The sequence below is a fragment of the Streptomyces sp. NPDC002926 genome (assembly GCF_053591755.1).
Map to the genome: position 1 here is coordinate 1 of NZ_JBSFUK010000018.1, position 55,029 is coordinate 55,029.

A 55,029-nucleotide genomic window follows, 5' to 3' on the forward strand; every position below is an offset into this window, starting at 1 on the left:
GCGCGGTCCACGACGCCGCGCCGGACGGCCCCGGCGGCACGTCCCGCCACCACCGGATCTCGTCGCTGGGTACGGTGAGCCCGACGAGCACCTCGCGGGCGGAGGGTGCCGCACTGCGCGCCAGCGCGGTGAGCGCCTCGCTCAGGAGGTCGTCGCAGTCGGGGAAGGACCTGCTCTCCGGTACCAGCAGACTCGTGCCGCCCCCGCCGGGCACCGGCGGGGTCCAGCGCGTATAGCGCCCCGCCGCTCCCCCGCGCCGCCGCCAGCCGTGCCGGTCGAGCAGCGCGCCGAGGACGACGGGGTCGACCTGGGCGGGGTCGGGTTCCCCGCTCCCGTACCAAACTCCTGGCACATCGCCCGTCAGGTGGGGCCGTACCGGCTCTTGCATCAGGGTCTCCCTCCCGCCCCGACTCTCGTCATGATCTCGCAGAGCGCCCGGTCGTCGAAGATCCGTGAGGTCGGGATCCGCACGGTGGTCCTGCGCCTGCCCGTCACCGGGTGGCCGGCCAGATTGGTCCAGTAGCAGCAGTGCCGCAGGTCGAGCCGGTCGTGACTGGCGCGCAGCCACTCGCCCTGCGTCCGGGGGACGAGCATCACGACGAGGATCTTGTGCACCGAGACGGGGGTGCGGGCCAGCTTCACCAGATGGTCGTTGTCGAGCGTGAACGAGAACGCCGGACCGGGCGGGTGCGGGGGGATCTGGTACGTGCACTTGAGCTGCACCTTGATGGTCACCTCGTCGTCGACCGAGTGTCCTGCGGAGCTGTGACTGACGTGCCAGTCGATGCCGTTGTCCGGAAAAGGCTGCGAGAGGGAGCAGCCGGCCGCGGCGGCGACCGCGTGCAGATAGCCCACCTGGAGCGTCTCCATGCAGGCGGTGGTGGCGAGTGCGCCGCGCAGCGGTGCGATCCGCTCGGGCAGCAGCCCGCCCGGTTCGGGCTGCGCGAGCGCCATGGCTCTTCGTGCCTTCCGGGCTGTACCGATCAGTGTCCCCACGACGGGGCGTCAACTTCGCCGCCCCCCATCTGTGTTGTCACCGTCCTGCGTACAGCGCAAACAGCCCGGGTATCACCGATTCGGGCAGGGGGACAACGCCATCTGCCGGGTACGTGCGAGGAGTTCGGGGATGACGCACTGGTATGACGGCCCCCTGGCCGCATTTGACACCGAAACCACCGGAGTTGACGTGGAGGAGGACCGCATCGTTTCGGCTGCGGTCGTCGTCCAGGACATGGCGGGCGGCCGGCCGCGCGTCACACGCTGGCTGATCAATCCGGGGGTGCCCGTGCCGCCGGGCGCCACCGAGGTGCACGGGCTCACCGACGACCATCTGCAGCGCAACGGCCGCTGGCCGGCGCCTGTGATGGAGGAGATAGCCAGGGCGCTGGCCGAGCAGTGCGCCGCCGCCCGCCCTCTCGTCGTGATGAACGCGCCCTTCGACCTGACCATCCTCGACCGCGAACTGCGCCGTCACCGCGCCTCGTCGCTGGGCCGCTACCTGGAGCACGTGCCGTTGTGCGTGCTGGACCCGCGAGTCCTCGACAAGCATCTCGACCGCTACCGCAAGGGCCGCCGTACCCTCGGCGACCTGTGCGCGCAGTACGAGGTGGTGCTGGAGGGCGCCCATGACGCGGCCGCGGACGCCATGGCGGCGCTCGAGGTCGTACGGGCGGTGGGGCGGCGTTTCGCCTCGCGGATGGAGCGGCTGTCGCCGTCGGAGCTGCACACGCTGCAGGCGGTGTGGCACGCGGCGCAGGCACGAGGTCTGCAGGCGTGGTTCGCCCGCAGTGGTACTCCGGAGCCGGTGGACCCGCACTGGCCGCTGCGACCGGATCTGCCGGCCGCGGCCTGAGTCCGGGTGGCGCCCCGCTCGGGGGCGCCACCCGGAAGTACCACGGGCGGCGGTTTCGGTCAGGCGGCCGTCAGCCGGTGAATCCCGCGGTGATGGAGGTGAACTGCCAGTTGCTCTGGCTGATGCCGGAGCAGTTGCTCACCACACCGCCGCCGGGGCAGGGCCGGTCACGGTTGACCGACCAGAACGCGAGGCGCGCGATGTGACGGGAGTTGGACCAGTCCTTGATCTGGGTCCAGGTCGCCGGGCTGGTCTGCTCCTGCTGGTCGCTGAGGCCGTTCATGCCCGAGATGCCGATATGGGCGTAGGCGGTGGCGTCCGACCATCCGAAGGTGCTCTTCAGCTTGGTCTTGAGCCCTTCGGCGGCGTTGACGGTGTTGCCGTACATGTCGGCGCCGCCGCCGAAGTCGAACGGCATGATGGTGAAGACGTCTATGTCCGCCTGGAATGCGCCTGCGCGCTCGATGAGCCGGTTGCCCCACCAGGTCGGCCCGGTGGTGGACGTACCGAAGGTGAGGATCGTCCTCAGACCCGGGTTGTTCTGCTTGACGATCTTCAGGGCGCCCAGAATCCGGTCCTGGACGACCTCGTTCTCGAACTCGTCGCTGTTCTCGATGTCGACGTCGATCGCCTTCAGCCCGTACGCGCTGATCACCTTCTGATAGGCGCCCGCCAGCGCCTCGGGGGTGGAGCAGTTCGGGCCGAGCTTGTTGCCGGACCAGCCGCCGATGGACGGGACGATGTCACCGCCCGCGCCACGGATCGCGTTGATGGTGGACTGGTCGGTGCCACCGGCAAGCGGACGCGTGCCGTCCCAGGCGGGGTTGCAGCCGCCGGAGGAGAGGATGAAGGCCATGGTGAACCACTTGATGCCGGTGGCGCTCATCACGGAGGTGGCGCTCGGCGGATCGCCCCAGCCCAGGTAGAGGTACGGGGCCGCCTGCTTGAAGCCGGTGCCGCCGCCACCGCCGGCGTCGGTCGTCACGCTGACGGCGGTCGAGGCCGGCGAGAGATTGCCTGCCGCGTCACGGGCGCGGACGGTGAAGCTGTACGGGGTGGCGGCAGCCAGGCCGCTGACCGTGGCGCTGGTTCCGGTCACCGTGAGCGCTCTGGCCGAGCCCTGGTAGACGTCGTAACCCGTGACTCCGACGTTGTCGGACGAGGCGTTCCAGGCCAGCGAGACGCTGGAGGACGTCTTGGCGGTGGAGCGCGGATTCGTGGGCGTCGTGGGTGCCTGGGTGTCGCCGCCCCCGCCGCCGGGGCCGTCGAGGCTGATGTCGTCGGCGTAGTAAGTACCCTGTCCGTACCAGCCGTTGAGGTAGATCTCCGCGCTGGTCTGCGTGGCACCCGTGGTGAAGGACACGGTGAGCCGGGTGTATCCGGTCGCCGTCGGTGTCCAGGTGGACGCGCCGCCGGTCACGCCGAGATACACGTAATTGCCGCGCACCCAGCCGGAGAGGGTGTAGGCGGTGTTGGGCTGCACCGGGACGGTCTGGGTGCACTTGGCGTTGTCGCTGTTGCCTGCGGCGCCGGCCAGCACCTTCGTACCGCTGTGGACGGGGCTGCTCACCACCGAGCCGAGTCCGCCGGTGCAGGACCAGCCGGAGAGGGAGCCGGTCTCGAAGCCGGGATTGGAGAGCAGGTTGGCGGCCTGGGCCGTGCCGGGCACGGCGAGCGAGGCTGCCGCGGCGAGAAGTGCCGCGCCGAGGCCGGCCAGTAGTCGATTTCGGATGCGCACGTGACCTCCCAATGAGGGGCGGGTGCGGGTCGACGGACCTGACGCGGCGCCACGATTGGTCTGGACCTGCGAGGCGCATTGAAGCGAAGCGTCGCGCCCCCGTCAAGGGATGGGGGTCAGGCAACTTCCGCCCGGCACACCGGAGTTGCGGCAACAGGTCAAGAGGAGGCAAAATCGAAGATAATTGGTCTACGCCTTTCCGGGGGCGGGAGCGCGGCGGATCCGCTCCCGGCGCGCCATTGGTACAGCCCTCCCCGCCCACCAGGCCGTTGACGCGATCGCGACAACCCAGTTACGTCAGAGACAGAGACACGGGACGTCCCTCCCCACCCACACCTAGGCCCCACCCACACCTAGGAGAACCGTGTCCACGAGAACCGTGTCCACAGGAATCGGACCCATGCCGCCGCCCCGCCGCCGGCTCCTCGCCGTACTCGTCGCGATCGTGCTCGCACTGGCCGGGCTCACCGGTCTGGCCGCCACCCCGGCGCAGGCCGCAGGCCCGCTCACCGCCTCGTTCACCAGTGCCGACAACGGCTCTTGGTGGAAGGGAACATACGTCGTCAGGAACACCACCGGCGCCCCCGTCACCGGCTGGACCCTCGCATTCGATCTGCCGCCCGGCGTGACGATCACTCAGCACTACAACGGGACGGCGACGGTCAGCGGCTCGCACATCACCGTGACGCCCGCCTACTACAACACCACCGTCCCGGCGAACGGCACCACCGAGCCGTACAGCTACTGGTTCGTCGCCTCAGGACCGATCACCGCACCGACCGGCTGCCTGGTCAACGGCGACAAGTGCGACGGCAGCCCCGCCAGACCGCCGTCCGCACCCGGTGATCCGGCCGTCACCGACACCACGGCCCGCACGGTGAGCCTGAAGTGGAACGCCGCCGCTCCCGGCGACTTTCCCGTCGCCTCCTACGAGGTGCTGCGCGGCACCACCCCGGTCACCGCAACGGCGACCACCTCGGCCACCGTCCGCGACCTGTCCCCGGCGACGACCTACAGCTTCACGGTCCGCGCCAAGGACACCCGCGGCAACCTCGGACCGGTCGGCGCCGCCGTCACCGCGACCACCGTCGACCCGGCGAGCGACACCGTCCCGCCCACCGCACCCGCCAACCTGCGCAGCACCGCGGTGACCTCCAGCACGGTCGCTCTCGCCTGGAACGCTTCCACCGACAACAACCGGGTCGCCGCCTACGACGTCTACCGGGGCACCTCGCTGGCCGCAACCGTCCCGGCATCCGCTCTCGCCACCACGGTCACCGGCCTCTCCCCCGCCACCCGCTACGACTTCACCGTCAAGGCACGGGACGCGGCCGACAACGCCTCCGCGGGGAGCAACACCCTCGCCGTCACCACATCCGACCCGGTCGGCGCCGGCGGACACGCGACCGTCGGGTACTTCGTGCAGTGGGGCATCTACGGCCGTCAGTACTTTGTCAGGAATCTCGACACATCCGGGGCCGCGGCCAGGCTCGACGTCGTCAACTACGCCTTCGGCAACATCGATCCGGCCAACCTCACCTGTCTGAACGGTGTCACCAAGGGCGTCTCCGGAAATCCGCAGGACCCCAACGAGGGCGACGGAGCCGGTGACGCCGAGGCCGACTACGGCCGTGCCTTCGCCGCCTCACAGTCGGTGGACGGTGTGGCCGACGACGGCTGGGGCACATTGCGCGGCAACTTCAACCAGCTGAAGAAACTCAAGGCCAAGCACCCGAACCTCAAGGTCGTCATCTCGCTCGGCGGCTGGACCTATTCGAAGTACTTCTCCGACGTCGCCGCCACCGACGCCTCCCGGAAGAAGTTCGTGAAGTCCTGCGTCGACCTGTACATCAAAGGCGACCTGCCCGTGTACAACGGCGCGGGCGGAGCGGGCGTCGCCGCGGGAATCTTCGACGGCATCGACCTGGACTGGGAGTGGCCGGGCTCCCCCGACGGCCATCCCGGCAACCACTGGAGCGCCGCGGACAAGGCCAACAACACCGCTCTGATCGCCGAGTTCCGCAAGCAGCTCGACGCGCTCGGTGGGGAGCACAAGCTGCTCACCGCCTTCACCCCGGCCGACCCGAAGAAGATCGATGCGGGCTGGGACCTCTCGAAGATCTTCGGCGACCTGGACTACGCCAACGTCCAGGGGTACGACTTCCACGGCGCGGGCAGCGACAACTCCTGGGAGCCGAACCGCACAGGCCACCAGGCCAACCTCTATCCGGACGCCCAGTCGCCGTACGCGGACGACTTCAGCGTCGACGGCGCGGTCCAGAAGTATCTCGGCGCCAAAGTCCCGCCCCGCAAGCTGACCATCGGCTTCCCGTTCTACGGCCGCGGCTGGAAAGAGGTCGCCGCCGGCGGCGTCAACGGTGAATGGCAGACCGCGAACGGCGCGGCCCCCGGCCAGTTCGCGGAGGAGGCGGGCACGCGTGGCTACCAGAACCTCGTCACCGGCGTCCCCAACCTCACGGTCCAGCACGACACCCAGTCGGTGGCCACGTACGGCTATCAGGGCGCGGGCGGCCAGTGGTGGTCCTTCGACGACACCTGGTCCATCGGTCAGAAGGCCGCGTACATCAAGTCGAAGGGGCTGCTGGGCGCGATGATCTGGGAGATGTCCGGGGACACACCGGGCGGGACCCTGCTCGGCGCGCTGCACGGCGGGCTCCAGTAGCACGGCGAACACCGGCGCCCGGAAAGCGTCGAGGGCGGGGCGGGGGGGCGAGGGCCGGCCGCGGCCCCGGGGGGGGGAGTGGGGGGGAAGAATGAGCCCGTCGGGGTTGTAGTAATCCGCGCGCCCAGAGGAAAAAAGCCCCGGCTACCCCCGCCGCCGGTAAGGGGTCGCGGCCGGCCCGACCACAGACGCCCCGGCCTCTCCCGGTGGGCGATACTGGGTTCGAACCAGTGACCTCTTCGGTGTGAACGAAGCGCTCTCCCACTGAGCTAATCGCCCGGGAACGCACTGAACCATACAGGCCCGTGCGGGTTTCCTTCAAACCCTGCCGAGGTATGCGGCCAGCCCACGCCGCCCGCCACGCATCATCGCCGCGTGATTGGCGAGAAAGACCGGCCGGCACGGCACGGCCAGCCGCCTCATCAGCGGCTTGCGCACCTCCACCTCCTGTTCGTACACGGCCCGGGTGCCGGCGCCGCGCTGTGTCACAGTCCACCGCGCCCACCCCTCGAGGTCCCCCTCCATGCCCACTTCGAGCAACCCGGCGACCGGGTCGCGCCGCTGTGCGCGAGCGGTGACGAGCAGTTCGTACGGGAGGAAGGAGCGGAAGCGCGCGGTGCCGGTCTCCGCGTCGAGCTGGGTCACCTCGCGGACCTGCGGCCACCACAGGGGGTACTCTCCGGCCCGCTCGAGCACGTGGTACACGGCGCCCGGTCCGGCCGGCAGCTCCCAGACGCTGCGGAAGCGGTAGTGACACCAGTTCATGGTGGAAGTCTGCTCCTGCCAGGGCGTACTCACGCGCGATCTGAGTATCCGCACCCATGTTCTGTCATGTGGCGGGGGCCACACTTCCGGACCATGGAGAATGTTCCGCCACCCGACGAGGAACTGGCGATCCTCGAGCGCGAGCTGGTCCGACTGGACGCCCGCCGGGCCCAGTTGCTGGCCCGCAGAGCCTGGCTCATCGCCGCGCTCCGGCAGCCCGTCGCGCCTGCCGTACCGGTCACGCCGGCCTTCGCCGCGCGGCCTTCCGTCGCGCAGCCCTTCGTCACATCGGCGCCCGAGGCCTCTTCGCCGAGTGTGCAGAATGTGCTGCTCACCCTCGGCGGCATTCTGCTGACCATCGCCGCGATCGCCTTCACCCTGGTCAGCTGGGGTTACTTGGGCATCGGCGGCCGCTCGGCCGTGCTCGGCGCGGTGACTGTCGCGGCCCTCGTGGCACCGGTCGCGCTGCTGCGCAGGCGGCTCGCATCGACCGCCGAGTCGGTGGCCGCGCTCGGCCTGGTGCTGATGGTGCTCGACGCCTACGCACTGCACCGAGTGGCACTGTCCGGGACCGACGGGCTCGGCTACGCGGCCTTCGCGTCGGCCGCGCTTGCCGCGCTCTGGACGGTCTACGGGCTGTCGTTCGACCGGCTGCGGCTTCCGCTGCCGGTCGCCGTACTGACCGCGCAACTCCCGCTTCCGCTGTGGGCGCTGACCGAAGCCGCGGGCGCGCCACCGATGGAGTGGGCGCTGCTGGCGACCGCGGTGCTCGATGTCTCGGCCGCGATGTGGGCGAAGCCGGCAAGCCTGCGGGGCATCGCCGCAACCGGTGCCGCGACGACGGGCGGCTGGGCACTGCTGATCGGCGGCCGGCAGTCGGTGACGGCGGACACGCCGCTCGACGCGGTCGCGCCTGCCGCGCTGCTGCTCGTGGCGGCGGGCGTGGCCCTGTACGCGGCCCGGCGTGCGTCCTCGGTCGCGCTTGCCGCCTCCGCGGTGGCGGGTCTCGCGGCGAACGCGGCCGTCGGCGGCGTGGTCCGCGCGGCGGTGCCGCAGGGGTGGTCGGAACTGGGCTATCTCCTGTGCGCGGTCGCTCTGTTGGGTCTCGTACGGGCGGGCGGGCCGAAGAGGCCGGCACCGGGCCTGACGGCCGCGGCCGGCGCGGTGCACGCCCTTGCGGCGCTCTCTGCGCTGCCGCTGATCGCTCTCACTCTGGCCGGCCCGCTGTCGGTGCTCGGCCACATCTGGTCGGGCACCACGACAAACGCGCGCGGGGCCCTGGGCGTCGAGCTTCCGGGGCCGGGCCAGGCCGCGGCTCCGGTGGTGCTGCTGGTCGTGGCAGCGGTCCTGGCGACGGCGTCCCGCTGGTTGCCGTCGCCGGCAACCACGCACACCGCACCGGCGGGCAGCGCCCCGAACGCGGCGGCGCACCCGTCCGGCAGCTCCGGCGCCGGGCTGCACCCCACGGGCACGCCCGGCCGGGCCGCAAACGCCACGGGCACGCCCGGCCGAGCCGCCGACCCCACGGGCACGACGCCGTGCCCGGCCGAGGCGCCCACCGCGGAAGGCCGTCACGGCCGGGCCACGAGCACCCCCACGCACCCCGCCGACGAGACAGGCAGCAGCCCACGACCCGCAGAGCAGGCCACCACGGAAGGCCATCCCGGCCGGGCCACCGGCGGCCCGTCCTCCTCCGGTCCGGCGGCCACTCACCCGGGCGTGCCGACGAACCCCTCCGGCTCGCCCGCGGGAGTCTCCTGGCCAGGCCGGGCACCGGCCCCCGGCGCGTGGGGGACCCGGCCCGCCCCTGTGGCCCCACGGCCCGACCGGCTTGGCGCGGCCGCCGGCGCGGCTCTCGCCCTCGCGTGGGCAGGCCTGTTCGTCGTGCCGCCCGCGCTGGATCTGGCCTACCCGGCCACCGTGGCGCTCCACCTCGTCCTCGGCGTGGCCGCACTGGTGCTCGCCGTGCGCCCCGGACGGATCGCCCGGCACGCCCCGGCCGGCGCCGTCGTCGCCCTCGTCTGCGGCCTCGCGGGCGCTGTGAGCGTCGCCCTGCTCTCCCTGGCAACGCGCCCCGCCACCTTCGCGGTACTGGGCACACTGGTAGCGGCTCTCGCGGCCGCGGCCGCCTTCAGGCCACCTCGCGCCGTGCAGGCGGTTCTCGCCTGCGCCGCCACCGCTTTCGCCACCGCCCTCATGGGCGCCGTCGCCGCTTCCGCCGAACTCCCGCCCCATCGGGCCGCGTTGACACTCCTCGTCGTCCCCGCCACCGTGGCGCTCCTCGCCGCCCGACTGGGCCGCCACCCCGTCGCCCTTCCCCTGGAGCTCACCGGCGCCGGCGCCGGGCTGCTCGCGAGCGTCCTCGCCACGGGGCACCGGCCGACGCTCTCCTTGGTGCTCGCGCTCTGCGGCGTGATCGCGGCGGGCACCGCGGTACGTGCCGAGCGCCGCCCCGCCGCCGGAATTCTCGCGACGGTGCTCTTCGTGCTGGCCGGCTGGGTCCGGCTGGCCGCCTCGGACGTCACGGCTCCCGAGGCGTACACCCTGCCGGTGACCGTCTCCGCGCTCGTCGTCGGCGTACTGCGCCGCCGCCGCGACCCGGAGGCGTCGTCCTGGACGGCGTACGGTCCCGGTCTCGCCGCGACACTGCTGCCGAGTCTCCTGGCGGCCTGGGGCGACGAGCACTGGCTGCGTCCGCTGCTGCTGGGCATGGTGGCCCTGGCCCTGACGCTCGCCGGCGCCCGGCTGCGGCTGCAGGCGCTGCTGGTGCTCGCAGGCACGGCGCTCGCACTGGACGCTCTGCACGAGCTCGCCCCGTACGTCGTCCAGGTCGTCGGCGCTCTCCCCCGCTGGCTGCCGCCCGCGCTCGCCGGTCTGCTGCTCCTCGCGGTGGGCGCGACCTACGAGCAGCGGCTGCGGGACGCCCGCAAGCTCCGCGACACTCTCGGCCGGATGCGCTGAGCGGCGCCGGACTCGGAAAACGCCGAAGGCCCCGGAGACTTGTACGTCTCCGGGGCCTTCTGTCCGGGTGGGCGATACTGGGTTCGAACCAGTGACCTCTTCGGTGTGAACGAAGCGCTCTCCCACTGAGCTAATCGCCCGGGCACTCCGCAAAGATTACCCCATGGTGGGGGTCCCCCCGGCCGGAGGCCGGGGAAGGGTCCGCCCGACCAATTCCCGGGTCACTCCTTGATCTTCCACGGCATGACGATGCCGAACTTCCAGACGTAGATTCCGACCAGCACGGCGATGATCACGAGACCGATCGTGGTGAGGATGATGTTCCGCTGGCGCACCCTCGGATCGAGCGCCCGCTGAGCCGCCTCGGTCACCTTGCGCTTGGTCCAGTGCAGCACGAGCTGCGCCCAGACGAACTCGGTCGCCCAGATCGCCATACCGCCGAAGATCACCAGCCAGCCGGGGCCCGGCAGCGGCAGCATCACGATGCCGGCGCCGACCACCGCGAGGCCGACGACGAAGACCCCGACCTGCCAGCTCAGGTGCAGCGTCCTCGATCTTTTGATGAAGTGGGGCGCCTTCGAGCCGAGGACCGGCCCGGGATCCACCTTCTCGGTCGCGTCCCCCGTCGCGTCCCCCGTCGCGGGAGTCGGGCCCATCGGTACGACGGACTCTTCCCGCTCGTCACTCTCCGCATTCATGAAGCACAACCTACCGGATCGGACCTCGTCACCGGAATGGCCGTATAACACAAAGTAACGCACCGCTGTACGAGCGACATGAAGGATCACAAAACGGTCAGAGGGGTTTACAACGGCACCGTAGGTGGCATGTCGATTTCGCCGACGTGCGAATCCCCGAGCGCACACTGAGCGAAAGGCCCTGGCGCTTATGAACACCACGGTCAGCTGCGAGCTGCACCTGCGCCTCGTTGTATCGAGCGAGTCATCACTGCCTGTACCCGCGGGCCTGCGGTATGACACGGCCGATCCTTATGCCGTGCACGCCACCTTCCACACCGGAGCCGAAGAGACGGTCGAGTGGGTCTTCGCCCGCGATCTTCTCGCCGAGGGCCTGCACCGGCCCACCGGCACGGGCGACGTCAGAGTCTGGCCGTCCCGCAGCCATGGCCAGGGCGTCGTCTGCATCGCGTTGAGCTCCCCGGAGGGCGAAGCCCTGCTCGAGGCCCCGGCGCGGGCCCTGGAGTCGTTCCTGAAGCGGACCGACGCCGCGGTGCCACCGGGCACCGAGCATCGTCACTTCGATCTCGACACGGAGCTCTCGCACATCCTGGCCGAAAGCTGAGCCAGGCCGAGAGCTGCACGGCGCCGTCCTACTCGGGGAGACGGCGCCGCGCGGACAGCCATATACGGCGGACACCGGCGCCGTCACCGCGGTATCCCTCGCGGTGACGGCGCCGGTGCGCTCTGCGCACCAACCGCTAGAGTCAGCGCAATTCGGCGGGCACCGGCCCGCAGCACCTCAGGGAGCGAATCGTGCTGATCCCCCACGACACCCGGATCGCCCTCGACACCGTCGTCGATCTGGTGAACACCGCACCGGACAGCGAGCAGGACGACGGGCTCACGGACGTCGCGGCGCTGTACGACTTCGCACGGAACCACAGCGTCAGCGGCGTGGGCGATCTCGGCCCGCGGGACCTGAAGGCCGTCAGGGGGGTACGGGCACAGTTCGCGGAGATCTTCGCGGCGCCCGACAGCCGTAGCGCGGCCGAGCTGGTCAATGAGCTGGTGGCGGCCGCGGGGACCACCCCGCAGCTCACCGACCACGACGGCTACGACTGGCATGTGCACTACTTCGCGCCGGGCGCCTCGGTCGCCGACCATCTCGCGGCGGACTGCGGGATGGCCCTGGCCTTCATCGTCGTAGCGGGCGAGCAGGAGCGGCTGAGGCGCTGCGAGGCGCCCGACTGCGGGCGCGCGTTCGTCGATCTTTCCCGGAATCGCTCGCGTCGCTACTGCGACAGCCGCACCTGCGGCAACCGCCTGCATGTCGCCGCGTACCGCGCGCGCCGCAAGGAAGCGGCCGGCTGAGCCTCACAGCAGAAACAGATCGTGTACCGCGGCCATGAGCAGCAGGAAGCCGATCACCGCGAGGAAGATCATCAGGGGCGGCTGGGAGAGTGCGAAGAGGCAGCCACGCGGCTCTTCGGTCGGTGCGGGGGCCTGGCCCCGTGAGGTATCGAGCATCTCGGGGTGATGATGGCGCAGAGCAGGCTGCCATGATCGACCAACACGCCCTGTGACTGCGGGAGTTCATCAGAACTGTGTTTCCGGCCACGGCCGGACCGGATACGTCAGATGCCGTGCTTCTTCAGGATCGCCTCGATATCGCTGAAGTCCTCGCCGGAACCGGCGGCCTTCTGCTTCGCCTTGGGCTGAGCCGCCGGACGGCTGCCCGGACCGATCGAGGGCGCGGACGCCGCGGGGGCGACGGCCTCCTGCTGTGCCGCCCTGGCGGCGGCCTTGCGCTCCTTGCGGGTTCCGCCGCCACGCCGCTCGACGGCCCGGGTGGTCATGAAGAGCAGCCAGGCGCCGCCGAGCAGGCCGAATCCGAGCCACGCCGAGGGGCTGAAGGCGGTGTCGACGACCCACGCGACCGCGCCGGTCAGCACCAGACCCACAGGGATCAGGGAGTAGGCAAGTATCCGGGTCGCCGCCAGGAAACGCTTGCGGTACGCCGTGACGGCGGCGATGCCCAGGCCCGCCGCGGACACCGCGGAACAAATGGTCTCGGCAAGCATCCGGTCCTCCAGGCTTCGGGACATGCGCGGGTACGTCCCCTCCATCGTGCACCGTCGGGTGGCGTCCGGGCCACGGCCCGGGACGAGCTCAGGGAGATCTCCGGGACATCCTCCTCCCCAGGTCCCGGTTGGGGCATGGGGAGACGGGCTGGGAGACTGGCCCCATGAACGACTCCACCACCGCCCGCCCCGTCGTGCTCGACGTCTGGTGCGAGCTCCAGTGCCCCGACTGCCGCAGCGCCCTGGTGGACCTGCGGGCCCTGCGCGAGCGCTACGGCGACCGGCTCGAGCTGCGGCTGCGCCACTTCCCGCTCGAGAAGCACAAGCACGCCTTCGCCGCCGCCCAGGCCGCGGAGGAGGCGGCCGAGCAGGGCACGACCTGGCCGTATGTGGAGGCGGTGCTCGAGCGCACCGACGAGCTCGCGGCGAAGGGCGAGCCCTTCCTGCTGGAGGTGGCGCGCGAACTGGGTCTGGACGCCGATGAGTTCGACACCGCGCTGATCGACGGCCGGCACATCCTGATCGTCGACGCCGACCAGGCCGAGGGCAAAGCGATCGGTGTGACGGGCACTCCGACGTATGTCATCGACGGCGAGCGCCTCGACGGCGGCAAGAGCCAGGAGGGGCTGCGGGCACGTATCGAGGAGATCGCCGACCGGCTGCTCGCCGGCTCCGGGTCCCACTCCTAGAGCAGCGGTTTGAAGAGGTTGACGGCGGTCGTTTCGTAGCCGAGGGATTCGTAGAGGCTGATCGCCGGGGTGTTGCCGGTGAAGACATGCAGGGCGAGCAGGCGCATCCCGGCATCGATCGAGAGGCGCTCGGCGAGCAGCATCAGGGAGCGCCCGTGGCCCTGTCCCCGGTGTCCGTCGACGACTTGGACGTCGTACACGAACGACGCCTGCTCGTCGAAGCGCGCCTCGCGCCGCCCGAGGAAGAGATGCCCGACGATCACGCCGTCATGGACCAGGACACTGAGCGAGGTCCCCGGGGTGGCGAGGCCGTCGGGCAGGCTCTCGCGGTGATCGGCCTCGGACTTGGCGCGCGCCTCCTCGGCCGGAACGCCGCGGTCGATCCAGCTCTGTGCGTAACTCTCGACGGCGTGAGCACGCCACTCCTCGAACTCCGCCTCGCTCATCGGACGGCCTTGGACGTGCGCGGGCAGAGCGGGCGGCTCCGCGGGAAGTGTCTTGCGCATGCTGCGGCTGCGTTCGGTGTAGCCGAGTGCGCTCGTCAGCCGCAGCGCGGCGGTGGCGTCGGGCGGTACGGATGCCAGTACCTGGGTGCACCCCCAGCCGCGCAGCACCTCTTCGGCGGCGAGGGCGGCGACGGTCGCGCGTCCGCGCCGCCGGTCCGCCTCGTCGATCCGCAGCGAGCGTATGGCGCCGGCCTTGGCGCTGAGCGCGGGGAATGTGGCGATCTCGGTGCTGCCGACAGGACGGCCGTTCACGCAGACCTCGTACACACGTGACTTCGCGCCGTCGGCCTCGTGCTGAATCGGCCCGGTAGGCCGCAGGGTGGTGGTCATCAGGGGAGTTCTACCCGCCGCCGGGGCAACCCGTCACGAGATTTACGGAGCATTCGGCTCGGGGTCGGCGGCCGCGCGCTCCTCGAAGATCCGCATGGCCTTGGCGGTCACCGGTCCCGGCGCTTCCGCGATCCGGCGTCCGTCGATTGCGTGGACCGCCTGGACGTCGCGGAGCGTGGAGGTCAGGAAGATCTCCTCGGCCCGGTCCAGTACGTCGAACGGCAGGTCGGTCTCCTTGGCTCCCGCCCATGCCACGACCAGGGCGCGGGTGATGCCCGCGAGGCAGCCGGAGGAGACGGGAGGGGTGAGCAACTCGCCGTCGATGACGACGAAGACATTGGAGCCCGTGCCCTCACAGAGCTGTCCGACGGTGTTGGCGAAGAGCGCCTCGGACGCGCCCTGCTCGCTCGCCCTGGCGAGGGCGACGACATTCTCCCCGTACGACGTCGTCTTCAGGCCGGTCAGGGCACCGCGCTCATTGCGGGTCCAGGGGACGGTGATCACCGCGGTGGCGTCGGGGCGGCGCTCGGTCTCGCCGAGCGCGACGACCAGGGTCGGCCCTGCGGTGCCCCGGTCGGAGCCGAGGGGTGAGACTCCGCCGGTGTAGGTGATGCGCAGCCGGCCGAGCTTCATCGGATTGGCGTCCAGCACGGCGGAGCAGGCGCGACGCACCTCGTCGTGGTCCGGCTCCGGCAGGCCGAGACCGGCGGCAGAGCGAGTCATCCGGTCGAGATGGAGGGTGAGCGCGAAGGGCTGCCCGTGGACAGCCTTGACGGTCTCGAAGATGCCGTCGCCGACGGTCAGCCCGTGGTCGAACACTGACACCCGGGCGTCGTCGGCATCCGTGAGTCCGCCATTGACCCAAAGCTTCATCGAGCTGTCCTTCCGCTTGCTTCGTACACCCCCGACGCTACCGCGAGCAGCCGGGCGGCCTTCAGCTCGGTCTCCTCCCACTCGCGCACGGGGTCGGATCCCCAGGTGATACCGGCACCGGTGCCGAAGCGGAGCACCGGTCCCCCGAGGCCGTCACGGTCGATCCAGAAGGTGCGTATGCCGACGGCGAGCTCGCCCGTGCCACGGTCGGCGTCGACCCAGCCGATGCCTCCGCAGTACGGGCCGCGGGGCGCCGTCTCCAGCGCCTCGATGATCTTCAGCGCACTGGACTTGGGCGCCCCGGTCACCGAACCCGGCGGGAAGGTGGCCGTCAGCAGCTCCTGCCAGCCCGCCTTGGGGGTCAGCTCGCCGCGCACGGTGGAGACGAGGTGGACGAGCCCGGGGTGCGGCTCGACCGCGCACAGCGCGGGGACGGTCACGGTACCCGTGGCGCAGACCCGCCCCAGGTCGTTGCGGACCAGGTCCACGATCATCACGTTCTCCGCGTGGTCCTTCTCCAGCAGGTCCCCGGCGGTGCGGCCGGTGCCCTTGATCGGCCCGGATTCGACGGTGCGCCCGTCGCGCCGGAGATACAGCTCGGGCGAGGCGGTGGCGATCTCCACGCCGTGCCCGGGCAGCCGGATCGTTCCTGCGTACGGGGCGGGGTTGCCGCGCGCCAGGAGTGCCGTGAGGGCGTCGACGTCGGCGGCTGCCGGGTCGGGCAGCGGCGCGGACAGGACGCGGCAGAGATTCGCCTGGTAGACCTCGCCCGCGGCGATGTGCTCGCGGATGCGGCGTACGCCCGCGGCGTACGCGGCGCGGTCCAGGGAGGACGTCCAGTGGTCGGCGGCCGGTCCGCGCCACTGCCCCGGCACGGGGTCGGGCACCGGCTCCGTGCGTACTTCGCCGAAGCGGGCGCAGGTCAGACGGCCCTCGAAGTCCGCGGCAACGGCCCAGAAGCCGGCCGAGTCGAGGGCTTCGGGGTCGCTGGTGACATCCCGCAGGTCTGAGGCGACGAGGGAGCCGAAACGGGCCAAAGGAGCAAGGTCGTGCACGTCTGTGAGTCTAGGGCGGGCGCCGATGACCTGCTGCGGCATGAGCACACCTCAGCACGCTGCGGAAACGTGTTTTTGTGCTGGCCCAGTAATCCGCTAGAGTTCAACACGTCGCCGGGACGCGTGAGTGAACCGGAAACGACAAGCGGACGTGGCTCAGTTGGTAGAGCATCACCTTGCCAAGGTGAGGGTCGCGAGTTCGAATCTCGTCGTCCGCTCGATGGGGGATCTTCCCGAACCCCTGCACTCCGGGTGGAGTGGCCGAGAGGCGAGGCAACGGCCTGCAAAGCCGTCTACACGGGTTCAAATCCCGTCTCCACCTCCAAGGACGATTAGCTCAGCGGGAGAGCGCTTCCCTGACACGGAAGAGGTCACTGGTTCAATCCCAGTATCGTCCACTGGATCCGTATGGATTCCTCGCGCGATTAGCTCAGCGGGAGAGCGCTTCCCTGACACGGAAGAGGTCACTGGTTCAATCCCAGTATCGCGCACGCAGTACCACGCAAGATCGTCCCGCGCGATTAGCTCAGCGGGAGAGCGCTTCCCTGACACGGAAGAGGTCACTGGTTCAATCCCAGTATCGCGCACCAGCCGGAACCCCCGACCGTCTCGACGGCCGGGGGTTCTGTCGTTGCGCCGCGGGCTTCTCACCCGGGTGTGGGCCGGGACGAAGCGGGCCCGCGGCACGCCCTGCGGGCCCGGCGGCACGAAGTCCGGGGCCCGCAGCAGGTTCAGGAGCCGCTCAGGAGGAGAAGAGCATCCGGCCGAAGCTCTTCTGGCGGTGGTGCCCGCCATGGTGTCCGCCATGGTGCGGCGCGCCCCAGGCGGGGGCGGGAGCGGCCGGGTAGGCCTGCGGGGCCGGCGGCGGGGGCGGGGCCTGCTGCGTCCACTGCGACTCGAGGCGGGTCAGGGACTCCAGCTCGCCGTAGTCCAGGAATATCCCCCGGCAGCCGCTGCACTGCTCGATCTGGACGCCATTGCGGTTGTACGTGTGCATCGCTGCATGGCACTTGGGACACTGCATGGTCTGCTCAGCTCCTCGCCGTTCGATCGGCATCGCCGGGATGAATGCCCGGCGATGAGGAGTTCAGACTACGACGGAGGCTCGAACTCCAACTCGGGCGGGAGGGCCGCAATTCGGGCACAGGCGTCGATCATGGTCTGCTCGACCTCGTCCAGGTCCCGCTCCTCCACGGCGGATTTCGCGAGGGCCAGGGCGGCGGTCTGGACGGTCAAGGCACGGGCGGGAACATCGAGTTGGGGCCAGGGGTCGCCATCACCGGTGACGGCCGGGCCGTGTGCCGCGGTGTAGGCGCCGAGGAACCGCTGCCAGATCTCCGGAGGCAGCAGTCCGGCCGCGTACCAGGCGGCGGGACGGGCCAGGTCCCAGGCCGGATCGCCCAGGCCGAGGTCGTCGACGTCGATCAGCAGCCAGGGGCCGGCCGGGGCGGGGTGGCGGACGAGCTGTCCGAGGTGGAGATCGCCGTGGCAGAGAGTGCCTGCCCGCGGAGACGGGGCCTCGTCGCGGGCCCAGGCGGGGAGCCGGTCCCAGGCGCGCCGGACCGTGGCGGCCGCCGGATGCCACGCGGCCGCCTTCCGCATCCGCGCCTGGGCCAGGGCGACCTTGGCGGGGCCGCGCATGGGCGGGAGGGGCGCGGGGAGTACGGCGGGCTCGATGGAGTGCAGCCGGGCGAGGAGGACGGCGGCCTCCTCCCAGGGCGCCGCGTCGGGGTCCGCGGGGTCGACGGGGAGACCGTAGGGCCAGGCGGTGACGGGTCTGCCGCGTACGTCCCGCACATGGAGCGGGAGCGGGGGCAGCAGGATGCCGGCGAGGCGGGGGTGGGCCGCGACGGCGAGCCGGACCCGGTGTCCGTCCGGGTCGGTGCCGGGTGCGTGGGCCTTGGCGACGGCGTCACCGTGCCGTACGACGGCGCCGTCGGCCCGGTCGGCGAGGACGGACTCGTCCCGCCCGCAGGCCCGGCACGCCTGCCGCGGCGCGGGCAGATGCGCGGCGTCACGTGCGACGTCGGCGAGCGCGCGTATGACGGATGCGGTCACGGTCTTTCCCCCGGATGCGGTGCGGGCCGACTGGCCGACTGGCCGACTGGCCGACTGGCCGACTGGCCGACTGGCCGACTGGCCGACTGGCCGACTGGGAGAGCCTACGCCGGGGCGGGTGGGTGCCGCCGAGTGCGCAGCGGTGGAGGTGCCCGGGGCCACCGCATGCGCCCGGGCAGCGCGATGGCCGGTCAGCTCCCCAGCTGACCGGCCAAACGCTGCCGTCCGCCGCACCCCCGTCCCCACGGGGTTGTTGGCCGGATGTCCCCGACCCGGACCGCTCTTCCGGGTCCGGGGCGCCGCTCAGCGCCCCAGCATCACGCCCACGGACGACGCCTGTGTGACCACCGCATCCCAGCCGCCGAAGACGACCACCAGCAGTGCCGCCAGAGGAAGAACCATGGCCGTCGCCACCAACGGGTGGCGCGTACCGGACGGGCGGCCGCCGAACGCGGCGTAAGCCTTGCGTCCCTGCATGCGGATCATCATCCGCGAAGCCGTGTCCGCCATGGTCCCTCTCCTGTCGTATGTGGCAGCGGCGGGTGTCTGACCTCGGGGGACGAGTGCTGCACCCGCCGCTTGACTTCAACATTAGGGAAGCGACAAGGCCCGGGCGTCATGCCCGCGTACCGATTGCCGGGCCTCCCGGAGGATGAGCCACAACCCGGCGACGTACTCCCCAGGGTGGAGACGCGGCCCCGGGCCTTGGGGTCTTCCCGGAGGGGGCGCGCGGAGACGGCCTCCCGCGGGACCGGCTGCTCGACCGGAGCCGGCACCCGGCCGGCCATGAAACGGGCCGTCAGCACGCCCGATCCTCCCCCGGCTACCGCCGGGAGGTGCCCCCAGGTGACTTCGCTCACTTCCACCACCCCTTCGTGCACCGCCGTCTCGACCCGGCGGCCCCCGGCTTGCCTCCACTTGGTATGCACGAGTCGGGTCACCCGCGTCCACACAATCTCCACGCGGTCACCCTTCCCTTGTTCAATCCCCCTTCTGCGACGGACCTTTGGGATCTCGCACGGGCCAGGAGCGTTGGATCCGCGAGCCCCTGACCACTCTTCACTTTTACCGTCCGGCACTGACAATCGATCGGACCGTGAGGGCGCGGCCTATGAGCACACCGGGACAGGGGTACGTAAGCTGTGCCACGTCAAACGGACGACCGTAGTAGCGGGGGTGGGGTCTCCCCACCGTAGGTAGGGGACGGACATGGCGATGATGCGGCTCCGGCGCGAGGACCCGCGTGTCGTCGGCTCGTTCAGACTTCACAGGCGCCTCGGTGCAGGTGGCATGGGCGTCGTCTACCTGGGCTCCGACCGCCGCGGCCAGCGCGTCGCCCTCAAGGTGATCCGGCCGGATCTGGCCGAGGACCAGGAGTTCAGATCGCGGTTCGCGCGCGAGGTTTCGGCCGCGCGACGGATCCGCGGCGGCTGTACGGCACGGCTGGTGGCGGCCGATCTCGAGGCGGAGCGCCCGTGGTTCGCCACGCAGTACGTCCCCGGTCCTTCGCTGCACGACAAGGTCGCCGAGGGAGGCCCGCTGCAGGCCGCCGATGTGGCCACGATCGGTGCGGCACTCTCGGAGGGCCTGGTCGCGGTGCACGAGGCCGGCGTCGTACACCGGGACCTGAAGCCGTCGAACATCCTGCTCTCCCCCAAGGGCCCCCGGATCATCGACTTCGGCATCGCCTGGGCGACCGGCGCGAGCACGCTCACCCATGTCGGCACGGCGGTGGGCTCCCCGGGGTTCCTCGCGCCCGAGCAGGTGCGCGGCGCGGCGGTCACGCCGGCCACGGACGTCTTCGCGCTGGGTGCCACGCTGGCGTACGCCGCGACCGCGGACTCCCCCTTCGGGCACGGCAGTTCGGAGGTCATGCTCTACCGGGTGGTGCACGAGGAGCCGCAGCTGTACGGGGTCCCGGACGCACTTGCTCCGCTCGTACAGGCCTGTCTGGCGAAGGATCCCGAGGAGCGGCCCAGCACGCTGCAGCTGTCGATGCGGCTCAAGGAGATCGCGGCCCGGGAGGCCCAGGGGCTGCCGGAGGCCCGGCCGCCGTCCCAGCGCGCGCGTGTCGAGGAGGACCGTCCGACGTCACGCTATCCGGAGCGTTCGGAGCGGACCGAACGTATGGAGCGGCGTACGGCGGGCACGTCGGTGCCGCGGCCGCAGCCCTCGCGCACCGGCGGGACGCGCCCCCAGGCGCCCCGCAACACCTCCCGGACAAACGGCCGTCAGGGCACCAGGCCCGGTACCCGGCCGACGTCGACCGGGCGGCGGCCCGCCAACCCGCGGCTGCTGCGGCAGCGGATCATCGTGTTCTTCGTGGTGACGCTGATCGTGGCGCTGGGCATCGCCGCGGCCCAGCAGCTCTAGCTGTGGTGGCTGTTCGGGTTCAGGACTGCGGGCGGCCCGTCGCCACGGCGTAGAACGCGACCGCGGCGGCCGCGCCCACGTTGAGCGAGTCGACGCCGTGCGACATCGGGATGCGTACCCACTCGTCGGCGGCGACCAGCGCCTGGGTGGAGAGCCCGTCGCCCTCCGCGCCGAGCATCAGCGCGACGCGCTCCAGCCGGTGCGGGGCCGCGTCGTCGATCGCCGAGGCCTTCTCGTCGGGGGTGAGAGCGAGGAGCCTGAAACCCGCTTCCCGTACGGACTCCAGGCCCTTGGGCCAGGATTCGAGGCGGGCGTACGGGACGGAGAAGACCGCGCCCATGGAGACCTTGACCGAGCGGCGGTAGAGGGGGTCCGCACAGTCCGGGGAGAGCAGCACGGCGTCCATGCCGAGAGCGGCGGCGCTGCGGAAGATCGCGCCGATGTTGGTGTGGTCGTTCACCGACTCCATCACGACCACCCGTCGGGTCGTCCGGAGCAGCTCGTCGGCCGTCGGCAGCGGCTTGCGCTGCATGGAGGCGAGCGCGCCGCGGTGCACGTGGTAGCCGGTGACCCGCTCGGCGAGCTCCGGGCTGACGGCGTAGACCGGGGCCGGGAGTTCGTCCATGACATCGCGCATCACATCGACCCATTTGGCCGAGAGCAGCATGGAGCGCATCTCGTAACCGGCGTCCTTGGCCCGTCTGATGACCTTCTCGCCCTCGGCGATGAACAGGCCCTCGGCGGGTTCGCGCCTGCGCCGGAGCTCGACGTCGGTCAGGCCCGTGTAGTCGCGCAGGCGCGGGTCGTCGGGATCCTCGACAGTGATGAGATCAGCCACAGGGTGATACTGCCTTCTCCGGGGTGCGGTGCCAACGGCTGGGGCCGCGTTGGGTTACCGCTGGTTACTTTGTTCCTACGGCGACCACGTCGCCGATGACGATGACGGCCGGGGGCCGTACGTCCTCGGCCCTGGCCGTCTCGGCGACGGTCGCGAGGGTGGCGTCGACACGTCGCTGGGAGGCGGTCGTGCCCTCCTGGACCAGCGCGACGGGGGTCTCGGGGGCCTTCCCATGGGCGACAAGGGTCTGCGCGATCGCGCCGATCTTGTCGACGCCCATGAGGACGACCAGAGTGCCGCGGAGCTTGGCGAGGGACGGCCAGTCGACGAGCGAACGCTCGTCGTCCGGGGCGACATGGCCACTGACGACGGTGAACTCGTGGGCCACTCCGCGGTGGGTGACCGGGATTCCGGCGGCGCCCGGGACAGAGATCGAGCTGGAGATACCGGGCACGACGGTGCAGGCGATGCCGGCCTCGGCGAGGGCCTGGGCCTCTTCCATGCCGCGGCCGAAGACGAAGGGGTCGCCGCCCTTGAGCCGTACGACCGCCTTCCCGGCCTTGGCGTGCTCGATCAGGGCGTTGTTGATGGCCTCCTGGGCCATGTAACGGCCGTACGGGATCTTCGCGGCGTCGATAACCTCGACGTGCGGCGGGAGTTCGTCGAGGAGGTCACGGGGGCCGAGGCGGTCGGCGATGACAACGTCGGCCTCGGCGAGGAGCCGGCGGCCGCGAACGGTGATCAGGTCGGGATCTCCCGGACCACCACCGACGAGAGCGACGCCCGGGGTACGGGTGCGGTGATGGGGGGCGGCGAGGGTCCCGTCGCGCAGGCCCTCGACGATGGCGTCGCGCAGGGCGGCGGACCGTCGGGGGTCTCGGCCGGACACCTCAGTGGTGAGGACTGCGACGGTCACGCCTTCGGACCGGCCTGTCGCGGGGGTCCAGGCGGTCGCGGCACCGGCGTCGTCGGAGCGTACGCACCAGGTGCGGGTGCGCTCGGCCTCGGCGGATGCGGCGTTGTTCGCGTCGGCGTCGGAGGTGGCGACGAGGGCGTACCAGGTGTCGGCGAGGTCGCCGTCCTCGTAGGCGCGCTTGATCCAGCGGATCTCGCCGGCGTCGGCCATCGCCTCGACGGAGGGCGTCGCGGACGGCGATACGAGAACGATGTCGGCACCGGCCGCGATGAGCGCGGGCAGCCGGCGCTGGGCGACCTGGCCGCCGCCGATGACGACGACGCGCCGCCCGGAGAGGCGGAGTCCGACGGGATAGGCGGGGTGCGCGGCGCGCGCGGCGTTCTCGGCCATGACGGTACGGACTCCTCGGGCGGGACGTGCGTGGTACGGGTCCGCTGCGGCGCTGAAGCGGCTGGTGGGCGGGTTGTCAGCGCCCGCGGACCAGCTTACGGGGCGGGGGGTGCGGGGGTGGGGCCGGGAGAGTCTCTCCACCAGGCCCCACGCCCCGCGCCTTCCCGGATCCGGGACAGCCACCTGGGCAATCGGGCCGCCGCCGGGAGGTCACGCGGGGCCGGGCGCCCACCACTCCCGGCGCCCCGACCCCCATACCGCGACCGTTACTTCTCCGTCACGCCGGCGGAGTCGAACGTTGCCACCTCATGCATCGCCCTGGCCGCGCTCTGGACCACCGGGAGCGCCAGCAGCGCGCCCGTGCCCTCGCCGAGGCGGAGGTCCAGGTCCACCAGGGGGCGCAGACCCAGCTTGTTGAGGGCCGCCACGTGACCCGGCTCCGCACTGCGGTGGCCCGCGATGCAGGCCGCCAGGGCCTCGGGGGCGATCGCACGGGCCACCAGTGCCGCCGCGCCCGCCGAGACTCCGTCCAGCACCACCGGCGTACGCAGCGACGCGCCGCCCAGGATGAAGCCGACCAGCGCCGCGTGCTCCAGGCCGCCGACCGCCGACAGCACGCCGATCGGGTCCGCCGGGTCCGGCGCGTGCAGTTCCAGCGCGCGGCGCACGACGTCGACCTTGCGGGCGTGCATCTCGTCGTTGATGCCGGTACCGCGGCCCGTGATCTCGCTCGGGTCGATCTCGGTGTACACGGCGATCAGCGCCGCCGAGACCGTCGTGTTGGCGATGCCCATCTCGCCGGTGAGCAGCGCCTTGTTCCCTGCGGCCACCAAGTCCCGCGCCGTCTCGATGCCGACCTCGACCGCCGAGAGGACCTCCTCGCGACTCAGCGCGAGACCTGTCGTGAAGTCGGCCGTACCTGGCCTGACCTTGCGCGGCAGCAGACCCGGTGTGGCGGGAAGGTCCCCGGCGACGCCCACGTCGATGACGCAGACCTCGGCGCCGACCTGGTTGGCGAAAGCGTTGCAGACCGCCCCGCCGCCAAGGAAGTTGGCGACCATCTGCGCCGTCACCTCCTGCGGCCAGGCGGTGACCCCCTGCGCGTGCACCCCGTGGTCACCCGCGAAGATCGCGACCGCCGCGGGCTCCGGGATCGGCGGCGGGCACATCCGGGACAGGCCGCTCAGCTGCGCGGAGATGATCTCCAGCATGCCGAGCGCCCCGGCCGGCTTGGTCATCCGCTTCTGTCGCTCCCATGCCTCACCGAGCGCCTTCGCGTCCAGCGGACGGATGTTGGAGACGGTCTCCTGGAGCAGATCGTGCGGCTCCTCGCCGGGCAGGGCGCGGCGGCCGTACGTCTCCTCGTGCACGACCCACGACAGCGGCCGGCGCTTGGACCAGCCCGCCTGCATCAGCTCGGGCTCCTCCGGGAACTCGTCGACGTAACCGACACAGAGGTAGGCCACGACCTCGAGGTGCTCAGGCAGACCCAGCGCGCGCACCATCTCGCGCTCGTCGAAGAAGCTGACCCAGCCGACGCCGAGGCCTTCGGCCCGGGCGGCGAGCCAGAGGTTCTCGACGGCGAGAGCCGAGGAGTACGGGGCCATCTGCGGCTGGGTGTGCCGACCGAGGGTGTGGCGGCCGCCGCGTGTCGGGTCGGCGGTGACCACGATGTTCACCGGGGTGTCGAGGATGGCCTCGATCTTCAGTTCCTTGAACTGCTTGGCCCGTCCCTTCGGCAGCGACTTGGCGTACGCCTCCCGCTGGCGCTGCGCCAGTTCGTGCATGCTCCGCCGGGTCTCGGCGGAGCGGATGACGACGAAATCCCAGGGCTGCGAGTGGCCGACGCTGGGGGCCGTGTGCGCGGCTTCGAGGACGCGCAGCAGTACCTCGTGCGGGATGGGGTCGGAACGGAAGCCGTTGCGGATGTCGCGGCGCTCCCGCATCACGCGCAGGACGGCTTCGCGCTCGGCGTCGTCATAGGCGGGTGCGGGAGCGGTCCGGGCAGCGGCCGCCGCGGGCACCTGCTCGGGCCCGGGTGCGGGCGCGGGTGTGGGCACGGACTCAGGTGCGGGCTCGGGTGCGGGCGCGGGCTCCTCGGCCTCGACGACCTCGGCCACGTTCATCACCTCGATCACCTCGGGAGCCGACTCGGGCTCGGGCTCGACTTCGGGGGCCGGCTGGGCAGCGGTCTCCGCGGACACTTCCTGGGGCATGTCCCAGCCACCGTCACGCGGCGCGGGCACCTTGGCCCCGGCTTCCGGCTCCGGCAGGGACACCGGTTCCGGCTCCACCACGGCTTCAACTTCCTGTTCCTGCACAGACACAGGCACGGGCTCGGCCGCCGGCTCGGGCTCGGGCTCCTGTTGCATCATCTCGACCTGCACCCTCTCGGGCTGAACCACCTCGGGCTGCCCCGGCACATCGACCGGCGCCAGGTAGGGCATGGCGGGCAGCGGTCCGTCGACGGGGACGAACTGTCCGGCGGGTGTCGGCTCCGGCTCGGGGGCCGGGGCGGGAACAGCCACGGCCTCGGCAACCACCGGAGCAGGCTCAGGGACGACCGTTTCTGCTGGGACGGCGGTGAACATCTGGGGCTGCGGAGGCTGAGGGTCCCAAGGGGCTCCGGCCTGCGGCGGGATCTCACCCAGCTGCGGGCCCGGCAGCGTCCCCGCCGACCCGTCGCGCGGGACGTCGAGGTACTCCAGGCCCGTCGCGGGCGACGCGGGGCCGGGCGCGGGCACGGCGTGCGGCGGCGGTGTACCCGCCGGTCCGCGGTCGGCGAGGGAGCGCACCACGCCACCCGTGCTGTCGGGCACCGGCGGGCCCATGTGCAGCGGCCGGCGCGCGGGCGGCGGAGTCGGCGTGGCGGAGGTGGGCGGGATGCGTACGCCATTGAGGTCGACCGAACCGGAGTCACGGCCACCGGCCTCGTGCGCGCCCGGCTCGGACAGCGGCGGGACCTGTGCGGCCGCCGCGAAGGCCTCGGCCGCGGGCTGTTCTTCCGCGAAGGCCGGAGCGACCGGCTCGAGCGTCGCTGCGGACTCCGGCGCCGCAAATTCCTGAGACGCGAACTCCTGACCCGCGAACTCCCGGCCGGCGAACTCTTGGCCCGCAAACTCCTGACCCGCAAACTCCTGACCCGCGAACTCCTGACCCGCGAACTCCTGACCCGCGAACTCCTGACCCGCGGGCCGCTGCGCCGACGCGGGCACCCCGACATGCTGCTGGGAACCCAGGTGCTCGGAAAACTGCTGCTCAAAGCCCTGATGCTCGGAAAACTGCCGCCCGGAAGCCGGCTGCTCGGGCGTCGGCGCCCGGTCTCCCGACACCGGCACAGCCACAGGCGCGAGCCCACCCGCGGCGTGCGCGGGCGCCGGAGCCATCGGCATCTGCGCGACCGGCGCCTGAGCCACCGGCCCCTGCGCCCCCATGCCCGGCGCGACCGGCGCCGCGCCCGGCTGCGGGTCGCTCCACGCGCCCTGCGCACCCGGCATCAGCAGGAGATCATCTTCTTCGGGACCGTTCTCGGAGGGGCCCAGGAAGGTGTACGCGCCAGGAGCGGGGATGCCCGGCTGCTCCACCATGCCTGCGTTCTCCGGCAGCCCCTCGCCCGGGATCTGGCCGGTGTCAGTCATGCGTACCCCTCGCCCATCGCTTGTGCTCCTTCGCCCATCGCCCGGGGCACCCGACCACGGCACACCTGACGCCCGTCAACAAGAACGAGCGTGAGCGCCGCGCGGCACGATCGGCCCACGGACACAAGGCATTCTCGCGGCCGTTCGCCGCCGCGGCAGGGAGATCCGCCACGGTCCGATGTGGGCTGCGCCACGTTGCGCCTCCCCCGGTCCCGACGTACCACATACGGGAGCCAAATGGACCCCTTTTTCCGGACATTGACGAACGAAGCGACGAACGACCGGGTGCGGTACAACAATCGGCCAGCCTACCCCGCGCCGTGCGGCGGCAGGGTCAGGGGGCGCGGTCCGGCTGGCGGCCGGAGAGCAGAAAAACGACGGAACGCTCCCGCTCCGCCCATGCCGCGGTGTCCATTTCGACGGACTGCAGAAGAGCGCATTCGACGACGTAGCCGCCGGCAGCCAGTGCCGCGCCGATCGCCTCGGCCTCGTCCCGGGTCGAGGCATGGGTCACGATGCGCTGCGGCCGCCGGTCGGCACAGGCGGTCACCACCGGTACGCCCCCACCCCCGATCCGTACGACATCGGGCTCGGGCAGCCGCTCCAGCACATGCGGCGCACGGCCATGGACGATCTGGAGCTGGACTCCGGAGCGCCGTGCCGTCGCGGCGGTACGGTCGCAGGCTGCCGGGTCGGCGTCGACGGCGATCACCGCGGCGCCGAAGCGGGCCGCCTCCGCGGCGAGCGAACCGCCGGCGGAGCCGATGTCCCACACCAGGTCGCCGATACGCGGCCCCAGGCGGGCCAGTTGCGCGGCGCGCAACTGCACCGACTCGCCCTCGCCGAGGGCACCGGCGCCGGGCTCCGGCGGCAGCGCCCAGCCGCGTATCGCCGGCGGATAGCCGGGGTCGCGGCCGGCGATCCAGCCGCTGCCCGGCACGGCCGCGCTCGCCGCCCCGCCGATGACAATGACGACATTGGGGTCGCGCCAGACGTGGTCGGCGGCTTTGTCGGAGGTGAGGACGGTGACCTGCTCACGGTCGGTACCGAGTTCCTCGCAGATGACGAAGGTGCGGTGGACACCTTCCAGGAGCAGGGCGAGTTCCGCGGGCCCGGCGCCCGGGGAGGTGAGGACAGCGACTTTGGAGTGCGCCCGGCACACATTGACGGCGCGGCGCAGCGTACGCCGGTGGGCGACGACGACCTGTGCGTCGTCCCACGGCATTCCGGCCCGGGCGAAGGCGGTGGCGACGGCGGAGACGGCGGGGACGACCTCGACCTCGAGGCCGTGTTCCGGCGCGCGCAGGGTGCGCACGACCCCGAAGAAGCCCGGGTCTCCGTCGGCGAGGACGACTGCGCTGCCGCGGTGCCCGGCGATCCGGCGCGCGGCGAGGTCGACGCTGCCGAGCCGGATGCGCTCCGCGTCCCGCGGCACCTCGGGCAGCGCCAGGTGGTGCGCGGCTCCGGCCACCAGAGTGGCGGCCGAGAGGGCGGACCTGGCGGCTGCGGTGAGGGGCGAACCGTCCCAGCCAATCACCGTGACGCGGTCGGCCATCGTCGTCAGTCTCCTGGTGTTGTCGCAGGTCGGGACAGCCCGCAGGCACGGGCATGGCGAGAGTACCTGGAGCGGGCGGTGATCGGTTCTGGCGGCTGCCGTCAGTTCCAGTCGGTGAAGGAGGCGTAGCCCGCGTCCGCCATCCGGCCCGAGACGCCCTCGATGTCCTCGGGCAGCAGACTCCAGACGATCAGATCGGTGCGGATGTCGGCCCAGCCGCCGTCCTCCGTCTGCGTTCGCGCTATCCAGGCGTTACGCAGCACACCCTCGCTTATGCAGCCGATCTTCTGGGCCACCTGCTGGGACGCGGTGTTGTCGGCGGCTGTGCGCAGCTCGATGCGCTCGAACTTCTGGATCTTGAAGAGCCATTGGGCGACGGCCAGTACCGATTCGGTGGCGTAGCCCTCGCCGCGCGCCCAGGGGGCGGTCACATAGGCGACCTCGGTGGCGAGTGTGCGCCAGTTGGTGTTCTGCAGATGGACCGTTCCGACGAGCCGCTGGGTGAGGAACTCCGTGACGGCCAGGACGATGCCGCGTCCTTCGGTGCGCTCTGCAGGAGCGATCCTGCACACCCATTCCTCGGCGTGCGCCGCCGTGTAGGGCTGCGGAACTGAGGTCCAGGCAGTAACCAACTCGTCGTTCATCATCTCGGTGTGCGCCGGGATGTCGGCTTCCTCGAAGGGGCGCAGCACCAACCGCTCCGTGCTGATGGACACGTCCGGGAAGGTGGTAGTCATGCGCAGCTCCATGCCGAAGACCGTCGTAAGGGCCGTAGCCGTAAAGGCACAGCATGCAGCATCGGGTGGTGGACGCGCATGGCCGGGTGGTGAGTAGCACGAGGCCCCACGCACCTGTCGGGGTACGTGGGGCCTCGTTCAAAGGGCTTGCGGCGAGCGTTACTTGACGGCGCCGAAGGCCGGGACGACCGAGCCGGCGTACGTGTCCTCGATGAACTTCTTCACCTGGGGGGAGTTGAGGAGCTCCGCGAGCTTCTGCACGCGGGCGTCCTTCTCATTGCCCTCCTTGACGGCGAGGAAGTTGGCGTAGGGGTTGCCCTGCGCCTTCTCCAGCGCAAGGGAGTCCTTGGCGGGCTTGAGGTGGGCCTCGATCGCGTAGTTGCCGTTGATGACCGCGGCGTCGACGTCGTTCAGGGCGCGGGGCAGCGTGGCTGCCTCGATCTCCTTGAACTCCAGACCCTTCTTGTCCTGGATGTCGGAGAGCTTGGCGCCGGAGCCGACACCGGACTTGAGGGTGATCAGACCGTTGTCCGCGAGGAGCTTGAGCGCGCGGCCCTCGTTGGTGGTGTCGTTCGGAACGGCCACGGTCTGGCCGGACTTGAGCTCCTTGAGGTCCTTGACCTTCTTGGAGTAGAGGCCCAGCGGCTCCAGGTGAACATTGACGACCGGAACGATGTGGGTGTTGTTCTTCTTGTTGAAGTCGTCGAGGTACGGCTTGTGCTGGAAGAAGTTGGCGTCGACCTGGCCGCTCTCGGTGGCGGTGTTCGGCAGGACGTAGTCCGTGAACTCCTTGACCTCGAGCTTGAGTCCGGCCTTCTTCGCCAGGTTGTCCTTGACGTAGTTGAGGATGTCGGCGTGCGGCGTCGGGGACGCGGCGACGACCAGCGCCCTGGACTCGTCGGCCTTGGCGCCGGAACCGGACTTGGCGGCCGGGTCGGAGGCGGTGCCGCAGGCCGTGAGGCCGAGAGCGAGGGCGGCGGTGGCGGCGGCAGCCGCGGTGAGCTTGATGTTCTTACGCACGAAGAGTGCCTCTTTCTGGTGGTGCGGAAACGTCGCCCGGACAAGGAGTGCGGGCTTCTTGGAGTGAGGTCTGTGGGCCTGTCAGGCGGTACGGCCGCGGCGCGCCAGGAGTCGTACGACTCCGTCACCGATGAGCTGTACGACGGTGACGAGGGCGATCAGGATGACGACCGTGATGAGCATGAACTGGGTCTCGAAGCGCTGGAATCCGTAGGTGACGGCCTTGGAGCCCAGACCCTCGCCGCCGACCGCGCCGGCCATCGCCGAGTAGCCGACGAGGACGATCACGGTGGTGGTGACGGCGGAGACGAGCGACGGCAGCGCCTGCGGCAGCAGCACCTTGCGGACGATCGTCCAGATGGATCCGCCCATCGCCTGGACCGCCTCGACCAGGCCGTGATCGACCTCGCGGATCGCCGTCTCGACGAGCCGGGCGAAGAACGGAATGGCGCCGACGGCAAGCGGCACGATCATCGCGGTGGGGCCGATGAAGGTGCCGACGACCAAGGTGGTGAAGGGGATCAGCGCGATCAGCAGGATGATGAACGGCAGCGAGCGGCCGATGTTCACGATCACGCCGACGACCTTGTTCACCGGGGTGTTCTGCAGCAGTCCGCCCTTGTCGGTGAGGACGAGCAGCACACCGAGCGGCAGTCCGCCGGCGACGGTGACGAGGGTGGACCACAGCACCATGTAGAGGGTGTCGACGGTCCCCTGGCTCAGCAGCGGCTGCATCTCCGACCAGTTCACTTGACACCTTCCCCGACCAGCGCGGAGGTCTGCGCGGGGAGAGCGACCGATCCGGCGGGCGCGTCGGGGTCGACCACATCGACCTGGAGGCCCTGCTCGCGCAGGAAGCCGACGGGGACGACGTTGTCCTCGTAGCGGCCGGGCAGCTCGATGCGCATCCGGCCGATCTGCTTGCCCGCGACGGTGTCCATCGCGGCGCCGAGGATCGAGATGTCGATGTTGTACGTACGCGAGAGCTGGGAGATCACCGGCTGGGTGGCGGCCTCGCCGTGGAAGGTGACGTCGATGACCGTGCTCTCGGGGCCGGAAGCCTCGCCGCCGACCGGGAAGAGCTCCTCGGCCAGCTCGGAGCCGGGCGTTGCGAGCAGTTCACTCACCGTTCCGGATTCGATGATCTTCCCCTTCTTCATCAGGGCGGCCGAGTCGCAGATCGTCTTGACGACGTCCATCTCGTGCGTGATGAGCAGTACGGTCAGTCCGAGCTGCCGGTTGAGGTCGCGCAGCAGCTGCAGGATCGAGCGGGTGGTCTCGGGGTCGAGCGCGCTGGTCGCCTCGTCGGAGAGCAGCACCTTCGGGTCGCCGGCGAGTGCGCGGGCGATGCCGACACGCTGCTTCTGTCCGCCGGAGAGCTGTCCGGGGTACGCCTTCGCCTTGTCGGCGAGGCCCACCAGATCGAGCAGCTCGAGTGCCTTGCGGGAGCGCTCGGCGCCGGAGATCCCGAGGATCTCCAGCGGCAGTTCGATGTTGTCCTTGACGCTGCGCGAGGACAGCAGGTTGAAGTGCTGGAAGACCATGCCGATACGGCTGCGCGCCTCGCGCAGTTCCTTGCCGGCCCGGCGGCCGCGTCCGGCCAGCGCGGTGAGGTCCTGGCCGGCGACGGTCACGGTGCCGGCGGTGGGGCGCTCCAGCAGGTTCACGCAGCGGATGAGCGAAGACTTGCCGGCGCCGCTCTGGCCGATGACTCCGAAGACCTCGCCCTCGCGGACGTGCAGGTCGACGCCGTCCAGAGCGGTGACCTCGCGGCCTCGCGAATGGTGAGCCCGGTAAATTTTCGTCAGGCCCGTAGTGGTGATCACAGGGGTTTCCGTCACTGTCGAGTGCGCGGCGCGGTGTCCGCCGGGCACGGGGCATTCGGGTTTGGACAGCCGTGCGCGGTGCGGCTGATTCGGCTTGTGGCCGGGGAGCAACGCGTGCGCGGGGCAGCTCGGTCCGATGTGTTCCAGGCGGAAGATCGGATTCGGCGCGGCTGTCGGTCTCGCTTCGGGGCGCGAGGCTCAGGCAGGGGCCCTCAGTTGGCGCACATTCGACACAGACAACGAGCACCGGGCGTCATGTTCGCCTCGGTCGCAAGAGTGCGGCTGCTCGTCCTGGTCATGTCGGCAAGTAAAGCAGACGTGCCTGCCGAGCGATCAGGGCTGTCCGAATAGCGGACACCCTTGATACAGCATTCGGACGGGCTCATTCCACGGCGGTGATCTCCACTCCCCCGCCGCCGGCCTGCACAGACACGGCCGAGAGGTCGCGCACGACGACATCGGCGACGAGCTCGGAACGCGGGTGGGTTGTGGCCAAGGCCACGGTCCGCATACCGGCGGCGCGCCCCGCGGTCAGCCCCGCCGGCGCGTCCTCGAAGACGACGCAGCGCGCCGGATCCACGCCGAGCCGGCGCGCAGCGAGCAGATAGGGCTCCGGATCGGGCTTGCCGCGCGTGATGTCGTCGGCGGCGATCAAGTTCTTGGGCCGGATACCGACCTCTTCGAGCCGGGCCTCGGCAAGCCGCCGGGTGGCGGAGGTGACCACGGCCCAGCGGTCCGCGGGCAGCCGCGCCAGCAGTTCCGCGGTGCCGGGCAGCAGTACGACCCCGCCGGCCACGTCCTCGACCTCGAGCTGCTCGATACGGGCCAGGGCGTCGCGCACCGCGTCCGCGGGCAGCAGATCGGCCGCTATCTCCACCGCGGGGCGGCCGTGGAGTTCGACGCGGGCGAAGTCCTCCGCCGTGATTCCGTACTCCCGCGCCCAGATTGCCCAGCATCGGTCGACGGACTCCATCGAGGAGACGAGCGTTCCGTCATTGTCGAACAGCAGAGCATCGGCGTGGAGGATCTTCATGGGCGTCGACCATACGGGGCCGCACGGGGCCGCGCGCATCGGGCCTTTTGGCCCGTAATACTCTCGGGTCCATGCTTGACGCCCTGACGGTCGCGGTCGCCGTGACCGCGCTCGCCCTCGCCGCCTGGTGCGGTTTCGCCACCTGCCGCGACCAGCCCACAAAGGACTGGCACTTCATCGGCATGGCCGTGGTGTCGGTGCTGGCGCTCGCGCAACTGGCGGTCGGGATCGTGCAGCTGTCGCGCGGCGAGAAGGCGCAGGAGGGCACCGCGATCTTCATCGCGTATCTGATCGGCTCGTTCGCCGCGGTACCGGCGGCGGGCTTCCTGTCGCTCGCCGAGCGGACCCGCTGGGGCTCGGCGACCGTCGCGGCCGGCGCGGTGGTCCTGGCAGTGCTCGAAGTACGGCTCTACGACATCTGGGGAGGCTGACGATGGCCGAGCCCGGCACCGGAGCGCAGCAGACGAAGCAGCCGAAGCAGCGGACCCGACTCGTCCAGGGACCCGGACTCCTGCTGCTCTGGCTGTACGGCGTGATGTCGGTGGGCGCGGTGTCGCGCTCGGTCTACCAGATCCTCACCGACTACGACTCGGCACCGCTCGCCCACACGCTCTCCGCCGTCGCGGCCGTGGTGTACGCGTTCATCACGTACACCCTCGTGCGCGGCGGGGAGACGGCCCGCAGGGCGGCGCTGGTGTGCTGCGCCGCCGAGCTCGCGGGCGTACTGGTCGTCGGGACCTGGACGGTGGTGGAACCGTCCGCCTTCCCGGACTCGACGGTCTGGTCGGCGTACGGCATGGGCTACCTCTTCATCCCGGTCGTGCTGCCGATCACCGGAATGCTCTGGCTGCGCCGGTCCCGTACGGACGCGGCGCAACCCGCCGGCCGGGGCGGCCGGGGCGTGTTCCGGAAGTAGCGCCGTCGCCCGAAGGGCCGGCCCCCTACGCCCTGGTGACATACGCGCGCGCGGCGGACTCCTTCTCCAGCGTGACGACTATGAGCCGCGGGCCGACCTGCTCGCTGGACACCTGCACATAGCCGCGGCTGCGGTACAACCGCAGATTGCCGTCGCTGCGATGGCCGGTGAAGAGCTGGAACCGCCTGGCGGCCGGCTCCCCGGCGAAGCGCTCCTCGATCGCGTCCAGCAGTCGCCCGCCCAGGCCGTGGCGCTGCATCCGCGGATGGACGATGAGCTTGGCGATACGGGCGGTGCCGCCCTCGTCGACCCTGCCGCGTACGGAAGCCACCACCTCGTCACCCAGCCGCGCCACCAGGGCGTGGCCCTGTGCTATTTCGGCCCGCAGGCTCTCGAGGGACTGGGTGAGCGGCTCGATTCCGTAGTCGCCGTAGAGCTCGGCCTCGCTCTGGTAGCACAGATACTGCAGCTTGAGGATGTGCTCCGCGTCCTGCGCCGCTGCCGCTGAGATGGTCACGCTCATGCCCATGTGTGCATGCCTCCCGCTCACCTGTCCGCCGGTTGTCTACCGCTCCTTTCCCCCGTGTTCAGGAGCGCCAACCTCTGCCGTCAGCATTCTGCGCAGGCATCCCAGGCAGCGGGAACGCATCGGTCCCAGACTGCCTTGTGAGATTCCCAACGTCCCTGCGATTTCCCGGTAGGTCGGGTCGTCCGGGGACAGCATCGCGGTGAGCAGCCGCGGGCAGTTCCCCGGCGTGCGCGCGACGGCGGCCCGCAACGAGAGGCGCCGCTCGGCCCGGAGCGCGGTGCATTCGGGGCTGCCGGCCGGGTCGGCGGAGGGCTCCTGGCCGTACGGGAGTTCACGGGCGGCCGTCCGCCGGGCGCGGCGCGCCTCCGCTCGCACGGCCGATTTGACCCAGCGAGCGGCGTCCGGCGGCGGACCGTCCCCGTCGAGCCGCTCGAGCAGCCGCACCCAGACGGCCTGTTCGAGGTCACCCGCCTCCATCGCGGTGCCCGGCGCCTCGGCCGTGGCCTCGGCGCTCACCAGCGGGCGCAGCGCGCGGACCACATGGGCGGGGGTGTCTTCGAGAAGCCTCATGCCCGGCGGGACGTGCCGTCGCACGGCGGCGGTTGCCGTGCGACGGCACAGTCACCCGTTCGAGCGGGCCGGCGGTCGCCTGTGCGTCAGCCGCGGAAGTCGGCCGCGGCCAGCAGTCCCGTGTCCGAGTTGTCGGTGAAGATGCCGTCGATGCCGGTCTCGAAGTAGACCTTGAAGGCGCCGAAGGCGTCGCCGTATGCGTTCGGGTCGGTGCCGCGCCGGAAGTCGGCGGGCAGGAAGGTGTTCTCGTTGCGCATCGTGTACGGGTGCAGGATCAGGTCCTTGGCGTGCGCGTCGCGCACCAGTGACGTCGGCGTGCCCAGCTTGCCGTTCGCCTCCTTCGGGATGATCAGGTCGAGGGTCGGGCCGATGCCCTGCGCGTACGACGCGATCCACGTCAGGCCATCGGGCTTGACGAGATCGGCCACGGTGCGCGGGTCGCCCGCCTGGACGAAGTCCCAGGGGCGGGTGTTCGCGGCCGACAGCAGGACGACGCGCGGCGAGTCGACGAGCCCGGCCAGCCGCTGGATGCTGCTCGGCTCGAACGACTGGAGAAACACGGGGGAGTTGCGGCGGTCGCGTCCGTACCGGCGCAGAAGCTTGGCCAGTCGCTCCTCGAGTCCGAGCCCGAGCCCCCGGAAGTAGGTGGGGTGCTTGGTCTCGACATGGAGCCAGACGGGACGGCCGCGCCGATGGCCCTCCTTCTCGGCCCAGCGCAGCACCTCCTCGAAGGTGGGTATCGCCCAGCGGCCGTCGTAGAGCGTGTTCTCCTGGCGGTTGGCGGGGATCCGCTCCTTGGCGCGCAGTGTCTTCAGCTCGGCGAGCGTGAAGTCCTCGGTGAACCAGCCGGTGAGGCTGACGCCGTCGACGGACTTGGTGGTCCTGCGGGACGCGAACTCCGGGTGGGCCGCGACGTCCGTCGTGCCTGTGATGTCGTTCTCGTGACGGCATACGAGGTGACCGTCGCTGGTAGGCACCAGATCCTGCTCGATGACATGCGCGCCCATGTCGAGGGCCAGCTGGTATGAGCCGAGAGTGTGTTCGGGGCGGTAGCCACTGGCGCCGCGGTGGGCGATGATCGTCGGGCAGGGCAGGTCCCTGTACGAAGCATGTCCGCTATTGCGCTCGTCCGCCCGTGCTGCCGTGGAGCCGAGCCCGATGGCGGCCGTGCCGAGCATCGCCGCTCCCACTACGCTCCGACGCCCGGGACCCCTGTCCGCACCCTGTGTCATCGATGTCCTCCGTGTGATGTCCCGCACCTGTCAAGCGACGCCCGATGTTAAGCAGCTACGCCTTACATACGGCAGAGCCTGGACGAACGCAGTGGAAACACACGTCAACACTGCGTATCCGATCGATGAACCCGATGTGCGATCAGGTGTGACCCACGAGTATCGTCCTCACCTGCAGAGACTTCGCCGCCGCTACGTCCGCCCCCACGACACCCGCACATGACACGGAGGACCCGTTGTCCCGCTTGTCGCTCATCAAGGCAGTGCTAGGACCGTTCCTGCGCCTGATGTTCCGCCCACGGGTGGAAGGTGCCGGGAACATCCCGGGGACGGGGCCGGTGATCCTCGCCGGAAACCACCTCACGTTCATCGACTCGATGATCCTTCCGCTGGTCTGCGCCCGTCCGGTGTACTTCATCGGCAAGGACGAGTACGTCACGGGCAAGGGCGTCAAGGGCCGGCTGATGGCCTGGTTCTTCACGGGCTGCGGCATGATCCCGGTGGACCGCGACGGTGCCAACGGCGGTGTGGCAGCGCTGATGACCGGCCGCCGGGTGCTGGAGGAGGGCAAGATCTTCGGCATCTACCCGGAGGGCACCCGCTCCCCCGACGGACGGCTCTACCGGGGCCGTACGGGTATCGCGCGGCTCACGCTGATGACCGGCGCGCCCGTGGTTCCGTTCGCGATGATCGGCACCGACAAGCTGCAGCCGGGCGGCGCCGGTCTGCCGCGGCCGGGCCGCGTGACGGTCCGTTTCGGTGAGCCGATGGAGTTCTCGCGGTACGACGGCATGGACCGCGACCGCTATGTGCTGCGCGCGGTGACGGACTCGGTGATGACCGAGGTCATGGAGCTGTCGGGCCAGGAGTACGTGGACATGTACGCGACGAAGGCGAAGGCGGCCTGAGCCGGTGGCTCCGGGGTAGCGCGAGGTTGGGAGAAGGGCCGGACCCCACGGGGTCCGGCCCTTCTCCCGTTGTCGCTCACCCTTATGGCCGCCGTCTGTCCGACGGAAATTTCGAGGCCCCTCGGGTGGCCTTGCGGGTGCTCGACCGGCGCTCGGGACCTTACGGGTGCTCGAGGCCTTCCTCGAGCTTCTGGCCCCGCAGCATGAACCACGCCGCGACGGCCGTCGCGAAGAGTACGGCCGCGCCGATGGCGGCCGCCGTCTGGAAGCCGTCGGTGAAGGCGTCCTGCGCGGCCGACAGCATCGCCGCGCCCTGATCCTGCGGCAGGTCCTTGGCCGACTCGACCGCGCCGCCGAGTGAGTCGTGCGCCGACGCTGCCGCCTCGGCGGGAATGCCCGGCGGGGCGGTGAAGCCGCGGTAGATGCCGGTCACGATGGAACCGAGCAGGGCGATGCCGAGCGCCGCGCCCAGCTCGTACGCCGTCTCCGACACCGCGGAGGCCGCGCCCGCCTGCTCCTTGGGCACGCTGGAGAGGATGACGTCCGCGGTCACGGTGAAGGCGAGACCCGCTCCGACACCGCCGATGAACAGGGCGATGCCGAGCGCCACGACCCCGGTGGACGCGGTGATCGCCGTACAGGCCGCGAGTGCGAGTCCGACCGCCGTCAGTCCGCTGGACACCGCGCTGCGTACGGAGGCTCTGCGGGCGAGATGGCCGGCCAGCAGGCCCGCTCCCACCGCGCCGATCGCGGCGGGCAGTTCGATCAGTCCCGCCTCCAACGGCGAGCGCATCTGCACCAGTTGCAGGAACTGCGAGAGGAAGAAGACCAGGCCGGACAGGCCGAGAATGGTCAGTAGATCGGCGAGGACCGCGCCGGAGAAGCCGCGGTGGTGGAAGAGCCGCATGTCCAGCAGTGGCGAGTCGAGTGTCAGCTGCCGCCGGGCGAACCAGTACAGAGCTGCCAGTCCGATGACCGCGGCTGCCGCGATGTCAAAGCGGAACCCGTGCACCGCCGTCTCCTTGACGGCGTAGACGATGCTGACCATGCCGATCAGCGAGAGGCCGACGCTGATCAGGTCCCAGGGGCCGGGGTTGGGGTCGCGGGACTCCGGCAGCAGCTTGATGCCGACCAGTACCAGTACCGCCATCACGGGCAGGTTGATCAGGAAGACCGAGCCCCACCAGAAGTTCTCCAGCAGGAAGCCGCCGACGACAGGTCCGACCGCGGCGCCCGCGGAGGCCGCCGCGCCCCAGATGCCGACCGCCAGGCTGCGTTCCTTGGGGTCGTGGAAGATATTGCGGATCAGCGCGAGCGTGGACGGCATCAGGGTGGCGCCCGCGACACCGAGCAGGGCCCGCGCGAGGATCATCATCTCCGGGCTCGTGGCGTATGCGTTGAGGACGGAGACCGCGCCGAACGCGACCGCACCGATCAGCAGCAGCTTCTTGCGGCCGATACGGTCGCCGAGGCTGCCCATCGAGACGAGCAGTCCGGCGATGATGAACGAGTAGACGTCGCCGATCCAGAGCAGCTGGGTGCCGGTGGGCTGCAGGTCCTCGCTGAGGAACGGCGTCGCGAGCCCGAGCACGGTCGCGTCGACCGCGACCAGCAGCACGGCGAGGACGAGGACGGCCAGCGCGAGCCAGCGGCCGGGACTGCGTACCGATCCGCTCTGCGTCGTCTGCCGGTCGGTACAGGTCATTCCCTCACGCTCCGTCGTGCGCCGCCGAGCAGCAGCTCGACGATCATGTACTGGAAGTCCTTGGCAGCGACTCGCCCCTCCTGCACCGACCAGGCGCCGGAGCCGACAAGCCCGTAGAGGGCTTCGGTCAGCCAGGCGGGCGTGAGGTCGATACGGAACTCGCCCTGCTCCTGCCCCCGCCGGAAGAGCGCGGAGACACGGGCGTCGAGGCGGTTCCAGCCCTCGTTCACCTGGTCGCCCTCGAAGAGCTGGTTCTCGGTGACGAGGAAGGCGAGCAGCGGGGCGGCGGGCTCCACTTCGGCGACGAGCCGCCGCAGCGCGTCCTCGGCGGTGCCGTCGTCGAGCCGGGCTGCGTCGAGGGCCGCCTCGAACTCCTGGATGCCGAGGTCTTCGAGGGCCTTGACAAGGGAGTGCCGCCCGGCGAAGTGCCGGTGCAGGGTGGCGCGCCCGATACCCGCGGCCCGGGCCACCTCGTCCATGGTGGCGGTCGCTTTACGGGAGAGCAGGGCGGCGGCGGTACGCAGAACCTGTTCGCGGTCGACTGTCATGAGACAACCATAACCCACATGAGACATGAATGTCTCATTAGTGGGACGGGGTGAACCAGGGCGGCCTCACCTCGGCCTGCCCGCACTGCCGTACAACGACTGGCCCGAGACGCACGGAAAGGCCCCTCGCGGGACCTTCCGGAAGATGCAGTGCTTTCGGGTGACGACTTCCTGGAGCACGCGGCGGAGTGGCCGTTCGCCCGGATCGACGACGACATCGCGGCCAGGGACCTTCGCACAACAGCAGTGGGCCGCCGCCCTGTTGCCGCGCGTCGACCAGAGGGCCGGACGGCTCCGGCCCGGACTTCGACGCGCTCGCCGACCGGGCGGCGGCGCCGTGGCGACGCCTACTTCTTCGCCGTGGCCCAGGCGTGCTGCACGGCCAGGTCGGCCTTGACCTCGGCCAGTTGGGCGGCGACCGCCGAAGGGGCCGTACCGCCTCGGCCGCTCCGGGAAGCCAGCGCGCCGTGGACATTCAGGACCGTGCGCACCTCGGGCGTGAGGTGCTCGGAGATGCCCGCGAACTGTGCGTCGGTGAGCTGGTCCAGTTCGATGCCGTGCGCCTCACACTCCTTGACGCACTCGCCGGCGACCTCGTGCGCCACTCGGAACGGCACGCCCTGCTTCACCAGCCACTCCGCGATGTCCGTCGCGAGCGAGAAACCGGCCGGGGCCAGCTCCTCCATCCGCTCCCGGTTGACCGTCAGTGTCGCCATCATCCCGGTGAAGGCCGGGAGCAGGACCTCGAGCTGGTCGCAGGAGTCGAAGACCGGCTCCTTGTCCTCCTGGAGGTCGCGGTTGTACGCGAGCGGCAGCGCCTTCAGCGTCGCCAGCAGACCGGTCAGATTGCCGATGAGCCGGCCGGACTTGCCGCGCGCCAGCTCCGCGATGTCCGGGTTCTTCTTCTGGGGCATGATCGACGACCCGGTCGAGAAGGCGTCGTGCAGGGTGACGAAGGAGAACTCCTTCGTGTTCCAGATGATGACCTCCTCCGCGATCCGGGAGAGGTTCACGCCGATCATCGCGGTGATGAAGGCGAACTCCGCGACGAAGTCACGGGAGGCCGTGCCGTCGATGGAGTTGCCCGCGCTGCCGTGCTCGAATCCGAGGTCCGCGGCGACCGCCTCCGGGTCGAGGCCCAGCGACGATCCGGCCAGGGCGCCCGATCCGTACGGGGAGACCGCCGTGCGTTCGTCCCACTGCCGCAACCGCTCCGCGTCCCGGGAGAGGGACTGGACATGGGCGAGGACATGGTGGGCGAAGAGCACGGGCTGGGCGTGCTGGAGGTGTGTACGGCCGGGCATGGCAACGTCCGGGTGCGCCTCGGCAAGGCCGACCAGCGCGTCCTGGAGTTCGGCGATCAGGCTGCCGATGATCCGGGCGTGGTCCCGCAGATACATCCGGAAGAGCGTCGCGACCTGGTCGTTCCTGGACCGCCCCGCCCGCAGCTTGCCGCCGAGGTCCGCGCCGAGGCGCTCCAGCAGACCACGCTCCAGCGCGGTGTGGACGTCCTCGTCGGCGATCGTGCCGACGAAGGAGCCGTCGGCGACATCGGCTTCGAGCCGGCCGAGACCGGCCAGCATCCGCGTCAACTCGTCCTCGGTGAGCAGGCCGGCCACGTGAAGCGCCCGCGCGTGGGCGCGGGAGCCGGCGATGTCGTACGGCGCGAGCCGCCAGTCGAAGTGGACCGACGCCGACAACTTGGCCAGCGCCTCGGCCGGACCGTCGGCGAAACGGCCGCCCCAGAGCCGTACGTCACCGTTGTTGCTGCTCACAGCTGAAGCTCCTCAGGAGGGTGGATGTGCGCCCCCGGGGCCCCTGCGGGCCTGGGGGGGACCACCGCCCCGCCGCGGAGGAACGGGGAGGCGGCTGTCGTACGCCTATCGAATCAGGCGAGGTCGCGCCGCGCCGCGATCTTCGACGACAGGCCGAAGATCTCGATGAAGCCCTGCGCCTTCGACTGGTCGAACGTGTCGCCCGAGTCGTACGTCGCCAGGTTGAAGTCGTACAGCGACTCCTCGGACTTCCGGCCGGTGACGACGGCGCGGCCGCCCTGCAGGGTCATCCGGATGTCACCGGTGACGTGCTGGTTGGCCTCGTTGATGAAGCCGTCCAGGGCGCGCTTGAGGGGGGAGAACCACAGGCCGTCGTAGACCATCTCGCCCCAGCGCTGCTCGACCTGCCGCTTGTAGCGGGCCAGCTCGCGCTCGACCGTGACGTTCTCCAGCTCCTGGTGGGCGGTGATCAGCGCGATCGCGCCCGGAGCCTCGTACACCTCACGGGACTTGATGCCGACAAGACGGTCCTCGACCATGTCGATCCGGCCGATGCCCTGCGCGCCGGCCCGGTCGTTGAGCTGCTGGATCGCCTGCAGGACGGTGACAGGCTTGCCGTCGATGGCAACCGGCACGCCCTCCTTGAAGGAGATGACGACCTCGTCGGCCTCGCGCTGCACGGCCGGGTTCGAGGTGTACTCGTAGATGTCCTCGATCGGCCCGTTCCAGATGTCCTCCAGGAAGCCGGTCTCGACAGCCCGCCCGAAGACGTTCTGGTCGATGGAGTACGGCGACTTCTTGGTGGTCGCGATCGGGAGCTGCTTCTCCTCGCAGAAGGCGATCGCCTTGTCCCGGGTCATCGCGTAGTCACGGACCGGCGCGATGCACTTCAGATCGGGGCCGAGCGCGGAGATACCGGCCTCGAACCGCACCTGGTCATTGCCCTTGCCGGTGCAGCCGTGGGCGACGATGCCGGCGTTGTGCTTCCTGGCGGCGGCGACGAGGTGCTTGACGATCGTCGGCCGGGAGAGGGCGGAGACCAGCGGGTAGCGGTCCATGTACAGGGCGTTGGCCTTGATCGCCGGGAGGCAGTACTCGTCGGCGAACTCATCCTTGGCGTCGGCGACCTCGGCCTCGACGGCACCGCAGGCGAGCGCGCGCTTGCGGATGACGTCCAGGTCCTCGCCGCCCTGGCCGACGTCCACGGCAACGGCGATGACCTCGGCGCCCGTCTCCTCGGCGATCCAGCCGATGGCGACGGAGGTGTCCAGACCGCCCGAATAGGCGAGTACGACGCGCTCGGTCACTGGTTTCTCCTTACGATGCATTCGGTGATGGGTATAACTATGCAGTCCTCCGTATGTTTTGTCAACGCGGTCCGTACGGAGCACGGCGGGTGATCGATCACCGCGGATAATCCCCGTATGGGACAGCGCTACGAACGAATAGAAGGCCGTATCCGCAGCTTCATCGAGCAACAGCCCGTCTTCTTCACCGCCACCGCCCCACTCGGCGGCGAGGGGCATATCAACCTCTCCCCCAAGGGCCGCAGCGGCACGCTCGTCGTCATCGACGAGCTGACCCTCGCCTATCTCGACTTCGGCGGCAGCGGCGCAGAGACCATCGCCCACCTCCGCGAGGAAGGGAACGGACGCATCACGCTGATGTGGTGCGCGTTCACCGGCCCGCCCAAAGTGCTGCGGGTGCACGGCAGCGGTGAGGCGATCTTCCGGGACGACCCGCGCTGGAGCGATTTCATCCCGCGCTTCGAGCAGGTCGACGGGCCGAGCGCCCGCGCGATCATCGTCATCCACGCGCAGCGGATCAGCGACGCCTGCGGCTTCGCCGTGCCCTTCATGGAGTACCGGGAGGAGCGCACGCAGCACGCGGAGCACTTCGGCCGTAAGTCGGACGAGGAGTTCGCCGCGTACTGCGAGAAGAAGGAGCACGTCGGGGTGAGCCTGGACGGGCTGCCGGCGCTGCCGCTCCCCCTCCCCGCGCGTACGGACTGACCCGCGCGTACGGACTGACCCCGGCCAGTGGCCGGGTGCGCGTACGGCGCAGTCCGGGCGGCGCACCCCCCGGGCCGCGCGTACGGTCATGAACCATGCGCCCCGGACTCGCGCTCGGCTCCGTTCTGCTGCTGCTCACCGCCGGTACGGTCGCGGCCGTACCCGGCCGCGCGGTCACGCTCCCCGAGCGGATGGCCGACACCGGCGACGGCACCCAGCTGATCACCGCCGAGGCCCCGGGCACCGGTTCCACCACGGGCAGTGTCACCTGGTGGGACCGGCGCCGCGACGGGCGGTGGGTGGCGGCGGGCTCGGCGGCGGCCCGGTTCGGTGCGAACGGCCTGGCCGAGGGCGGCAGCCGGAAGCAGGGCACCCTCACCACTCCGACCGGGCTGTACGGCCTGCCGTACGCGTTCGGGACCAGCAACGCTGCCGCCTGGACCGACTACCCGTACCGCCGGGTGACGGAGCAGTCCTGGTGGTGCCAGGACAACGGATCCGACGCGTACAACCGCTGGGTGGAGGGGCTGCCCGCCGACTGCCGGGCGGCCGAGTCCGAACACCTGGTCACATACGCGACGCAGTACGCCCGGGCCCTGGTCATCGGCTTCAACTACGACCGTCCGGTGCGCGGTCGGGGCGCCGGGATCTTCCTGCATGTCAACGGCCTTGGCGCGACGGCCGGTTGTGTGTCGGTTCCGGACGCCGCGATGCGCCGGATCCTGGCCTGGGTCCAGCCCGGCCGCCGGCCGCATATCGCGATCGGAACAGCCTCCGGCACCACGGCCGTCACGCGCTACTGACCGGGCCGGCCGGCTCACGGATTGCACAAGCGTCCCTCGAATTGAACTCCGCGCGCCTCGCATGCGTATCCCCGTACGCGAAAGAGGTACAGCCGAGGAGCAGTCGTGGCGATGTTGCAGAGCGGTCGGGCCGCAAGGCGCCAGACCATGCGGGCGATCCGCCCCCGGCGTGACCCTGCGGTGGCGCTGCTGGCCGTCACCTGGGCCGGGGCGGTGGCCGTGCTGTCCCTGTGGTGGCAGAACACGGCGGTGGTGCACATGAGCACCGCCGAGTGGCTGATCGGTGCCGGCAGGATCACCGGTCTGCTGGGCGGATACACGATCGCACTGGTGGTGCTGCTGATGGCACGCGTTCCGGCGCTGGAACGGCGGGTGGGTTCCGACCGGGTGACCCGCTGGCACGCGATGAGCGGCCGCTACGCGATCAGTCTGATCGTCACGCATGTCGTGCTGACCGTCTGGGGATACGCCGTCCAGGCCCGCACCGGACTCGTGGAGCAGACCGTCACCGTCGTCGTCGACTTCCCCGAAATGATCAAGGCGGCGATCGGCACCGGGCTCCTGCTGCTCATCGGCTTCGTCTCGGCCGGGGCGGTACGCCGGCGGATGGCGTACGAGACGTGGTACTACCTGCACCTCCTCACCTATGTCGCGGTGTATCTGACCTTCTGGCACCAGCTGGCGACAGGTGCCGAGTTCGTGGCGAACCCGGCGGTGCGCACCGTCTGGTACGTGCTGTACGGAGCGGTCGGCGCGCTGCTGCTCTGGTACCGCGTCCTGTCCCCCGTCCGGCTCAATCTCTGGCACCGGATGCGGGTCGAGTCGACCGTGGACGAGGCACCCGGTGTGGTCTCCGTGCTGATCACCGGGCGACGGCTGCACCGGCTCGGCGCCGAGGCGGGCCAGTTCTTCCGGTGGCGGTTCCTCACCAAGGGGCTGCGCTGGAGCGCCAATCCGTACTCGCTCTCCGCCGCGCCCCGCCCCACTCTGATGCGTATCACCGTCAAGGCGGTCGGCAAACACAGCACGGCCCTGTCCCGCCTGGAGCCGGGAACACGGGTCTGGGCGGAGGGACCGTACGGAGCCATGACCGCAGGCCGCCGGAGCCGCAACAAGGTGCTGCTGATCGCGGGCGGCGCCGGGATCACCCCGCTGAGGGCGCTGTTCGAGACGCTGCCGGGCGGGCCGGGCGACCTGACACTGCTCTACCGGGCCAGCAACAAGCAGGACCTGGCGCTCTGGAGCGAGCTGCAGCAGATCGCCGAGCGCCGGGACGCACAGCTGATGTACGCGGTGAACGGCCCCGACGGGGCCAGGCCCGAGATCACCGCCGAGCGGCTGGCGGAGGTGCTGCCCGATATCGACGAGCACGACGTCTATCTCTGTGGGCCGCCCGGCCTCGCCGAGGAGTCCTACCAGGCACTGCGTGAAGCAGGAGTACCGTCCCGCCGGATCCACCACGAGTCCTTCGAGATGTGAGGCCGTCCTTGAAGAGGAAACATCCGCTTCGCCGGATCATGATCGGCGCCGCCGCCACCGTGTCGGGTGTCGTCCTGCTGCTCGCACTGAAGCAACCGGGAAACACCGTGGCGGGGGCGTCGCAAGCCGGCTCTCAGGTGCCGCCCACCGGCTCGGCCTCCGCCGGGAACGGGGCCGGGGCCGCGGGGAGCAGGACAGTGCTCGGTGATGTCGCGGGCACGCAGTACGGCGACGTCCAGGTCCAGCTCACCCTCAGCGGCGGCAGAATCACCGGGGCACAGGCGGTGAAGGCGCCCAGCGCGGACCCCAGGAGCCGGCAGATCGCCGACGGCGCGATCCCCAAGCTCAACCAGGCCGTGATGACGGCGCAGAGCGCGCAGATCGACGCGGTTTCCGGGGCCAGCTACACCAGCGAGGGCTACATCAAGTCCCTGCAGAGCGCACTCGACAAGGCCGGAACCGCGGGGGCGGCGGCGGGCTCCGGTGCCGGGGGTTCCGGCAGCGACGCGTCCGGCGCGCAGGCCGGGGCAGGGGCGCAGCCCGCGCAGCCCGGAGGGAGCTCGGGTTCCGCTGCGGGCTCGGGTTCCGGTTCCGGCGGCGCCCCGGCGGCGAAGACCGTCCTCGGCGACGTGGCCGACACCCAGTACGGCCCGGTGCAGGTCCGGATCACCGTCAGCGGCGGCAAGGTCACCGCGGCCGAAGCCGTCAAGGCACCTTCCACCGACGCCAACAGCCGACGGATCGCCGCCGACGCCGTGCCTAAATTGAACCAGGCAGCGGTCACGGCACAGAGCGCACAGATCGACGCCGTCTCCGGCGCCAGCTACACCAGCGAGGGCTACATCAAGTCCCTGCAGAGCGCACTCGACAAAGCGGGGCTGTGATGCCCGGCCGCCAGGAACGTCTGCGCCATGTCGAGCACTCCATGGGCACGGTCTTCTCGTTCGACATCCGTGTCGCCGACAGCAGCGGCTCTCCCAGGGTGCGCGCCGGGCTCGCCGCCGCCGTGGCCGGTCTGCACCGTGTGGACGAGATCTTCTCGACGTACCGTCAGGGCAGCCAGCTCAGCCGGCTCGCCCGCGGCGAACTCTCACTCGGAGAGTGCGTCACCGAGGTCTCCGAAGTGCTCGATCTGTGCATGGACGCGGAGCGGGAGAGCGACGGCTGGTTCACCGCCCACTACGCCGGAGAGACGGATCCGACAGGTCTGGTCAAGGGCTGGGCGGTGGAGTGCGCGGTCCGCATGCTCGCCTCGTCGGGTGCGGATTCGGTCTGCCTCAACGGAGGGGGCGACATCCAACTGCACGGCGGCCCCTGGCGGGTGGGCGTCAGTGACCCACTGCACCCGGGCGAGCTTGTCACGGTGATCGAGGCCGACGAGCGCCTCGCCGTCGCCACTTCGGGCCCGGCCGAGCGCGGCTGCCACATTCTCGACCCGCACACCCGTCGGCCACCCACCGAGGTCACGGCGTCGATGACCGTCGTCTGCCCGGGGCTGACCCACGCCGACGCGCGGGCGACCGCCGCGTACGCCATGGGCGGGCGGGCCCGCGACTGGCTGGAGGAGCTGCCCGATACCGAGGGCTTCGCGGTCAACGCCGACGGCAGCACCTGGCAGACCAGCGGATTCGCCCGCCACACGGCGAAGTTGACTGCCTGACGACGGGACGGCGGCGCTCGGCCGGACCGCCGCCGGCCTCAGCGGTCGTTCTGGGCCAGGCGCAGCAGATGGTCCGCGAGCGCCTGACCGCCCGCCGGGTCGCGGCTGATCAGCATCAGCGTGTCGTCGCCCGCGATCGTGCCCAGGATGTCGTGCAGTTCGGCCTGGTCGATGGCCGAGGCGAGGAACTGGGCAGCGCCCGGAGGCGTACGCAGCACCACGAGGTTGGCGGAGGCCTCGGCGGAGATGAGCAGTTCGGCCGAGAGACGCCGCATGCGCTCCTCCTTGGCCGACTCGCCGAGCGGCGCCTGCGGGGTGCGGAAGCCGCCCTCGCTGGGCACCGCGTAGATCAGCTCACCGCCGGTGTTGCGGAGCTTCACCGCGCCGAGCTCGTCGAGGTCGCGGGAGAGCGTCGCCTGGGTGACGCTCAGTCCGTTGTCCGCGAGGAGCTTCGCCAGCTGGCTCTGCGAGCGCACCGGCTGCCGGTTGAGGATGTCCACGATCCGGCGGTGGCGAGCCGTGCGGGTCTGCGGTACGGAGGGCCCGCCGTGCTCGGTGTCCTGCGCCTCGGTCATCGTCGTCGTCTCATTCCCCGGATCGTCCTTCCCCGTACACACCGTCGAGGATGCCCGGAAGCGCCTGGAGGAACGCGTCCACTTCCGCGTCACCGATGATCAGCGGCGGCATGAGCCGTACGACATCGGGGGCAGGAGCGTTCACCAGGAATCCGGCATCCTGAGCCGCCTGCTGCACCTTCGGTGCGAGGGACTCGGTGAGCACGATACCCAGCAGCAGGCCCGCGCCACGGACATGGGAGACCAGCGGGTGCCTGTGCTTGCCGCCGGCGCCCTCGATTCCGTCGCGCAGTTTCTCGCCGAGGCGCTTCACAGCGTCGAGGACTCCGTCGGCCGCGAGGGTGTCGAGCACGGCGAGTCCGGCCGCGCAGGCGACCGGGTTGCCGCCGAACGTCGTGCCGTGCTGGCCGGGCCGGAGCAGATCCGCGGCCGGGCCGAAGGCGACGCTCGCGCCGATCGGGAGCCCGCCGCCAAGCCCCTTGGCCAGCGTGACGACATCGGGCTCCACGCCCTGGTGCGCCTGGTACTCGAACCAGTGGCCGGTCCGCCCGATACCCGTCTGGACCTCGTCGAGGACGAGCAGCGTGCCGGTGGCCCGGGTGATTTCCCGGGCGGCCTCCAGATAGCCCTTGGGCGGGACGACCACGCCGTTCTCGCCCTGGATCGGCTCGATGACGACCAGCGCGGTCTCTTCGGTGACCTGGGCCCGCAGCGCCTCGGCATCGCCGTACGGAACGTGTGTGACGTCTCCCGGCAGCGGCAGGAACGGCTCCCGCTTGCCCGGCTGGCCGGTGAGGGCGAGGGAGCCCATCGTGCGGCCGTGGAAGCCGCCGTCGGTGGCGACCATGTGCGTACGCCCCGTCAGCCGGCCGATCTTGAAGGCGGCTTCGTTGGCCTCCGCTCCCGAGTTGCAGAAGAAGACGCGGCCGGGACGGCCGAAGAGCTGGATCAGCCGCTCGGCGAGTGCGACGGGAGGCTCGGCGACATAGAGGTTGGAGACATGGCCGAGGGAGGCGATCTGCCGGGAGACGGCCTCGACGACGGCGGGGTGGGCGTGGCCGAGCGCGTTCACGGCAATGCCACCCACGAAGTCGGTGTACTCGGTGCCGTCCGCGTCCCAGACCTTCGCTCCCCGGCCGCGGACGAGGGACAGCCTCGGCGTGCCGTAGTTGTCCGCCATCACGCCCTGCCAGCGTTGCGTGAGCTCCTCGTTGCTCATGACTCCCCCTCCAGCGGTACCTGTCCGTCGGGCACGACCATCGTGCCGATGCCCTCGTCGGTGAAGATCTCCAGCAGGATCGAGTGCTGGACCCGGCCGTCGATCACGCGCGCGGTGTTGACCCCGTTGCGCACGGCGTGCAGACAGCCCTCCATCTTGGGGACCATGCCGCTGGAGAGGTCGGGCAGCAGCTTCTCCAGCTGGGTGGCGGTGAGCCGGCTGATCACTTCGTCGCTGTTCGGCCAGTCCTCGTAGAGGCCCTCGACATCGGTGAGGACCATCAGCGTCTCGGCCCCGAGCGCGGCGGCGAGCGCGGCCGCGGCGGTGTCGGCGTTGACGTTGTAGACATGGTTGTCGTCGGCGGAGCGCGCGATGGAGGAGATGACCGGGATACGGCCGTCCTCCAGGAGCGCCTCGATGGCACCCGTGTCGATCCTGGTGATCTCACCGACCCGGCCGATGTCGACCAGCTCGCCGTCGATCTGCGGCTGGTGCTTGGTGGCGGTGATGGTGTGGGCGTCCTCGCCGGTCATGCCGACGGCGAGCGGGCCGTGCTGGTTGAGCAGCCCGACGATCTCACGCTGGACCTGTCCGGCCAGCACCATCCGTACGACGTCCATGGCCTCGGGGGTGGTGACCCTGAGGCCCGCCTTGAACTCGCTGACCAGGCCGTGCCTGTCGAGCTGGGCACTGATCTGCGGGCCGCCGCCGTGGACCACGACCGGCTTGAGGCCTGCGTGCCGCAGGAAGACGACATCCTGAGCGAAGGCCGCCTTCAGGTCCTCGTCGATCATGGCATTCCCGCCGAACTTGATGACGACGGTCTTTCCGTTGTGCCGCGTCAGCCAGGGCAGCGCCTCGATGAGGATCTGGGCCTTCGGCAGCGCGGTGTGCTTACGGGCGCTCATGAGGAGTACGCGCTGTTCTCGTGGACGTAGTCGGCGGTGAGGTCGTTGGCCCAGATCACGGCGGACTCGGACCCGGCGGAGAGGTCAGCGGTGATCTTCACCTCGCGGTAGCGCATGTCGACCAGGTCCCGGTCCTCGCCGACGCTGCCGTTCTGGCAGACCCAGACGTCGTTGATCGCGACGTTCAGCCGGTCGGGCTCGAAGGCGGCCTGCGTGGTGCCGATGGCGGAGAGCACCCGGCCCCAGTTGGGGTCCTCGCCGTGGATGGCGCACTTGAGGAGGTTGTTACGGGCGATGGAGCGGCCCACCTCGACGGCGTCGTCCTCGGTCGCGGCGTTGATCACCTCGATACGGATGTCCTTGCTGGCGCCCTCCGCGTCACCGATCAACTGACGGGCGAGATCGTCGCAGACGGTCCGAACGGCATCGGCGAACTCGTCGTACCGGGGCAAGAACCCACTGGCTCCGGAGGCGAGCAGCAGCACCGTGTCGTTGGTGGACATGCAGCCGTCGGAGTCGATCCGGTCGAAGGTCTGCCGGGTGGCGTCGCGCAGCGCCCTGTCGAGCGTTCCGGCCTCGAGGTCGGCGTCGGTGGTGAGGACGACGAGCATGGTGGCGAGGCCCGGCGCGAGCATGCCGGCGCCCTTGGCCATTCCGCCGACGGTCCAGCCGTCCTTGGTGACCACGGCCGTCTTGTGGACGGTGTCGGTGGTCTTGATGGCGATGGCCGCCTTCTCGCCGCCGTGCGGGGAGAGCTCGGTGGCGGCCTTCTCGAGACCGGCGAGGATCTCGTCCATCGGCAACAGCAGACCGATCAGGCCCGTGGAGGCGACGGCGACCTCGCCGGCGCTCTGGCCCAGCACCTCGGCGGCCTTCTCGGCGGTCGCGTGGGTGTCCTGGAAGCCCTGCGGGCCCGTACAGGCGTTGGCGCCACCGGAGTTGAGAACGACGGCGGTGACTTCACCGCCGCGGAGTACCTGCTCGGACCAGAGGACGGGCGCGGCCTTGACGCGGTTGGAGGTGAAGACGCCCGCGGCGGCGCGGCGCGGACCGTTGTTGACCACGAGGGCCAGGTCCGGGTTGCCGTTCTCCTTGATCCCGGCGGCGATGCCCGCCGCCGTGAATCCCTTGGCTGCCGTGACGCTCACTGCATCTCCTTGTTCGCTTCTCCGTCCGCGCCGGTGGTCCCGCCCGCCGGAGGCGGGGCGAGCAGCGGTGCGGCTTTCGTCGTTGTCAGCAGCCCGGCGGCTGCGCGTGCTCCTCCAGCGACCGCTGGTCGGTGCCCCCGGCTCATGGAGCGACTCCGATCGTGGAGAGTCCGGTGTCCTCGGGGAGCCCGAGGGCGATGTTCATGCTCTGCACCGCGCCGCCCGCGGTGCCCTTGGTGAGGTTGTCGATGGCGCTGATCGCGATGATGCGCCCGGCGGCCTCGTCGTACGCGACCTGGATCTGGACGGCGTTCGACCCGTAGACGGAAGCGGTGGCGGGCCACTGGCCCTCGGGAAGCAGGTGAACGAACGGCTCGTCCTGGAGCGCCTTCTCGTACGCGGTCCGTACATCCTGACCCGTCGTACCCGGCTTCGCCTTCGCGCTGCACGTGGCGAGGATGCCGCGGGCCATGGGCGCGAGTGTGGGCGTGAAGGAGACGGTGACCCGCTCGCCGGCCGCGGCGCTCAGGTTCTGGATCATCTCGGGGGTGTGGCGGTGGCTACCGCCTACGCCGTACGGGCTCATCGAGCCCATCACCTCGGAGCCGAGCAGATGCGGCTTGGGCGCCTTGCCCGCGCCGGAGGCGCCGGAGGCCGCGGTGATCACCGCCTCCGGCTCGGCGAGCGAGGCCGCGTACGCCGGGAAAAGGGCGAGCGAGACGGCGGTGGGATAGCAGCCAGGCACGGCGACGCGCTTGGCCCCTCGCAGCGCGGCGCGGGCTCCGGGCAGCTCAGGGAGACCGTAGGGCCAGGTCCCGGCGTGCGGCGAGCCGTAGAACGTCTCCCAGTCGGCCGCGTCCTCCAACCGGAAGTCGGCGCCCATGTCGACCACGAGGACCTCGTCGCCGAGCTGCCCGGCGACGGCGGCGGACTGACCGTGCGGGAGGGCGAGAAAGACGACCTCGTGCCCGGTGAGCACCTCGGCGACGGTCGGCTCGAGCACCCGCCCGGCGAGCGGGAGCAGATGCGGCTGCAGGCCACCGAGCTTCTGACCCGCGTTGGAGTTACCGGTGAGGGCGCCGATCTCGATTTCGGGGTGGGCGAGGAGCAGCCGGAGAAGTTCTCCGCCCGCGTATCCACTCGCTCCTGCCACTGCCGCACGTACCGCCATCGAGCCCTCCTCGTCGATGGCATGACTATACGCATCTCTGCAGATTTATGCAATCAGCCGCCGCGCCTGCGGACCTTCGTGTGACGGGATGCGGTAGTTGGAACCATGAGGGTGTGGTGACCTTGCGATTCGGACCCCGCAGGTCATGCTTGTTGGAACCAGACGGTCACGCTGCTTGCAACCTGCGGTGAGTTGCCATTCACGTTGGAACCGGTCGCGAGTCTTCGGCGTTCGCGTGCTGACAGACGCTTCCCCGAGTCACACGCGCCCACCCGGCCGGCCTGGTCGGCGAAACGGATGAACGGATCTTCCAGCAGAGCCTTCAACGACACGGTTTGTCCCCGACTCGGGCGAAGCCGCCTCACCTGGCGGGTGATGACCGCCGTGCGCATCACCAGGGCACTATGCCGGCGTCGTCGAAGAACTGGCCGGTCGGGCCGTCGTCGGGCAGGGTCGCGAGTTTGATGGCGATCGCCGCGCCCTGTTCGGGGGTACGCACGCCGCGGAAGCCGTTGAGGTCGGTCGCGACGTAGCCGGGGCAGCCGGCGTTGATCACGATGTTCGTGCCGCTCAGCTCCCGGGCGTACTGGAGGGTGACTGCGTTCAGGAACGTCTTGGACGGCGAGTACGCCACGGCCACCGGACCCGCCGTCTGCTCGGCAGCGGTTCCTGACTGCCGGGTGAGGGAGCCGACACTGCTGGACATGTTCACGATCCGCGGTGCAGCAGAGCGGCGCAGCAGCGGCATCATTGCGTTGGTGACGCGGATGGCGCCGATCACGTTGGTCTCCACGACCGTCCGGATGGTGGCGGGATCGACCCGGGTGGGCTCCTGCGGTATACCGCCGGCGATGCCGGCGTTGTTGACGAGCACGTCGAGACGCCCCGCCTGTTTCTCGAACAGCCGTGCGGCGGCGGTCGCGCTCGCGTCATCGGTCACGTCCAGTGGTACGCCGAACGCGTCGACGCCGGCCGCGCGCAGTCTTTCCACCGCGGCCTTACGGCGCTGATCGTCGCGTGCGCCGACTCCGACGCTCCAGCCGAGGGCGCCAAGGCCCGCGGCGATCTCGTAGCCGATTCCCTTGTTCGCGCCGGTGACCAGCGCAATCGTTCGTTCACTCATGGGGACCATGCTGTCCTCGGACTCCGGCTGGGGTCCAAGACCGATCGGGTGGGCGACGATACCGTCCGGGTATTGATCCGGGTAGCGTGGTCGTATGGAGACCCGGGAACTGCGCTACTTCGTCGCGGTCGCTGAGGAGTTGCACTTCGGGCGCGCCGCGCGGCGGCTCGGCATCGCGCAGCCGCCTTTGTCACGGGCGATCCAGCAGCTCGAACGCAGGCTCGGGGCAGCGCTGCTGGATCGGACCAGCCGCACTGTCGCACTGACCGAGGCCGGTTCGGTGCTGCTGGCCGAGGGCCGCGCTGCCCTCGATGCGGTCGACGCTGCTGAACGCCGGACCCGCCGCGCTGCGCTTGCCACCACCGGCCGTCCTGGCCTGGTCCTGGTCACGAAGGCCAGCGCGTCCAGAGAGCTGCTGGCGAAACTGCTCGACGCGTACGCCGCCGAACCCGGGGCGGTCCCGGTCGAGGTCATCCTGTGTGGGCCGGCCGAGCAGGAACGACTCCTGCGCGAGGGCCGGGCCGACGTGGCGCTACTGCACCGTCCGTTCGACTCGACGTCCGGGTTCGACACCGAAGAACTCAGCACGGAAGGCCAGGTTGTGGTCCTGCCGGCTGGGCACCCGCTCACCATCCGGGCCCATGTGCACATGGCCGACATCACCGGGCTGCCGGGCCTGCCCCTGCCACGCTGGCCCGACCCCGACGGCACCTACCCGCCCGGCCCCGGCCCGCAGGTCCGCGACCACGCGCAGCTGTTGCAGCTCGTCGCGCTCGGCCGTGCCTGCGCGGTCTCACCGGAGTCGTGCCGAGCCCAACTGCATGGTGACCTCGCGGCAGTGCCCGTGCTGGACGCGCCGACAGTCACCACCGTGATCGCCTGGCCACCGCACAGCCGGTCCAGAGCCGTCGCCGACCTTGTCCGGACTGCGACACGTCTCTAGTAGTTCCAACACGCCTGGCCAGGTTCCACCTATCGCGTCCCGGCTCACCTCCGGCTCGGCCAGCTTTGCGCGGCTCCGGCCAACTAGAACGCTCAGTGGCCAACTGCGACGCTCAGTCATATCGTCCTACCACACGTGCGGCTGGGCGCTTCACCGGGCGGGCGAGCGAGGCAAGTGGGCGGGGAACTGCGGCAGCGCCGCCTGGCCCCGAGGGCTGCACGCAGACCAATCTTGCGGGTGCGCAATCCCGCAACCGTGCCATATGCGAAGGAAATGTGGCATGCCCGATGAGAATCGGACACCCGTCATGAGATACATGGGCGGGCGGGTGGTCGCCGGGGCCCGCTGAAAAGTGAGGTGGCCGAGGTGGCTGAGGCTTCGGAGGTCAAGCAGGCCGACGAGAGTTCCGTCGAGCTCGGGGGCTACCAGCAGGAGCTGAAACGGACGCTCGGCTCCTTTCAGGTGTTCGCGATCTCGTTCGCGTTCATCTCGGTGGCGGTTGGCATCTTCGCGACATACGACGACGTGCTGCAGAACGCGGGGCCGGTCGGGCTTTGGCTGTGGCCCATCGCGGCGGTGGGGCAGGTCCTGGTGGCCTTGGTGGTCGCGCAGCTCGCGGGCCGCATCGCGCTCAGCGGCTCGTCCTACCAATGGGCCTCGCGGCTGGCCAACCCGAAGGTCGGCTGGGGGTTCGGTTGGCTGACCTTCTGTTACCTGGCGATCGCGGTCGTGGCGGTCGACAATGCACTCGCGAGTCAGGCGATCATGCCGCTCGCCGGCATGCAGCCGGACGAGGGTACGGCGCGCCTGATCACGCTCGTGGTGCTGCTCGTCCAGACCTTGCTCGCAGTGGCCTCGACACGCATCGTCAGCATGATCAACGCGAGCGCGGTGGGGCTCGAACTGGTGCTCGTCGTGGTGATGGCCATCGCGCTCGTCGTCGCTGTGGCGGTCACGGGCCACGGCGCGGCCGACAACCTCACCTCGCGCGGTGTCACCGAGAACGCCCAGAACTACTTCACCGTGGGCGGCGGGTTGATGCTCGCGATGATCATGGGCCTGGCTACGCTCGTCGGCTTCGACGCCGCGGCCAACCTGGCCGAGGAAGCCAAGGATCCCTATCGCAGCGTCCCGCGCGCGATCGTGGGATCGGTCGTGGCCGCCGGCCTGCTGGGGATGCTGTTCCTGATCGCGCTCACCGTCGCGAT

General features: G+C 70.5%; 51 protein-coding genes, 7 tRNA genes and 2 pseudogenes (1 of these 60 only partly in view). 22 read left to right on the top strand and 38 right to left on the bottom strand.

All coding sequences use genetic code 11. From position 1 onward, the window contains the following. Positions 1-388: pseudogene (locus ACWDZ6_RS23565) on the bottom strand (hypothetical protein); the annotation flags it as partial. Next, positions 388-954 carry a DUF4365 domain-containing protein gene (locus tag ACWDZ6_RS23570; RefSeq protein WP_326648627.1) on the bottom strand — a complete coding sequence of 189 codons (567 nt, stop codon included), beginning with the start codon at positions 952-954 and terminating at the stop codon, positions 388-390. The pseudogene ACWDZ6_RS23565 and the gene ACWDZ6_RS23570, both read right to left, overlap by 1 nt. Before the next feature lie 172 nt (positions 955-1,126). Between ACWDZ6_RS23570 and ACWDZ6_RS23575 the strand changes: the two genes are divergently transcribed. Then, positions 1,127-1,852, top strand: coding sequence for an exonuclease domain-containing protein (locus ACWDZ6_RS23575; protein WP_451504398.1), 726 nt, complete (start codon positions 1,127-1,129; stop codon positions 1,850-1,852). Between the two features lie 70 nt (positions 1,853-1,922). Here ACWDZ6_RS23575 and ACWDZ6_RS23580 read toward each other — a convergent pair whose 3' ends face one another. Then, positions 1,923-3,590 (bottom strand): carbohydrate binding domain-containing protein, encoded by a 1,668-nt coding sequence (locus ACWDZ6_RS23580; RefSeq protein WP_451504399.1) that lies wholly within the window; start codon positions 3,588-3,590, stop codon positions 1,923-1,925. Positions 3,591-3,990: 400 nt separating this feature from the next. Between ACWDZ6_RS23580 and ACWDZ6_RS23585 the strand changes: the two genes are divergently transcribed. After that, the gene (locus tag ACWDZ6_RS23585) at positions 3,991-6,273 is read left to right on the top strand and encodes a glycosyl hydrolase family 18 protein (protein ID WP_451504400.1); all 2,283 of its coding nucleotides are present in this window, start codon (positions 3,991-3,993) and stop codon (positions 6,271-6,273) included. Between the two features lie 207 nt (positions 6,274-6,480). Here ACWDZ6_RS23585 and ACWDZ6_RS23590 read toward each other — a convergent pair. Together ACWDZ6_RS23590 and ACWDZ6_RS23595 are read right to left on the bottom strand one after the other, a co-directional pair. Further along, positions 6,481-6,552 (bottom strand) — tRNA-Val (locus ACWDZ6_RS23590). Between the two features lie 39 nt (positions 6,553-6,591). Beyond that, positions 6,592-7,071: an SRPBCC family protein gene (locus ACWDZ6_RS23595; RefSeq protein WP_451504401.1), complete on the bottom strand. Its 480-nt coding sequence runs from the start codon at positions 7,069-7,071 to the stop codon at positions 6,592-6,594. A 60-nt stretch (positions 7,072-7,131) separates the two neighbouring features. Between ACWDZ6_RS23595 and ACWDZ6_RS23600 the strand changes: the two genes are divergently transcribed. Further along, positions 7,132-9,999 carry an SCO7613 C-terminal domain-containing membrane protein gene (locus ACWDZ6_RS23600; RefSeq protein WP_451504402.1) on the top strand — a complete coding sequence of 956 codons (2,868 nt, stop codon included), beginning with the start codon at positions 7,132-7,134 and terminating at the stop codon, positions 9,997-9,999. Between the two features lie 68 nt (positions 10,000-10,067). Here ACWDZ6_RS23600 and ACWDZ6_RS23605 read toward each other — a convergent pair. Both ACWDZ6_RS23605 and ACWDZ6_RS23610 read right to left on the bottom strand, forming a co-directional pair. After that, positions 10,068-10,139, bottom strand: a tRNA-Val gene (locus tag ACWDZ6_RS23605). Positions 10,140-10,220: 81 nt separating this feature from the next. After that, positions 10,221-10,697, bottom strand: coding sequence for a TIGR02611 family protein (locus ACWDZ6_RS23610; protein ID WP_451504403.1), 477 nt, complete (start codon positions 10,695-10,697; stop codon positions 10,221-10,223). 190 nt (positions 10,698-10,887) lie between these two features. Between ACWDZ6_RS23610 and ACWDZ6_RS23615 the strand changes: the two genes are divergently transcribed. Further along, on the top strand, positions 10,888-11,301 hold the full coding sequence (locus ACWDZ6_RS23615) for an SsgA family sporulation/cell division regulator (RefSeq protein ID WP_003959770.1): 414 nt from the start codon (positions 10,888-10,890) through the stop codon (positions 11,299-11,301). Between the two features lie 191 nt (positions 11,302-11,492). Further along, entirely contained in the window at positions 11,493-12,050 is a 558-nt protein-coding gene (locus ACWDZ6_RS23620; RefSeq protein WP_389182911.1) for a CGNR zinc finger domain-containing protein, read from the top strand. 3 nt (positions 12,051-12,053) lie between these two features. Here ACWDZ6_RS23620 and ACWDZ6_RS23625 read toward each other — a convergent pair whose 3' ends face one another. Then, positions 12,054-12,206, bottom strand: a complete 153-nt coding sequence (locus ACWDZ6_RS23625) for a hypothetical protein (protein ID WP_215095580.1) — start codon at positions 12,204-12,206, stop codon at positions 12,054-12,056. Positions 12,207-12,313: 107 nt separating this feature from the next. After that, positions 12,314-12,805, bottom strand: a complete 492-nt coding sequence (locus ACWDZ6_RS23630; RefSeq protein ID WP_451504404.1) for a hypothetical protein — start codon at positions 12,803-12,805, stop codon at positions 12,314-12,316. A gap of 119 nt (positions 12,806-12,924) precedes the next feature. On the opposite strand from ACWDZ6_RS23630, the gene ACWDZ6_RS23635 reads away from it, so the two are divergent. After that, positions 12,925-13,449: a DsbA family protein gene (locus ACWDZ6_RS23635; RefSeq protein WP_451504405.1), complete on the top strand. Its 525-nt coding sequence runs from the start codon at positions 12,925-12,927 to the stop codon at positions 13,447-13,449. Here the strand turns inward: ACWDZ6_RS23635 and ACWDZ6_RS23640 are convergent. The 3 genes from ACWDZ6_RS23640 to ACWDZ6_RS23650 are packed head-to-tail and all read right to left on the bottom strand — an operon-like array spanning position 13,446 to position 16,213. Further along, the gene (locus ACWDZ6_RS23640) at positions 13,446-14,285 is read right to left on the bottom strand and encodes a GNAT family N-acetyltransferase (RefSeq protein WP_451504406.1); all 840 of its coding nucleotides are present in this window, start codon (positions 14,283-14,285) and stop codon (positions 13,446-13,448) included. The genes ACWDZ6_RS23635 and ACWDZ6_RS23640 overlap by 4 nt on opposite strands. A gap of 42 nt (positions 14,286-14,327) precedes the next feature. Continuing rightward, positions 14,328-15,158 (bottom strand): aminotransferase class IV, encoded by an 831-nt coding sequence (locus ACWDZ6_RS23645; RefSeq protein WP_451504407.1) that lies wholly within the window; start codon positions 15,156-15,158, stop codon positions 14,328-14,330. Next, positions 15,155-16,213 (bottom strand): chorismate-binding protein, encoded by a 1,059-nt coding sequence (locus ACWDZ6_RS23650; protein ID WP_451504473.1) that lies wholly within the window; start codon positions 16,211-16,213, stop codon positions 15,155-15,157. The genes ACWDZ6_RS23645 and ACWDZ6_RS23650 overlap by 4 nt, the downstream gene beginning before the upstream one ends. Positions 16,214-16,358: 145 nt before the next feature. Here ACWDZ6_RS23650 and ACWDZ6_RS23655 point away from each other — a divergent pair. The 5 genes from ACWDZ6_RS23655 to ACWDZ6_RS23675 all read left to right on the top strand — a co-directional run bounded on the left by ACWDZ6_RS23655 (position 16,359) and on the right by ACWDZ6_RS23675 (position 16,803). Further along, positions 16,359-16,431: transfer RNA gene (locus ACWDZ6_RS23655), tRNA-Gly, on the top strand. A gap of 33 nt (positions 16,432-16,464) precedes the next feature. After that, a tRNA-Cys gene (locus ACWDZ6_RS23660) sits at positions 16,465-16,538 on the top strand. 1 nt (position 16,539) lies between these two features. After that, a tRNA-Val gene (locus ACWDZ6_RS23665) sits at positions 16,540-16,611 on the top strand. Positions 16,612-16,632: 21 nt separating this feature from the next. Then, positions 16,633-16,704 (top strand) — tRNA-Val (locus ACWDZ6_RS23670). Positions 16,705-16,728: 24 nt separating this feature from the next. Beyond that, positions 16,729-16,803, top strand: a tRNA-Val gene (locus ACWDZ6_RS23675). 152 nt (positions 16,804-16,955) lie between these two features. Here the strand turns inward: ACWDZ6_RS23675 and ACWDZ6_RS23680 are convergent. The 4 genes and pseudogenes from ACWDZ6_RS23680 to ACWDZ6_RS23695 all read right to left on the bottom strand — a co-directional run. Continuing rightward, positions 16,956-17,237 (bottom strand): TFIIB-type zinc ribbon-containing protein, encoded by a 282-nt coding sequence (locus ACWDZ6_RS23680; RefSeq protein ID WP_326648639.1) that lies wholly within the window; start codon positions 17,235-17,237, stop codon positions 16,956-16,958. Between the two features lie 68 nt (positions 17,238-17,305). Continuing rightward, positions 17,306-18,271: a phosphotransferase family protein gene (locus ACWDZ6_RS23685; protein WP_451504408.1), complete on the bottom strand. Its 966-nt coding sequence runs from the start codon at positions 18,269-18,271 to the stop codon at positions 17,306-17,308. A 303-nt stretch (positions 18,272-18,574) separates the two neighbouring features. Further along, positions 18,575-18,781 carry a hypothetical protein gene (locus ACWDZ6_RS23690; RefSeq protein ID WP_326648641.1) on the bottom strand — a complete coding sequence of 69 codons (207 nt, stop codon included), beginning with the start codon at positions 18,779-18,781 and terminating at the stop codon, positions 18,575-18,577. Between the two features lie 197 nt (positions 18,782-18,978). Further along, positions 18,979-19,257 (bottom strand): annotated as a pseudogene (locus ACWDZ6_RS23695) (hypothetical protein); the annotation flags it as partial. A gap of 223 nt (positions 19,258-19,480) precedes the next feature. Between ACWDZ6_RS23695 and ACWDZ6_RS23700 the strand changes: the two are divergent. Continuing rightward, the gene (locus ACWDZ6_RS23700) at positions 19,481-20,644 is read left to right on the top strand and encodes a serine/threonine-protein kinase (protein ID WP_389182930.1); all 1,164 of its coding nucleotides are present in this window, start codon (positions 19,481-19,483) and stop codon (positions 20,642-20,644) included. A 19-nt stretch (positions 20,645-20,663) separates the two neighbouring features. Here the strand turns inward: ACWDZ6_RS23700 and ACWDZ6_RS23705 are convergent, their stop codons facing one another. The 9 genes from ACWDZ6_RS23705 to ACWDZ6_RS23745 form a co-directional block, all read right to left on the bottom strand. Next, on the bottom strand, positions 20,664-21,482 hold the full coding sequence (locus tag ACWDZ6_RS23705) for a TrmH family RNA methyltransferase (protein WP_366735108.1): 819 nt from the start codon (positions 21,480-21,482) through the stop codon (positions 20,664-20,666). A gap of 64 nt (positions 21,483-21,546) precedes the next feature. After that, positions 21,547-22,788 (bottom strand): uroporphyrinogen-III C-methyltransferase, encoded by a 1,242-nt coding sequence (gene cobA / locus ACWDZ6_RS23710; RefSeq protein ID WP_451504409.1) that lies wholly within the window; start codon positions 22,786-22,788, stop codon positions 21,547-21,549. Between the two features lie 266 nt (positions 22,789-23,054). Continuing rightward, positions 23,055-26,426 carry a nicotinate-nucleotide--dimethylbenzimidazole phosphoribosyltransferase gene (gene cobT / locus ACWDZ6_RS23715; RefSeq protein WP_451504410.1) on the bottom strand — a complete coding sequence of 1,124 codons (3,372 nt, stop codon included), beginning with the start codon at positions 26,424-26,426 and terminating at the stop codon, positions 23,055-23,057. A 334-nt stretch (positions 26,427-26,760) separates the two neighbouring features. Beyond that, positions 26,761-27,981 (bottom strand): precorrin-6y C5,15-methyltransferase (decarboxylating) subunit CbiE, encoded by a 1,221-nt coding sequence (gene cbiE / locus ACWDZ6_RS23720; protein WP_389182942.1) that lies wholly within the window; start codon positions 27,979-27,981, stop codon positions 26,761-26,763. A gap of 101 nt (positions 27,982-28,082) precedes the next feature. Beyond that, the gene (locus ACWDZ6_RS23725) at positions 28,083-28,730 is read right to left on the bottom strand and encodes a GNAT family N-acetyltransferase (RefSeq protein ID WP_326648648.1); all 648 of its coding nucleotides are present in this window, start codon (positions 28,728-28,730) and stop codon (positions 28,083-28,085) included. Positions 28,731-28,877: 147 nt separating this feature from the next. After that, positions 28,878-29,738 carry a MetQ/NlpA family ABC transporter substrate-binding protein gene (locus tag ACWDZ6_RS23730; RefSeq protein WP_451504411.1) on the bottom strand — a complete coding sequence of 287 codons (861 nt, stop codon included), beginning with the start codon at positions 29,736-29,738 and terminating at the stop codon, positions 28,878-28,880. A gap of 81 nt (positions 29,739-29,819) precedes the next feature. Next, a complete protein-coding gene (locus ACWDZ6_RS23735) occupies positions 29,820-30,488 on the bottom strand; it encodes a methionine ABC transporter permease (RefSeq protein WP_451504412.1) in 669 nt (222 codons plus the stop codon). Next, positions 30,485-31,612 (bottom strand): methionine ABC transporter ATP-binding protein, encoded by a 1,128-nt coding sequence (locus tag ACWDZ6_RS23740; protein WP_451504413.1) that lies wholly within the window; start codon positions 31,610-31,612, stop codon positions 30,485-30,487. Before ACWDZ6_RS23740 ends, ACWDZ6_RS23735 begins: the two co-directional genes overlap by 4 nt. A 334-nt stretch (positions 31,613-31,946) precedes the next feature. Continuing rightward, positions 31,947-32,597: an HAD family hydrolase gene (locus ACWDZ6_RS23745; RefSeq protein WP_451504414.1), complete on the bottom strand. Its 651-nt coding sequence runs from the start codon at positions 32,595-32,597 to the stop codon at positions 31,947-31,949. A 71-nt stretch (positions 32,598-32,668) separates the two neighbouring features. Here ACWDZ6_RS23745 and ACWDZ6_RS23750 point away from each other — a divergent pair, with 71 nt between their 5' ends. Both ACWDZ6_RS23750 and ACWDZ6_RS23755 read left to right on the top strand, forming a co-directional pair. Further along, the gene (locus ACWDZ6_RS23750; RefSeq protein ID WP_451504415.1) at positions 32,669-33,028 is read left to right on the top strand and encodes a hypothetical protein; all 360 of its coding nucleotides are present in this window, start codon (positions 32,669-32,671) and stop codon (positions 33,026-33,028) included. A 2-nt stretch (positions 33,029-33,030) separates the two neighbouring features. Beyond that, positions 33,031-33,513, top strand: a complete 483-nt coding sequence (locus tag ACWDZ6_RS23755) for a hypothetical protein (RefSeq protein ID WP_451504416.1) — start codon at positions 33,031-33,033, stop codon at positions 33,511-33,513. 25 nt (positions 33,514-33,538) lie between these two features. On the opposite strand, the gene ACWDZ6_RS23760 is transcribed toward ACWDZ6_RS23755, so the two are convergent. From ACWDZ6_RS23760 to ACWDZ6_RS23770, 3 genes are all read right to left on the bottom strand, one after another. Beyond that, entirely contained in the window at positions 33,539-34,042 is a 504-nt protein-coding gene (locus ACWDZ6_RS23760) for a GNAT family N-acetyltransferase (protein ID WP_451504417.1), read from the bottom strand. Between the two features lie 36 nt (positions 34,043-34,078). Continuing rightward, positions 34,079-34,612, bottom strand: coding sequence for a sigma-70 family RNA polymerase sigma factor (locus ACWDZ6_RS23765; RefSeq protein WP_451504418.1), 534 nt, complete (start codon positions 34,610-34,612; stop codon positions 34,079-34,081). 86 nt (positions 34,613-34,698) lie between these two features. Continuing rightward, complete coding sequence (locus tag ACWDZ6_RS23770) at positions 34,699-35,844, bottom strand: glycerophosphodiester phosphodiesterase (RefSeq protein WP_451504419.1); 1,146 nt, start codon at positions 35,842-35,844, stop codon at positions 34,699-34,701. A gap of 245 nt (positions 35,845-36,089) precedes the next feature. Here ACWDZ6_RS23770 and ACWDZ6_RS23775 point away from each other — a divergent pair, with 245 nt between their 5' ends. Continuing rightward, positions 36,090-36,752, top strand: a complete 663-nt coding sequence (locus ACWDZ6_RS23775; protein WP_389183028.1) for a lysophospholipid acyltransferase family protein — start codon at positions 36,090-36,092, stop codon at positions 36,750-36,752. Between the two features lie 160 nt (positions 36,753-36,912). Here ACWDZ6_RS23775 and ACWDZ6_RS23780 read toward each other — a convergent pair whose 3' ends face one another. From ACWDZ6_RS23780 to ACWDZ6_RS23795, 4 genes are all read right to left on the bottom strand, one after another. Further along, positions 36,913-38,457, bottom strand: coding sequence for an MFS transporter (locus ACWDZ6_RS23780; protein WP_451504420.1), 1,545 nt, complete (start codon positions 38,455-38,457; stop codon positions 36,913-36,915). After that, a complete protein-coding gene (locus ACWDZ6_RS23785) occupies positions 38,454-39,005 on the bottom strand; it encodes a TetR/AcrR family transcriptional regulator (RefSeq protein ID WP_366735120.1) in 552 nt (183 codons plus the stop codon). Before ACWDZ6_RS23785 ends, ACWDZ6_RS23780 begins: the two co-directional genes overlap by 4 nt. A 347-nt stretch (positions 39,006-39,352) precedes the next feature. Continuing rightward, positions 39,353-40,780, bottom strand: coding sequence for an argininosuccinate lyase (argH, locus tag ACWDZ6_RS23790; protein WP_451504421.1), 1,428 nt, complete (start codon positions 40,778-40,780; stop codon positions 39,353-39,355). Positions 40,781-40,893: 113 nt separating this feature from the next. Beyond that, positions 40,894-42,087: an argininosuccinate synthase gene (locus ACWDZ6_RS23795; protein ID WP_451504422.1), complete on the bottom strand. Its 1,194-nt coding sequence runs from the start codon at positions 42,085-42,087 to the stop codon at positions 40,894-40,896. A 117-nt stretch (positions 42,088-42,204) separates the two neighbouring features. Here ACWDZ6_RS23795 and ACWDZ6_RS23800 point away from each other — a divergent pair, with 117 nt between their 5' ends. The 5 genes from ACWDZ6_RS23800 to ACWDZ6_RS23820 all read left to right on the top strand — a co-directional run bounded on the left by ACWDZ6_RS23800 (position 42,205) and on the right by ACWDZ6_RS23820 (position 46,734). Further along, positions 42,205-42,792, top strand: a complete 588-nt coding sequence (locus tag ACWDZ6_RS23800) for a pyridoxamine 5'-phosphate oxidase family protein (protein ID WP_451504423.1) — start codon at positions 42,205-42,207, stop codon at positions 42,790-42,792. A gap of 95 nt (positions 42,793-42,887) precedes the next feature. Then, positions 42,888-43,595, top strand: coding sequence for a L,D-transpeptidase family protein (locus tag ACWDZ6_RS23805; RefSeq protein WP_451504424.1), 708 nt, complete (start codon positions 42,888-42,890; stop codon positions 43,593-43,595). A gap of 111 nt (positions 43,596-43,706) precedes the next feature. Further along, positions 43,707-45,074, top strand: a complete 1,368-nt coding sequence (locus ACWDZ6_RS23810; RefSeq protein ID WP_366735135.1) for a ferredoxin reductase family protein — start codon at positions 43,707-43,709, stop codon at positions 45,072-45,074. An 8-nt stretch (positions 45,075-45,082) separates the two neighbouring features. Further along, positions 45,083-45,958 carry an FMN-binding protein gene (locus ACWDZ6_RS23815; RefSeq protein WP_451504425.1) on the top strand — a complete coding sequence of 292 codons (876 nt, stop codon included), beginning with the start codon at positions 45,083-45,085 and terminating at the stop codon, positions 45,956-45,958. Then, on the top strand, positions 45,958-46,734 hold the full coding sequence (locus ACWDZ6_RS23820; protein ID WP_451504426.1) for an FAD:protein FMN transferase: 777 nt from the start codon (positions 45,958-45,960) through the stop codon (positions 46,732-46,734). The genes ACWDZ6_RS23815 and ACWDZ6_RS23820 overlap by 1 nt, the downstream gene beginning before the upstream one ends. A 38-nt stretch (positions 46,735-46,772) precedes the next feature. Here ACWDZ6_RS23820 and ACWDZ6_RS23825 read toward each other — a convergent pair whose 3' ends face one another. The 6 genes from ACWDZ6_RS23825 to ACWDZ6_RS23850 all read right to left on the bottom strand — a co-directional run bounded on the left by ACWDZ6_RS23825 (position 46,773) and on the right by ACWDZ6_RS23850 (position 52,878). Further along, positions 46,773-47,309, bottom strand: a complete 537-nt coding sequence (locus ACWDZ6_RS23825; RefSeq protein ID WP_366735127.1) for an arginine repressor — start codon at positions 47,307-47,309, stop codon at positions 46,773-46,775. A 10-nt stretch (positions 47,310-47,319) separates the two neighbouring features. Then, a complete protein-coding gene (locus tag ACWDZ6_RS23830) occupies positions 47,320-48,528 on the bottom strand; it encodes an acetylornithine transaminase (protein WP_451504427.1) in 1,209 nt (402 codons plus the stop codon). Then, a complete protein-coding gene (gene argB, locus ACWDZ6_RS23835) occupies positions 48,525-49,436 on the bottom strand; it encodes an acetylglutamate kinase (protein ID WP_366735129.1) in 912 nt (303 codons plus the stop codon). Before argB ends, ACWDZ6_RS23830 begins: the two co-directional genes overlap by 4 nt. Beyond that, the gene (gene argJ, locus ACWDZ6_RS23840) at positions 49,433-50,584 is read right to left on the bottom strand and encodes a bifunctional glutamate N-acetyltransferase/amino-acid acetyltransferase ArgJ (protein WP_451504428.1); all 1,152 of its coding nucleotides are present in this window, start codon (positions 50,582-50,584) and stop codon (positions 49,433-49,435) included. Before argJ ends, argB begins: the two co-directional genes overlap by 4 nt. 142 nt (positions 50,585-50,726) lie before the next feature. Next, the gene (gene argC / locus ACWDZ6_RS23845; protein WP_451504429.1) at positions 50,727-51,755 is read right to left on the bottom strand and encodes an N-acetyl-gamma-glutamyl-phosphate reductase; all 1,029 of its coding nucleotides are present in this window, start codon (positions 51,753-51,755) and stop codon (positions 50,727-50,729) included. A 391-nt stretch (positions 51,756-52,146) separates the two neighbouring features. After that, positions 52,147-52,878 carry an SDR family NAD(P)-dependent oxidoreductase gene (locus ACWDZ6_RS23850; RefSeq protein WP_451504430.1) on the bottom strand — a complete coding sequence of 244 codons (732 nt, stop codon included), beginning with the start codon at positions 52,876-52,878 and terminating at the stop codon, positions 52,147-52,149. Between the two features lie 94 nt (positions 52,879-52,972). On the opposite strand from ACWDZ6_RS23850, the gene ACWDZ6_RS23855 reads away from it, so the two are divergent. Continuing rightward, positions 52,973-53,821, top strand: coding sequence for a LysR family transcriptional regulator (locus ACWDZ6_RS23855; protein ID WP_451504431.1), 849 nt, complete (start codon positions 52,973-52,975; stop codon positions 53,819-53,821). Between the two features lie 366 nt (positions 53,822-54,187). Further along, positions 54,188-55,029 carry the 5' portion of an APC family permease gene (locus ACWDZ6_RS23860; RefSeq protein WP_451504432.1) on the top strand. Its footprint extends 625 nt past the window's final position, so only the first 842 of its 1,467 coding nucleotides appear in the window; its start codon is at positions 54,188-54,190; its stop codon lies off the right edge, out of view.

Excerpts from the sequence above, each read along its gene's own strand:
- ACWDZ6_RS23570 (WP_326648627.1), bottom strand. The coding sequence starts at position 954 with ATGGCGCTCGCGCAGCCCGAACCGGGCGGGCTGCTGCCCGAGCGGATC.
- ACWDZ6_RS23575 (WP_451504398.1), top strand. The coding sequence starts at position 1,127 with ATGACGCACTGGTATGACGGCCCCCTGGCCGCATTTGACACCGAAACC.
- ACWDZ6_RS23585 (WP_451504400.1), top strand. The coding sequence starts at position 3,991 with ATGCCGCCGCCCCGCCGCCGGCTCCTCGCCGTACTCGTCGCGATCGTG.
- ACWDZ6_RS23600 (WP_451504402.1), top strand. The coding sequence starts at position 7,132 with ATGGAGAATGTTCCGCCACCCGACGAGGAACTGGCGATCCTCGAGCGC.
- ACWDZ6_RS23610 (WP_451504403.1), bottom strand. The coding sequence starts at position 10,697 with ATGAATGCGGAGAGTGACGAGCGGGAAGAGTCCGTCGTACCGATGGGC.
- ACWDZ6_RS23615 (WP_003959770.1), top strand. The coding sequence starts at position 10,888 with ATGAACACCACGGTCAGCTGCGAGCTGCACCTGCGCCTCGTTGTATCG.
- ACWDZ6_RS23625 (WP_215095580.1), bottom strand. The coding sequence starts at position 12,206 with ATGCTCGATACCTCACGGGGCCAGGCCCCCGCACCGACCGAAGAGCCG.
- ACWDZ6_RS23630 (WP_451504404.1), bottom strand. The coding sequence starts at position 12,805 with ATGGAGGGGACGTACCCGCGCATGTCCCGAAGCCTGGAGGACCGGATG.
- ACWDZ6_RS23635 (WP_451504405.1), top strand. The coding sequence starts at position 12,925 with ATGAACGACTCCACCACCGCCCGCCCCGTCGTGCTCGACGTCTGGTGC.
- ACWDZ6_RS23640 (WP_451504406.1), bottom strand. The coding sequence starts at position 14,285 with ATGACCACCACCCTGCGGCCTACCGGGCCGATTCAGCACGAGGCCGAC.
- ACWDZ6_RS23645 (WP_451504407.1), bottom strand. The coding sequence starts at position 15,158 with ATGAAGCTTTGGGTCAATGGCGGACTCACGGATGCCGACGACGCCCGG.
- ACWDZ6_RS23680 (WP_326648639.1), bottom strand. The coding sequence starts at position 17,237 with ATGCAGTGTCCCAAGTGCCATGCAGCGATGCACACGTACAACCGCAAT.
- ACWDZ6_RS23690 (WP_326648641.1), bottom strand. The coding sequence starts at position 18,781 with ATGGCGGACACGGCTTCGCGGATGATGATCCGCATGCAGGGACGCAAG.
- ACWDZ6_RS23700 (WP_389182930.1), top strand. The coding sequence starts at position 19,481 with ATGGCGATGATGCGGCTCCGGCGCGAGGACCCGCGTGTCGTCGGCTCG.
- cobA (WP_451504409.1), bottom strand. The coding sequence starts at position 22,788 with ATGGCCGAGAACGCCGCGCGCGCCGCGCACCCCGCCTATCCCGTCGGA.
- cobT (WP_451504410.1), bottom strand. The coding sequence starts at position 26,426 with ATGACTGACACCGGCCAGATCCCGGGCGAGGGGCTGCCGGAGAACGCA.
- cbiE (WP_389182942.1), bottom strand. The coding sequence starts at position 27,981 with ATGGCCGACCGCGTCACGGTGATTGGCTGGGACGGTTCGCCCCTCACC.
- ACWDZ6_RS23725 (WP_326648648.1), bottom strand. The coding sequence starts at position 28,730 with ATGGAGCTGCGCATGACTACCACCTTCCCGGACGTGTCCATCAGCACG.
- ACWDZ6_RS23745 (WP_451504414.1), bottom strand. The coding sequence starts at position 32,597 with ATGAAGATCCTCCACGCCGATGCTCTGCTGTTCGACAATGACGGAACG.
- ACWDZ6_RS23750 (WP_451504415.1), top strand. The coding sequence starts at position 32,669 with ATGCTTGACGCCCTGACGGTCGCGGTCGCCGTGACCGCGCTCGCCCTC.
- ACWDZ6_RS23755 (WP_451504416.1), top strand. The coding sequence starts at position 33,031 with ATGGCCGAGCCCGGCACCGGAGCGCAGCAGACGAAGCAGCCGAAGCAG.
- ACWDZ6_RS23760 (WP_451504417.1), bottom strand. The coding sequence starts at position 34,042 with ATGGGCATGAGCGTGACCATCTCAGCGGCAGCGGCGCAGGACGCGGAG.
- ACWDZ6_RS23765 (WP_451504418.1), bottom strand. The coding sequence starts at position 34,612 with ATGAGGCTTCTCGAAGACACCCCCGCCCATGTGGTCCGCGCGCTGCGC.
- ACWDZ6_RS23770 (WP_451504419.1), bottom strand. The coding sequence starts at position 35,844 with ATGACACAGGGTGCGGACAGGGGTCCCGGGCGTCGGAGCGTAGTGGGA.
- ACWDZ6_RS23780 (WP_451504420.1), bottom strand. The coding sequence starts at position 38,457 with ATGACCTGTACCGACCGGCAGACGACGCAGAGCGGATCGGTACGCAGT.
- ACWDZ6_RS23785 (WP_366735120.1), bottom strand. The coding sequence starts at position 39,005 with ATGACAGTCGACCGCGAACAGGTTCTGCGTACCGCCGCCGCCCTGCTC.
- ACWDZ6_RS23800 (WP_451504423.1), top strand. The coding sequence starts at position 42,205 with ATGGGACAGCGCTACGAACGAATAGAAGGCCGTATCCGCAGCTTCATC.
- ACWDZ6_RS23805 (WP_451504424.1), top strand. The coding sequence starts at position 42,888 with ATGCGCCCCGGACTCGCGCTCGGCTCCGTTCTGCTGCTGCTCACCGCC.
- ACWDZ6_RS23810 (WP_366735135.1), top strand. The coding sequence starts at position 43,707 with ATGTTGCAGAGCGGTCGGGCCGCAAGGCGCCAGACCATGCGGGCGATC.
- ACWDZ6_RS23820 (WP_451504426.1), top strand. The coding sequence starts at position 45,958 with ATGCCCGGCCGCCAGGAACGTCTGCGCCATGTCGAGCACTCCATGGGC.
- ACWDZ6_RS23825 (WP_366735127.1), bottom strand. The coding sequence starts at position 47,309 with ATGACCGAGGCGCAGGACACCGAGCACGGCGGGCCCTCCGTACCGCAG.
- ACWDZ6_RS23830 (WP_451504427.1), bottom strand. The coding sequence starts at position 48,528 with ATGAGCAACGAGGAGCTCACGCAACGCTGGCAGGGCGTGATGGCGGAC.
- argB (WP_366735129.1), bottom strand. The coding sequence starts at position 49,436 with ATGAGCGCCCGTAAGCACACCGCGCTGCCGAAGGCCCAGATCCTCATC.
- argC (WP_451504429.1), bottom strand. The coding sequence starts at position 51,755 with ATGGCGGTACGTGCGGCAGTGGCAGGAGCGAGTGGATACGCGGGCGGA.
- ACWDZ6_RS23850 (WP_451504430.1), bottom strand. The coding sequence starts at position 52,878 with ATGAGTGAACGAACGATTGCGCTGGTCACCGGCGCGAACAAGGGAATC.
- ACWDZ6_RS23855 (WP_451504431.1), top strand. The coding sequence starts at position 52,973 with ATGGAGACCCGGGAACTGCGCTACTTCGTCGCGGTCGCTGAGGAGTTG.